General features: G+C 71.3%; 35 protein-coding genes. 26 read left to right on the top strand and 9 right to left on the bottom strand.

The window, feature by feature from the left end:
• On the bottom strand, nt 1–352 hold a 352-nt coding region (locus BGM09_RS15985), incomplete at its 3' end, for a LacI family DNA-binding transcriptional regulator (RefSeq protein WP_188282259.1).
• Nucleotides 353–760: 408 nt separating this feature from the next.
• On the opposite strand from BGM09_RS15985, the gene BGM09_RS15980 reads away from it, so the two are divergent.
• Together BGM09_RS15980 and BGM09_RS15975 are read left to right on the top strand one after the other, a co-directional pair.
• Nucleotides 761–1,585 (top strand): aldo/keto reductase, encoded by an 825-nt coding sequence (locus tag BGM09_RS15980; protein ID WP_188282258.1) that lies wholly within the window; start codon nt 761–763, stop codon nt 1,583–1,585.
• A gap of 239 nt (nt 1,586–1,824) precedes the next feature.
• The gene (locus BGM09_RS15975) at nt 1,825–2,724 is read left to right on the top strand and encodes a DUF4389 domain-containing protein (RefSeq protein WP_188282257.1); all 900 of its coding nucleotides are present in this window, start codon (nt 1,825–1,827) and stop codon (nt 2,722–2,724) included.
• A gap of 6 nt (nt 2,725–2,730) precedes the next feature.
• Here the strand turns inward: BGM09_RS15975 and BGM09_RS15970 are convergent, their stop codons facing one another.
• Nucleotides 2,731–3,930 (bottom strand): glycoside hydrolase family 64 protein, encoded by a 1,200-nt coding sequence (locus BGM09_RS15970; RefSeq protein WP_411158315.1) that lies wholly within the window; start codon nt 3,928–3,930, stop codon nt 2,731–2,733.
• A gap of 158 nt (nt 3,931–4,088) precedes the next feature.
• Nucleotides 4,089–5,120 carry a LacI family DNA-binding transcriptional regulator gene (locus BGM09_RS15965; protein WP_317452722.1) on the bottom strand — a complete coding sequence of 344 codons (1,032 nt, stop codon included), beginning with the start codon at nt 5,118–5,120 and terminating at the stop codon, nt 4,089–4,091.
• A 376-nt stretch (nt 5,121–5,496) separates the two neighbouring features.
• Between BGM09_RS15965 and BGM09_RS15960 the strand changes: the two genes are divergently transcribed.
• Nucleotides 5,497–8,643 (top strand): GH92 family glycosyl hydrolase, encoded by a 3,147-nt coding sequence (locus tag BGM09_RS15960; protein WP_317452721.1) that lies wholly within the window; start codon nt 5,497–5,499, stop codon nt 8,641–8,643.
• A gap of 84 nt (nt 8,644–8,727) precedes the next feature.
• On the opposite strand, the gene glgC is transcribed toward BGM09_RS15960, so the two are convergent.
• From glgC to BGM09_RS15945, 3 genes are all read right to left on the bottom strand, one after another.
• Nucleotides 8,728–9,945: a glucose-1-phosphate adenylyltransferase gene (gene glgC / locus BGM09_RS15955; RefSeq protein WP_188282256.1), complete on the bottom strand. Its 1,218-nt coding sequence runs from the start codon at nt 9,943–9,945 to the stop codon at nt 8,728–8,730.
• Nucleotides 9,946–10,046: 101 nt separating this feature from the next.
• Nucleotides 10,047–11,222, bottom strand: a complete 1,176-nt coding sequence (glgA, locus tag BGM09_RS15950) for a glycogen synthase (protein ID WP_188282255.1) — start codon at nt 11,220–11,222, stop codon at nt 10,047–10,049.
• 131 nt (nt 11,223–11,353) lie between these two features.
• On the bottom strand, nt 11,354–11,767 hold the full coding sequence (locus BGM09_RS15945; protein WP_188282254.1) for a nitroreductase family deazaflavin-dependent oxidoreductase: 414 nt from the start codon (nt 11,765–11,767) through the stop codon (nt 11,354–11,356).
• Nucleotides 11,768–12,231: 464 nt separating this feature from the next.
• On the opposite strand from BGM09_RS15945, the gene BGM09_RS15940 reads away from it, so the two are divergent.
• Complete coding sequence (locus tag BGM09_RS15940; protein WP_188282253.1) at nt 12,232–12,804, top strand: GNAT family N-acetyltransferase; 573 nt, start codon at nt 12,232–12,234, stop codon at nt 12,802–12,804.
• 235 nt (nt 12,805–13,039) lie between these two features.
• Here BGM09_RS15940 and BGM09_RS15935 read toward each other — a convergent pair whose 3' ends face one another.
• The gene (locus BGM09_RS15935) at nt 13,040–13,987 is read right to left on the bottom strand and encodes an SDR family NAD(P)-dependent oxidoreductase (RefSeq protein ID WP_188282252.1); all 948 of its coding nucleotides are present in this window, start codon (nt 13,985–13,987) and stop codon (nt 13,040–13,042) included.
• Nucleotides 13,988–14,150: 163 nt separating this feature from the next.
• Here BGM09_RS15935 and BGM09_RS15930 point away from each other — a divergent pair, with 163 nt between their 5' ends.
• From BGM09_RS15930 to BGM09_RS15920, 3 genes are all read left to right on the top strand, one after another.
• The gene (locus BGM09_RS15930; protein ID WP_188282251.1) at nt 14,151–14,729 is read left to right on the top strand and encodes a TetR/AcrR family transcriptional regulator; all 579 of its coding nucleotides are present in this window, start codon (nt 14,151–14,153) and stop codon (nt 14,727–14,729) included.
• Between the two features lie 151 nt (nt 14,730–14,880).
• Complete coding sequence (locus BGM09_RS15925) at nt 14,881–15,783, top strand: SigB/SigF/SigG family RNA polymerase sigma factor (protein ID WP_188282250.1); 903 nt, start codon at nt 14,881–14,883, stop codon at nt 15,781–15,783.
• A gap of 195 nt (nt 15,784–15,978) precedes the next feature.
• Complete coding sequence (locus BGM09_RS15920; RefSeq protein WP_188282249.1) at nt 15,979–16,260, top strand: hypothetical protein; 282 nt, start codon at nt 15,979–15,981, stop codon at nt 16,258–16,260.
• A 133-nt stretch (nt 16,261–16,393) separates the two neighbouring features.
• Here the strand turns inward: BGM09_RS15920 and BGM09_RS15915 are convergent, their stop codons facing one another.
• The gene (locus BGM09_RS15915; protein WP_188282248.1) at nt 16,394–17,872 is read right to left on the bottom strand and encodes an MFS transporter; all 1,479 of its coding nucleotides are present in this window, start codon (nt 17,870–17,872) and stop codon (nt 16,394–16,396) included.
• Between the two features lie 460 nt (nt 17,873–18,332).
• Between BGM09_RS15915 and BGM09_RS15910 the strand changes: the two genes are divergently transcribed.
• The 9 genes from BGM09_RS15910 to BGM09_RS15870 all read left to right on the top strand — a co-directional run bounded on the left by BGM09_RS15910 (nt 18,333) and on the right by BGM09_RS15870 (nt 33,904).
• A complete protein-coding gene (locus BGM09_RS15910; RefSeq protein ID WP_188282247.1) occupies nt 18,333–19,067 on the top strand; it encodes a YoaK family protein in 735 nt (244 codons plus the stop codon).
• A gap of 156 nt (nt 19,068–19,223) precedes the next feature.
• Nucleotides 19,224–19,553, top strand: coding sequence for a YciI family protein (locus BGM09_RS15905; protein ID WP_188282246.1), 330 nt, complete (start codon nt 19,224–19,226; stop codon nt 19,551–19,553).
• Nucleotides 19,554–19,621: 68 nt separating this feature from the next.
• Entirely contained in the window at nt 19,622–21,007 is a 1,386-nt protein-coding gene (locus BGM09_RS15900; RefSeq protein ID WP_188282245.1) for an RNA polymerase sigma factor, read from the top strand.
• Nucleotides 21,008–21,273: 266 nt separating this feature from the next.
• A complete protein-coding gene (locus BGM09_RS15895; protein WP_188282244.1) occupies nt 21,274–22,527 on the top strand; it encodes a glycoside hydrolase family 3 protein in 1,254 nt (417 codons plus the stop codon).
• A 317-nt stretch (nt 22,528–22,844) separates the two neighbouring features.
• Complete coding sequence (locus BGM09_RS15890; RefSeq protein WP_188282260.1) at nt 22,845–24,032, top strand: EfeM/EfeO family lipoprotein; 1,188 nt, start codon at nt 22,845–22,847, stop codon at nt 24,030–24,032.
• Nucleotides 24,029–25,318, top strand: a complete 1,290-nt coding sequence (gene efeB, locus BGM09_RS15885) for an iron uptake transporter deferrochelatase/peroxidase subunit (protein WP_188282243.1) — start codon at nt 24,029–24,031, stop codon at nt 25,316–25,318. The genes BGM09_RS15890 and efeB overlap by 4 nt, the downstream gene beginning before the upstream one ends.
• 198 nt (nt 25,319–25,516) lie before the next feature.
• A complete protein-coding gene (locus BGM09_RS15880; RefSeq protein ID WP_188282242.1) occupies nt 25,517–27,481 on the top strand; it encodes an alkaline phosphatase family protein in 1,965 nt (654 codons plus the stop codon).
• Nucleotides 27,482–27,976: 495 nt separating this feature from the next.
• On the top strand, nt 27,977–30,580 hold the full coding sequence (locus tag BGM09_RS15875) for a discoidin domain-containing protein (protein ID WP_188282241.1): 2,604 nt from the start codon (nt 27,977–27,979) through the stop codon (nt 30,578–30,580).
• Between the two features lie 354 nt (nt 30,581–30,934).
• The gene (locus BGM09_RS15870) at nt 30,935–33,904 is read left to right on the top strand and encodes a glycoside hydrolase family 3 C-terminal domain-containing protein (RefSeq protein ID WP_188282240.1); all 2,970 of its coding nucleotides are present in this window, start codon (nt 30,935–30,937) and stop codon (nt 33,902–33,904) included.
• A gap of 33 nt (nt 33,905–33,937) precedes the next feature.
• Here BGM09_RS15870 and BGM09_RS15865 read toward each other — a convergent pair whose 3' ends face one another.
• On the bottom strand, nt 33,938–34,444 hold the full coding sequence (locus BGM09_RS15865) for a cupin domain-containing protein (protein ID WP_188282239.1): 507 nt from the start codon (nt 34,442–34,444) through the stop codon (nt 33,938–33,940).
• A 139-nt stretch (nt 34,445–34,583) separates the two neighbouring features.
• Here BGM09_RS15865 and BGM09_RS15860 point away from each other — a divergent pair, with 139 nt between their 5' ends.
• The 10 genes from BGM09_RS15860 (at nt 34,584) to BGM09_RS15815 (ending at nt 46,246) form a co-directional block, all read left to right on the top strand.
• Entirely contained in the window at nt 34,584–35,114 is a 531-nt protein-coding gene (locus tag BGM09_RS15860) for an RrF2 family transcriptional regulator (RefSeq protein ID WP_188282238.1), read from the top strand.
• On the top strand, nt 35,111–36,061 hold the full coding sequence (locus tag BGM09_RS15855; protein ID WP_188282237.1) for a DsbA family protein: 951 nt from the start codon (nt 35,111–35,113) through the stop codon (nt 36,059–36,061). The genes BGM09_RS15860 and BGM09_RS15855 overlap by 4 nt, the downstream gene beginning before the upstream one ends.
• Before the next feature lie 556 nt (nt 36,062–36,617).
• A complete protein-coding gene (locus BGM09_RS15850; RefSeq protein WP_188282236.1) occupies nt 36,618–38,174 on the top strand; it encodes an ABC transporter substrate-binding protein in 1,557 nt (518 codons plus the stop codon).
• On the top strand, nt 38,171–39,250 hold the full coding sequence (locus BGM09_RS15845; RefSeq protein WP_188282235.1) for an ABC transporter permease: 1,080 nt from the start codon (nt 38,171–38,173) through the stop codon (nt 39,248–39,250). The genes BGM09_RS15850 and BGM09_RS15845 overlap by 4 nt, the downstream gene beginning before the upstream one ends.
• The gene (locus BGM09_RS15840) at nt 39,247–40,143 is read left to right on the top strand and encodes an ABC transporter permease (protein WP_188282234.1); all 897 of its coding nucleotides are present in this window, start codon (nt 39,247–39,249) and stop codon (nt 40,141–40,143) included. The genes BGM09_RS15845 and BGM09_RS15840 overlap by 4 nt, the downstream gene beginning before the upstream one ends.
• On the top strand, nt 40,127–41,374 hold the full coding sequence (locus tag BGM09_RS15835; RefSeq protein ID WP_188282233.1) for an ABC transporter ATP-binding protein: 1,248 nt from the start codon (nt 40,127–40,129) through the stop codon (nt 41,372–41,374). Before BGM09_RS15840 ends, BGM09_RS15835 begins: the two co-directional genes overlap by 17 nt.
• On the top strand, nt 41,371–42,477 hold the full coding sequence (locus BGM09_RS15830) for an ABC transporter ATP-binding protein (protein WP_188282232.1): 1,107 nt from the start codon (nt 41,371–41,373) through the stop codon (nt 42,475–42,477). The genes BGM09_RS15835 and BGM09_RS15830 overlap by 4 nt, the downstream gene beginning before the upstream one ends.
• Nucleotides 42,478–42,657: 180 nt before the next feature.
• On the top strand, nt 42,658–43,740 hold the full coding sequence (locus BGM09_RS15825) for an LLM class flavin-dependent oxidoreductase (RefSeq protein WP_188282231.1): 1,083 nt from the start codon (nt 42,658–42,660) through the stop codon (nt 43,738–43,740).
• A gap of 65 nt (nt 43,741–43,805) precedes the next feature.
• Nucleotides 43,806–45,017 (top strand): acyl-CoA dehydrogenase family protein, encoded by a 1,212-nt coding sequence (locus BGM09_RS15820; RefSeq protein ID WP_317452720.1) that lies wholly within the window; start codon nt 43,806–43,808, stop codon nt 45,015–45,017.
• A gap of 65 nt (nt 45,018–45,082) precedes the next feature.
• Nucleotides 45,083–46,246, top strand: a complete 1,164-nt coding sequence (locus BGM09_RS15815) for an LLM class flavin-dependent oxidoreductase (protein WP_188282229.1) — start codon at nt 45,083–45,085, stop codon at nt 46,244–46,246.
• Nucleotides 46,247–46,310: the final 64 nt, after the last annotated feature.

Here is a 46,310-nt window from a genome sequence, read left to right as displayed (position 1 = left end):
GCTCGTAATCCGCGGCCCCTTCGGTCAGCAGCAGCACCAACTGGTTGTCCCGCGCGGTGAGTTCCCTGCTGATCCCGCGCACCTGCTGCGCGAAGAACGGGTCGGTGAAGAACCGCGTCTCCGGCTCCGCCACCACCACCGCGATGGCGTCGTTGCGCCGCGTCACCAACGTACGCGCCGCCTGATTGGGCACATACCCCAACTCGTCCACCGCCTTGCGCACCCGCTCCACCAGCGGTCCCCGTACTCCCGCTCCCCCGTTGACCACCCGCGAGGCGGTGGCACGCGACACCCCGGCCCGCGCGGCGACTGCCTCCAGCGTAGGACGCGGCGCGAAGCTCGGGTCGGACAAGGGACGTCTCCTTCACGCGGGGTGGCGTGGCACGGAACAGGCACAGCGTAACGGGTTGCGTCCCTCCCAAGAGAGCGCTCTCCGAAGCGAATTCGGCACGCTCCCGGATTCGGGGTGTTTGGCGGTTCGGGACCCGGGCACCCGAACCTTTGAGGCACCCCCCCGCCTCATAAGCCGATACGGCCGGCGGCATCCCCCCCGTCGTCCGGTCGTATCGGCTGGGCGCCCCTCACGACCCGATCCGGGTCCGCGCGCCGGGGCCTGTCACCGAAGTCCGTCGTCGGCGGGCCGGATAGGTCGGCAGAAGTTACGGTGGGTGAAGGCCGCCCTGTCACTCCGGGCTCGTCGCCGCAGGTCAGGCGGCTCCACCGGGAACCACCCGCCGAGACACGCAAGGAAGTCGCGCACATGTCTGCTGTGCCCGCTCTCACGCTCAACAACGGCGTCGCCATCCCCCAGCTCGGCTTCGGGACGTTCCAGATCCCGCCGAAGGACACGCGGGAGGCGGTCACCACCGCCCTGGAGATCGGCTACCGCCACATCGACACCGCCGAGATGTACGGCAACGAGAAGGAAGTCGGCCAGGCCGTCGCCGAATCGGGCCTGCCGCGTGAGGAGGTCTTCCTCACCAGCAAGCTCGACAACCCTTACCACGCGTACGGCGACGCCCTCACGGCCTTCGCGCGCTCGCTCGACGACCTGGACACGGCGTATCTGGACCTCTTCCTGATCCACTGGCCGAGGCCCGCGGTGGGCGACTTCACCGAGACCTGGCGGGCGCTGGAGGAGATCTACGCCTCGGGCCGCGCCAAGGCCGTCGGGGTGTCCAACTTCCAGCCGCCGCACATCAGCCGCCTGCTCCAGAAGTGCGTGGTCGTTCCCGCGGTCAATCAGATCGAGGTGCACCCGTACCTGGTGCAGGACGATGTCCGGGCCTTCAACGCCGAGCACGAGATCGCGACCGAGGCGTGGTCCCCGATCGCCAAGGGCAACGTGCTCAAGGACCCGGTGCTGGTGGCCGCAGCGGAACGGCTGGGCCGGACGCCCGCCCAGGTCGCGCTCCGCTGGCACGTCCAGCGCGGCGACATCGTCTTCCCGAAGTCGGTGACCCGCGCCCGCGTCGAGGAGAACTTCCGGCTCTTCGACTTCGAGCTGCCCGAGGCCGACATGGCCGCGATCACGGCGCTCGACCGCGGTGAGCGCACGGGCCCGGACCCGGACACCTTCAACTGAGCCGAGCCTGAGAGCGGCCACGCGCGGCGCCCCTGTCCGCGCGCCCGCCCGGCACGTGCGGGCGTACACGGAAAGCCCCCTGCGCGCTCCATGGTCACCGCTCGCGGGAGCGCCCGCACGGCGGTGCGGCCCGTCCGGGCGTCACCCGGCCGCCCTGCTGGACATGCGAGGGGTGCTCCGGACTGCGAGGTTCGTCCACGAGGGCGTCTGCGTGGACGTCCCAGGACGGAGCGCCGGGCATGACGGAACCGATGTGGGCGAGGCCCGAGGGGGCCGAGCCGGTGGAGTGGCTGCCGGAACTGGACATGCCGGACCCGGGCCGTCAGCGGCGGCTGACGGTGCTGCTGCGCTGGCTGCTGCTGATCCCGCAGTTCATCGTGGTGTTCGTGCTCGGCGTCGGCGCGTTCTTCACCGTGATCGTCGGCTGGTTCGCCGCGCTGTTCACCGGGCGCCTGCCCGAGGGCGTGGCCCGCTATCTCGGCGCGTTCCTGGCGTACGAGACGCGCGTGCACGCCAGCGCGATGCTGCTGGTCGACCGGTATCCGCCGTTCGCGCTGCGGCCCGCCGAGCACTATCCGGTGCGGATCGAACTGCGGCCGGGGCCGCTGAACCGGCTCGCGGTGTTCTTCCGCATCATCTTGATGATCCCGGCGGCGATCGTGCAGAGCCTGGTGACCTCCGGCTGGTACGCGCTCGCCTTCTTCATCTGGCTGATCACGCTGGTACTCGGCCGGATGCCCCGGCCGCTGTTCGAGGCGAGCGCGGCGACGCTGCGCTTCAGCATGCGGTTCAGCGCTTACATGCTCCTGCTGACCTCCGCCTACCCCAAGCGGCTCTTCGGCGACGGCGACGCGCCGAAGGCCGTACCGGGCGCGGCGCGGCCGGGCATGCCGGGCGCAGTGCCGGGCGACACCTACGGGGCGGTGCCCGGTTCCGTCCCCGGCGCCCTCGCCTCCGCCACCCGGCCGCTGCTGATGAGCACGGCGGCGAAGGTGCTCGTCGGGGTCTTCCTGGCGGTCGGCCTCGCGGGCCACATCGTCGGCGACACCGTGACCGACTGGAACGGGAACAACGACGACAACGCCGCGGCGACAGCACCTGCCGCCGCGGCCGTCGTCGTCACCCCACCGGGCCGCTGACGCGGCTCAGTCGAACGGGTCGAGGGTGATCGACGCCTCCTGCGGGTCGCCGTCGTGGACCAGCGACTCGTGGTTGCCGACGTCGTCGAAGGCGAAGGCGTACGCGCTCCCGTCGGCCATCTGCTCGTGGATCTCGCGGGCGTACTGGTTGGTGTCCGCGTCCTGGTAGAAGCCGGACGCGTCCGCGTCGGGCTGCTCGGAGTTGGTCAGCAGCGTCGTACGGTTGTAACCGGCGCACAGCGTACGGGAGATGGGGCCGCGCACCAGGTCGTTCGGCGCGTCCAGCAGCTTGTAACAGCCGAAGACGCTGTCGGAGTCCGGCTTCTGGAAGCTGGTGACGACCGCGCCCGAGGAGTCGGTGAAGTTCATGACGTCACCGGAGACCCGGCCGAAGTACTTGGTGTCCGGCTGGTCGCCGAAGGGCGTGACCGTCAGGGTCGAGGAACCGTACTTGTCCCAGACCCGGTTGATGTAGTCGTCCATCACCGAGGCGGGCAGCGCGCCGGACTCGATGCCGTGGCCGGGGGCGAGCGCCCGCAGGACGCTGCCGTCGGGCGCGGTCTCGACCAGGCCCGCCCAGCCGCCGGGCCGCGCCTTGAGGCCGTCGAAGAATCCGTTGTAGCCGCCGGGCTTGAGGTGTCCCGTGGTCTTCGTCGACCCGTCCGCGGCCTTCACGCCGACCGCGTAGGGGGCGGAGAACATGTCGACCTGCGTGCTGTTGATCCACAGGCCCGAGTCGTTGAGCGTGTACTCGGTCCAGTTGAACAGGATGTCGTGGTTCGGATCGTCCGGGTTCTGTACGGCGGGCTGGACGAGGCCGCCGGTGGTCAGCTTGAAGACCAGCTTCTGGCCGTAGGAGAAGTACACCCGGCCGGAGAACTTGGGGAGCTTCAGGGTGAGCGACTGGCCGTCGGCGGGGCCCGTGATGGACGCGTCGGGCGCCTCGGTGGGGGGATTGCCGCCGGCCGGCCAGGCGTGGAAGGCGCCGTCCGCGTCGGCCCAGCCCTGTTCTCCGGTGGCGAGGTTGGTGCCGATGTCGTAGACGTAGACCTGGTCGCCGCGGCCGGAGTTGTTGGTGAAGGTGAGCGGAATGGTGTCCGGCACCGAGGCCGAGGCGGTCGACGCGAGCCCTGCGGCGGTCAGTCCGCCGCCGATCAGCGTGGCCGCGGCCAGCGGTACGAAGAGCTTCCGTTTGGTGATGTACACGCTCTGTACTCCTCATCAGTTGGGGCACCGCGGAGGACAGACGTCGCCGGACATCGCGGAATCGATTCCTCCGCAGCGGTTCTGAGAGCGCTCTCACCCTGATGGGGATTGGTGGGCATGTCAATGACGCGACAGTGGACTTCCGCTGCTGACGGTAATCACCCCTGGTCCGGGGCGGGTTGGGGATGCCGGACGCCGCGGAATTCGCCGGAGCCGCGGACCACGAGACGGGTCAGCAGCACCACGGAACGGGGTGCGGAGCGGTCGCCGCCGATCCGGGCGAAGAGCAGACTGGCCGCCGTGCCCCCGATGGCCACCGGGTCCTGGCTGACCACGGTCAGCGGCGGGCTGAGCCGTTCGGCGAGCGGCAGGTCGTCGAAGCCGACGAGGGCCACCGGGGCCGGGTGGTCGAGGCCGTCGAGCACGCCCATGGTGATCAGGTCGTTGCTGGCGAACAGCGCCGTCGGCGGGTCCGGCAGGGCGCGCAGCCCGGCGAGCGCGCCGCGCGCCTCGTGGTGCGAGCGCAGTTCGTGCCGTACGAGGTCGGGGTCCTCGGGTATGCCGTGCGCGGCCAGCGCGTCGAGGTAGCCGACGTAGCGCTCCTGCTGGGTCCAGATGCCGTAGCGGTCGCCCAGGTAGGCGATACGGGTGTGGCCGTGGTCGAGCAGGTGCGTGACGGCGCGTTCCGCGCCCGCCCGGTTGTCGACGGTGACGGTGTCCACGGCCAGGCCCTTGGCGGGCCGGTCCACGCAGACCACCTGGGTGCCGCCCTCCATGGGCTGCTTGAGGAAGCCGTGGCCGCCGATGGTCGGCACGATGATCAGGCCGTCCACCTGGCGGGCGGTGAAGGCGGCGATGACCTCGCGTTCGCGCCGCGGTTCGTCGTTGGTGCTGCCGACGAGCACGACGTAGCCGCGGCGGTGCGCCTCGTCCTCGACCGAGCGGGCCATCAGCGCGTAGAAGGGGTTGGCGAGGTCGTCGACGACGAGCGCGATGGTGGAGGTGCCGAGGTTCTTCTGGCGCAGATTGCGCGCGTTGTCGTTGCGCTGGTAGCCAAGCCTCCTGACCGCCTGTTCGACCCTGGCCGCGGTGTCCGGCGAGACGCCCGGCTCGCCCGACACGACGCGGGAGACCGTCATGGGGCTCACCCCCGCGGTCCGGGCCACGTCCTTCATCGTCGGGCGCTTCACGGGCCTCCTCCTCGGCGTGCTTCGGGCCGACCGCCGTACGGGCTTGTGTCGATGATGTCAGGCCACGGCCCGGACAACCATCGCCCGTGGTGGAGCGCTTGGTAACGTTCGCACAGCGTCCGGTCCTTGTACGGTCGCCCTGACGCACCGTCATGCCGCTCTCGCCCGGACCTCGTTGGCGGCGGCGCACGGGCCTCGCGCGGCCGGAAACACCCGATGTCCCGTCCTGGTCCGCACCCTTGACATCAAGTCAGGTACACCTCAACAATTCGGTTCTGCTTGGTAACGTTCACATGCACTTCGCGCAGCCCCCCGTGCCCCGAGGCGGCCCGCAAGGACGACGGCGCGCCGCCTCCGCGAGAAGGTGGTCTCCTCCGTGCCCCCCACTCCGTTCCGCATCAGAACCGTCGGCGCCGCGAGCGCCCTGTTACTGGCCGCCCTCGGCATCGGCGGCCTGGCCGCGGCCCCCGCGCACGCCGCGACGCTGCCGCTGACGCAGTACGCCGACCCGTTCGTCGGCACCGACGACAGCTCGGCCCCCAACCCCGTGCCGGGCGGCGCGGGCGGCAGTACGTATCCGGGCGCGGTGGTGCCCTTCGGCGGTGTGCAGTTCAGCCCCGACACCCCGACGGCCTCGCCCTCCGGATACCGCTACTCCGACACCTCGATCGAGGACTTCAGCCTCACGCACTTCGACGGCGCGGGCTGCCCGAACAACGAGGACCTGCCGCTGATGCCGGTCACCGGCGCGGTCAGCACCTCACCGGGCACCAACTGGACGAGTTACGCCTCCGGTTACACCAAGGCGAACGAGTCGGCCGCTCCCGGCTACTACAAGAACCGGCTGGACAAGTACGCGACCAATGTCGAGCTGACCGCCACCACCCGTACCGGCATGGGCAAGCTGACGTACCCCTCGTCCACGTCGTCCCGGCTGCTGATCAACACCAGCCGCAGCGCGACGGGAAACCGCAACGGCACGGTGAACGTCAACGGTTCCGAAGTGACCGGCAGCGTCACCGCGGGCGGCTTCTGCGGCTCCACGAAGACCTTCCAGATCTACTTCGACATCCGCTTCGACCGCGCCCCGACGGGCCACGGCACCTGGTCGGGCGGCACGGTCACCGACGGCTCGTCCAGCGCGAGCGGCACCAACACCGGCGCGTACGTCACCTTCGACACGACCGGCAACGCGGCCGTGCAGTTCAAGGTCGGGCTGAGCTACGTGAGCGTGGCGAACGCGCAGGCCAACGTGGTGGCGGAGAACAACGGCTGGGACTTCGGCGCGGTGCGCACGGCCGCGGACACCTCGTGGAACCAGATCCTCAACCGGGCCCAGGTCACCGGCGGCGCGACCGCCGACCTCAAGAAGTTCTACACCTCGCTCTACCACGTCTTCCAGAGCCCCAACATCTCCAGTGACGTCAACGGCGACTACCGGGGCTTCGACGGCGCGGTGCACAATTCGACCCGGCCGGTCTACCAGAACTACTCGGGCTGGGACATCTACCGGTCCTGGGCGGCGCTGGTCGCGCTGATCGCGCCGACCGAGGCGAGCGACATCGCCAAGTCGATGGTCCTGGACGGGCAGCAGGGCGGTCTGCTGCCGAAGTGGTCGCAGCAGACCAACGAGGACTTCGTGATGACGGGCGATCCGGGTCCGATCATCGTCAGCAGTCTCTACGCCTTCGGGGCCAGGGACTTCGACACCGCGAGCGCGCTGTCGCTGATGGAGAAGGCGTCCAACGGCGGCACGATGCAGGGCTCGCCGATCCGCGGCAACCAGGGCACGTACACCAACCTGCACTATCTGCCCGGCGCGCCCTCGGACTCCCTCGAATACTCCGCGTCGGACTTCGCGGTCGCGCAGTTCGCCAAGGCGCTGGGGAACACGTCCAGTTACTCCACGCACATGACGCGCGCGCAGTGGTGGCGCAACACGTACAGCACGGAGTCCGGCTACACGCAGCCGCGCAACTCCGACGGGAGCTGGGCGTGGCCGCTGAATCCGGCGAGCCAGAACAACTTCACCGAGGGCAACGCGTCGCAGTACACCTGGATGGTGCCGTACGACTTCTCCGACCTGATCAACGACATGGGCGGCCGGCAGACCGCGGTACAGCGCCTCGACCACCACTTCACACAGGTCAACGCGGGTCAGAGCCTGCCGTACTACTACATCGGCAACGAGCCGGAGCACGGTGTGCCGTGGGCGTACAACTACGCGCGTGACCCCGCGGGCGCCTCGGACGCGGTGCGCAAGGTGATGACCGAGTCGTACACCACGGGTCCCGGCGGTCTGCCGGGCAACGACGACCTGGGCGCGACCTCGGCCTGGTACGTGTGGGCCGCGCTCGGGGTGTACCCGGCGACGCCCGGCGCGGACACGCTGGCGATCCACGGCCCGCAGTTCCCGTCCGTGCTGCTCCAGCGGCCCGGCGGCAACATCACCATCAACTCCTCGGGCAGCGGCGGCTATGTGCAGGGCGTCAGCGTCAACGGGACGGCCACCAGCCACAATTACCTGCGCTACCCCGACGTGGCGGGCGGCGGGACGCTGAACTTCACCATGGGCGGTACGCCGAGCGCGAGTTGGGGAACCGGCGCGGGCGACGTCCCGCCGTCCTTCACCGACGGAGCGACCCCGGTGCCGGCCGCGCCCGAGCTGGGCACGGACCTGGCCAAGGGCAAGCCGGTGACGGCCTCGGCGCCGTGCGCGACCGCGGAGTCCGGCGACAAGGCCGTGGACGGCACGCTGAAGGACAACAGCAAGTGGTGTTCCACGGTGGCCAATCCGTCGATCCAGGTGGACCTCGGCTCGGTGCAGACCGTGTCGTCGTTCGTGCTCAAGCACGCCGGGCTCGGCGGTGAGAACACCGGCTGGAACACGGCCGCGTTCACCATCCAGACCAGTACCGACGGCGCCAACTGGACCACCGCGGCCACCGTCACGGGCTCGCGCTCCAGCCGTACCTACCACCCGGTCTCGGCGCGCCAGGCCCGCTATGTGAAGGTCGCCATCTCCTCGCCGGTCAACGACGCGGGCGGCTCGACCGTGGCGGCCAGGCTCTACGAACTGGAGGTGTACGGCGGCGGCCAGGCCGACCTCGCGCTCGGCCGCACCGCGACCGGCTCCGACTCGTGCGGCACCACGGAGACGCCCGACAAGGCGGTCAACGGCAGTTACACCGGCGGCAACAGCGACAAGTGGTGCTCGAAGGTGTCGGGCACCAAGACCCTCCAGGTCGACCTCGGCGCCTCGCACGCGCTGTCCTCACTGACCGTCCGGCACGCCGGGGCGGGCGGTGAGGACCCGAGCTGGAACACCAAGGACTTCGACCTCGCCGTCTCCGCCGACGGCAGCACCTGGACCACGGTCGCCCAGGTCCGCGGCAACACCGCGGACTCCACGACCAACGCGGTGAGCGCCACGGCCCGTTATGTGCGGCTCAGCGTGATCACGCCGACCCAGAACACCGATCCGGCCGCGCGGATCTACGAGTTGGAGGTGTACGGCAGCTAGTGCGGCGCTCCCCCGGCCGCGCGTGAACGGCGGCCACCCCTCACACCGAGGGGTGGCCGCCGTCCCGCGTACGAGCGGTGCGGGTCAGAGCACCGACTGGGCCTTGCCCAGGGCGATCACCCCCGCCGCGGACACCGTGTACAGCTCGCGGTCGCGGTCCGGGTTGACGCCGATGGTGGCGCCCGGCGGCACGTCGACGTTCTTGTCGAGCACCGCGCCCCTGACGATGGCGCCGCGCCCGACCCGTACGTTGTCGTGCAGTACCGAGCCCTGGACGACGGCGCCGGTGTCCACGACCACACCGGGCGACAGCACCGAGCGGGTGACCTGGCCGCGGATCTCACAGCCGGGGCTGACCACCGACTCGCCCACGATGCCGCCCGCGGCGATCTTGGCGGGCGGGAGCTGCCCGGAGTGGGTGTAGATGGGCCAGCGCCGGTTGTGCAGGCTGAAGGCGGGCTGGTCCGAGATCAGGTCCATGTGCGCGTCGTAGTACGCGTCCAGCGTGCCGACGTCGCGCCAGTAGCCGTGGTCGCGGGCGGTCTCGCCCGGCACGTGGTTGGCGTCGAAGTCGTAGACCTGGGCGACGCCCTGGTCGGTGAGCCGGGGCAGGATGCTGCCGCCCATGTCGTGCACGGACTGCGGGTCCTCCGCGTCCTCGTGCAGGGCGTCGATCAGCGTCTTCGTACTGAACAGGTAGTTGCCCATCGAGGCGAAGACATGCTGGGGGTCGCCGGGCAGCCCCGGCGGGTCGAGGGGTTTTTCCAGGAAGCGTTCCACTTGTATGCCGTCGGCGGCGGGCGATATCACGCCGAAGCCCGCCGCGTCGGCCCGGGGCACCTTGATACCCGCGACGGTGACACCGGCGCCGTGCTCGATGTGCTGCGCCAGCATCTGCCGGGGGTCCATCCGGTACACGTGGTCGGCGCCGAACACCGCGATGTAGTCCGGCTGTTCGTCGTGCACGAGATTGAGGGACTGAAGGATCGCGTCCGCGCTGCCGAGGTACCAGCGCGGGCCGAGCCGCTGCTGCGCCGGTACCGGCGTCACGTAGTTGCCCAGCAGGCTGGACATCCGCCAGGTGGTGGTCACATGGCGGTCCAGCGAGTGGGACTTGTACTGCGTCAGCACGCAGATCCGCAGGATGTCCGCGTTCACCAGGTTCGACAGGACGAAATCGACCAGGCGGTACGTGCCGCCGAAGGTCACCGCTGGTTTGGCCCGGTCGGCGGTCAGCGGCATCAGCCGCTTTCCCGCGCCGCCGGCCAGCACTATGCCCAGTACCGAAGGTCCTCCACGCATCGAGACCCCCCCTTGTCGTCTCTGCCGCTCATATCTGCTCCTCGTGCCGTTCTCGTGCCTGTTTCCGGTCCCGTGGTTCCGCCCCTCACCGGCTCACCCGCCTACCGGCCCTGCGCCAGCACCGACGCGTACAGCTCCGTCGTCCGTCGTGCCACGGTGTCCCAGCCGAATTCGCGCACCGCGCGGTCCCGGCCCGCCGCACCCATCCGCTCCGCCTCGGCGCGGTCGCCGATCACCCGGTTGAGCGCCTGCGCGAGTCCCGCCTCGAACGCGGCGGGGTCCTCCTCGCGGTAGGGCACGAGCAGCCCGGTGACGCCGTCCTCGACGACCTCGGGGATGCCGCCGACCGCGGAGGCGACCACGGGTGTGCCGCAGCCCATCGCCTCCAGATTCACGATGCCCAGCGGCTCGTACACCGACGGACAGGCGAACACCGCCGCGTGGGTGAGGAGTTGGACCACGGCGGGGCGTGGCAGCATCGCCGGGATCCAGTGCACGCCGTCGCGTACCGCGTTCAGCTCGTCGAAGAGCGCGCGGAATTCGCGGTCGAGCGCGGGGGTGTCGGGCGCTCCCGCGCACAGCACGAGCTGCGCGGACGGGTCGAGTTCGCGGGCGGCCCGCAGGAGATGGGGCACGCCCTTCTGCCGGGTGATCCGGCCGACGAAGAGCACGTAGGGGCGCTGCGGGTCGATGCCGATCCGGCTGAGCACGTCGGTGCGCGGGTCGGGGCGGTAGGTGGCGGTGTCGATCCCGTTGCGGATGACGTGCACCCGGTCGGGGTCGAGCGCCGGATAGCAGCCCAGGATGTCGCCGCGCATGCCGTCGGAGACCGCGACCACCGCGTCGGCCGACTCCATCGCCGTGCGCTCGGCCCAGCTCGACAGCGCGTAGCCGCCGCCGAGTTGCTCAGCCTTCCAGGGCCGCAGCGGCTCCAGCGAGTGGGCGGTGAGCACGTGCGGTATGCCGTAGAGCAGTTTGCTGAGATGGCCCGCGAGGTTGGCGTACCAGGTGTGCGAGTGGACGAGGTCGCGGCCCTGGAGACCGGCGGCCATGGCCAGGTCGACGGAGAAGGTGCGCAGCGCGTCGTTGGCGCCGTCGAGCGTGGCCGGGGCGTGGTGCCGGGTCACCCCCGTGTCGGGGCTGTCCGCCCCGTCGCCCCAGCAGTGCACGGCGACATCCACCAATGAGCGCAGTTCACGGGCCAGGAACTCCACGTGGACCCCGGCTCCGCCGTATACATCCGGCGGATATTCCCGGGTCAACAGACCCACCTTCACCGAGACCTCCTGCCGTCGACAACCGTGTGCCCCTGTTGCCTTCCCCGGTTGGACGCGGCCTACCGCGCGGGAGCGTGACGTAAATCCGCAGCCCGCGCGGTCCGGCGGCAGGTCGGACCCGCCGCGCGGTACTAGCGGCGGCTGAGCGCCATCACCGGGATGACCCGACTCGTCTTCTTCTGGTAGTCGGCGAAGCCGGGGTAGCGCGACGCCTGCTCGGCGTACTTCTCGTCGCGCTCGGCGTCCTTGAGCTCCTCGGCGTGCACGGGGATGGTCTCGTCGCCGATCTCGATGTCGATGTCGGGGTGCGCGAGGAGGTTGAGGTACCAGGCGGGGTGGGTGTCGGCGCCGCCCTTCGAGGCGAACACCAGATACCGGTCCCCGTCGGCCATGTACATCAGCGGGTTGACGCGCTCGATGCCGGTACGGGCGCCGCGGGTGTGCAGCAGCACCATCGGCGCGCCCTCGAAGGGCCCGCCGACCTTCCCGTGGTTGGCCCGGAACTCAGCCGTGATCCGGGCATTGAAGTCGTCGCCGTCGCTCATTCACCGCTCCTGACAGATGGGGTCAATACGGGTCCCACCGGTCACCTTAGCCAAGCGACCGGCCCGTTCTCCGTATCCGCGAACGCGAGCCCCCGGCCCGGCATTCCCCCGAACAGGTGTGCGTCGCGCGGGCATCGGACGGCGGTGCGGCCGATCTGCGGGAAATCGTCCGGATCGCACTGGACCACGCGTCACACCGGTCACCCGCACCGCGTACGGCGCAGGGGCACTGGCAGGCGGGCGTGCGCGGAACAGGTGCATCGTTTTCCCGCCAGATCCGGCGGGCCGCCCGGCTGACGTCCGCCGGGGCCGGCCGGGCCGCCCGCGCGCCGGGGGCGCAAGCACACGGCCCACCGGGCGATGGCCAATACAGCGGATCTGCCCAGGTGACGCGGAAAGTGGAATGACGCTTTACGGACGGCTGTCCGGAGCCGGACAGGGCACACGGAGGAGAGACGCGCGTGATGACCAACAGCCGCTCCGCCGCACCCGTTCCGCTGCGCAGCGGGGCACGGTTGGCGCTGGCACTGGCGAGGGAAGAGATGATGCAGGACTACCACCGGTGGGAGACCGATCCGGCGACCGTCGTCGGATTCGGGGCCCGCTGGCCGGTGTCCTGGGAAGTCTTCCAGGCACGTTTCCACAGCGGCCACACCTCCACCCACTACCAACTCTTCGAAGTGATCACCACGGACAGTGGCATTCCGGTCGGGACCACCGCGCTGAGCGTCGACCAGTCGGCCAACAGTGCCGAGTTCACCCTTGTCATCGCCCCGGAGCACCGCGGCCGGGGCTACGCCACCGAGGCCACCGCACTCACCCTCGACTGGGCTTTCACCATCGCGTCGCTGAGCGCGGTGTGGCTGGAGGTACTCGCTCCGCACACCGCCGCGGTGCACGCCTACCTCAAGGCCGGTTTCCGTGACGCCGGGCGGCTGCGCAGCGCCGCGCTGTGGCAGGGAAGGCGCGTCGACAAACTCCTGCTGGACTGCGTCCCCGGCGACCTGCCGGGGACCGAGCCGGACGAGAGGAGGTGATCCACGATGTCGTGCTCCGACGTGAACTGCCGTAAAGGCGGGTGCACCACCGACCCCGACCGCACCGGCCGCGAAGGCGGTCAGAAGCGCGGGTGAGCGGCCATCGGCCGGGCGCCGCGGTGCGGGACGTACCGCGGCGCCACCGTATACACGTCATACACATAGGTCTACGTTCGTTCCCGCCGATATCCCGACCGATGTCCCCACCGATGTCCCCACCGGCGTCCCCGCCGCGCTATCCGGCGGCCAGGGTCGCCGCGGACACCTCCCACAGCCGTCGCGCCGCCTCGGGGTCGAGGGCGTAGGCCGCGACGCCGTTGGGGGCGCCGGGCCGGTTCTCCGCCGCCTCGTCGCAGTCCTCGAAGTACCGGCCGCCGACGCCGTCGAGCAGCGGGGAGGCCGCGACCAGCACCGAGGTCGCCGCGCCCTGCTCCGGGGTCTTCCACCGCGGGGCGTCGGTGCCGCGCTCGGCGCGCAGCCGGTTCAGCTCCTCTTCGGACACGTAACGCTGGAGCTTGGTCCTGATCCCGCCCGGCATCAGCGCGTTGACGGTGATGCCGTCGCTCGCCCAGCGCTTGGTGGCCTCGACGCCGAACAGCACGTTGGCGGTCTTGGACTGGCCGTACGCGGACCAGGGCTCGTACGGCCGCTCGCGGAAGTGGATGTCGTCGAAGACGACGGGCGAGCGCAGGTGGGCGCTGGAGCTGACCGAGACCACGCGGGCGCCGCCGGCCGCGGCGAGCGCCGGGTGCAGGCCGGTGGCCAGGGCGAAGTGGCCCAGGTGGTTGGTGGCGAACTGCATCTCCCAGCCCTGCGGGGTGCGCATCTCGGGCGAGGCCATGATTCCGGCGTTGTTGACCAGCATGTGGAGCGGGCCCTGCCAGACCGCGACGAAGGCGGCGACCGACGTCTGGTCGGCCAGGTCGAGCGGGGCGACCCGCACCCGCTCGTTCCCCGTGGTCTTCGTGATGTCCTCGGCGGTCCGCCGGCCCGCCTCGGCGTCCCGTACGGCCAGCGTCACCTCGGCGCCGGCGGCGGCCAGGGCGCGGGCGGTCTCGATGCCGATACCGGACGCGCCGCCGGTCACGACGGCGCGGCGGCCGGTCAGATCGATGCCCGCCAGCACGTCGGCGGCGGTGGACTGCCTGGTGAAGGGGGTGGTGATGAGCGGGTTCGACGTCATGATCCGTGCGTCTCCTCGGTAACGCGGAGGGCATGGCACTGCCGGTACGATAGAAACCGGAGGAACCTCCGCTCAGATCCACCATAAGTGGAGGTACCTCCGCTTGCAAGTCCGCCGAGTCGCCGTGCCCCGACGGATCCGCGTCCTACCGAGGAGAGACACCGTGCCGGGCACCTCACCCCGCCCCCTGCGCGCCGACGCGCAGCGCAATCGCGACCGGCTGCTGGCCGCCGCCGTGCGCGCGTTCGCCCACGACGGGCCCGAGGTGACGCTCGAGGCCATCGCCAAGGACGCGGGGGTCGGCATCGGCACGCTCTACCGGAACTTCCCGACCCGCGAGGCACTGGTCGAGGCCGCGTACCGCAACGAGCTGACCCGGCTGTGCGACGCCGCGCCCCGGCTGCTCACCACCTCTCCCCCCGACGTGGCGGCGCGCGCCTGGATGGACCACTTCATCGACTACATGACGACCAAGCGCGGCATGGCCGACGCGCTGCGCGCCGTGATCGCCTCCGGCGGCGACCCCTTCGCGCACAGCCGTGAGGCGCTGCTCGGCGCGGTCGGCACACTGCTGCGGGCGGGCGCGGAGGCCGGGACGCTGCGCGCGGACGCCGACCCCGACGACGTACTCGTGGGGCTCGGCGGGGTGGCGCTGTCGGCGGGCGGTCCGGAGCGCAGAGCGCAGGCGGGACGGCTGTTGGACCTGCTCATGGACGGATTGCGCTACCGTGCGGGGCAGTAGTCGCGGCGCGCGGCCCTCAAGACGGACCCGGAACAGGCCGCCGCACGGGCCCGTTCAGGGCCCGGAAAAACTGCTCGAAAAAAAGTTGGCATAGGACGTTCGACAGCGGGCAAGCGGCTTGTGGACAGTCTTACCGAGGCGAGGCGATGACGTGACCACACAGGTTCAGCAGTCGGACAGCGCGTACGAAACGGCGACGCTTGAGGCGTCACCGCGATCCGAGGGCGGCTTGATTGGTGAACTTCCGTGGATCGACGACGCCACGGCGGTAGCCCCGAAGGACGCGCGGGCGCTGTCGAAGCTCTTCTTCGACCGGCTCCAGGCCGTCGAGGAGGGCACCCGTGAATACCAGTACGCCCGCAATACGCTGATCGAGATGAACCTCTCGTTGGTGCACTTCGCCGCCGGGCGCTACCGCAACCGGCCGGCCACCGACATGGAGGAGATCGTCCAGGTCGGCACGATCGGTCTGATCAAGGCCATCGACCGCTTCGACCTGTCGCGGGAGAACGAGTTCACCACCTTCGCCATCCCGTACATCGTCGGCGAGATGAAGCGGTTCTTCCGTGACACCTCCTGGGCCGTCCACGTACCGCGCCGCCTCCAGGAACTGCGCGTCGAGCTGAGCAAGTCCAAGGAAGCGCTCGCGCTGGTGCTGGACCGCGACCCGACGGTGGCCGAGCTGGCCGCGCACCTCGACCTGACCGAGGAAGAGGTCATCGAGGGCCTGGTCGCCGCCAACGGCTACACCGCGGGCTCGCTGGACACGCCGTACAACGACGGTGAGAGCGGCGGTGACGGCGAGGGCCGCACGCTGGCCGACACCTTCGGTGAGTGCGACTACGCGATGGACCTCATCGAGAACTTCCAGAGCCTGGCCCCGCTGATCGCCAAGCTCCCCGCGCGCGACCGGCAGATCCTCCAGATGCGCTTCGGCGAGGAGATGACGCAGGCGCAGATCGGCGAGGAGCTGGGCTACTCGCAGATGCACGTGTCGCGGCTGCTGAGCCGCACCATCGCTGGCCTGCGCGCGGGCCTGATGACGCAGAAGTAGGCAGCGAGCACAACGAACGGCTGAGGGGCCTCCCGGACCGGGAGGCCCCTCAGCCGTTCACGCGTACCCGGTACCGCTCCTCGTCGATTGCGCGATACATGAAGTGTGTGACGGACAGTGAACGGGGAATGCGACGGGTAGTTGACGATATGTGGATGAGGGATCCGGATGACGGATGACGAAGGGGTGCGGTCCATGACCATTGCCAGTGACAGCCAGTCGGTGTCGGACGAACTGCGCGACCGGGCGGGCGCGTTCGTGAACAGCCATGTCGACATGTGGGTGACGGTGGAGGACGACGGGGTGCTGATCCTCGCCGGCGGCGACGCCGCGGAGCTCTTCCAGGCCGCCACCGACTGGTTGCGCGAGGGGCCCGCCTACACGGTCGCCTCGGTCGGCTGGGCGCGCCAGGAGGCGGAGCCCGCTTACGCGTTGCGACTGGTTCTTCAGCAGCCGGTGGGCGGCGACATCGCGTGACCGGTGCCCGTCCGCGGCCCCGCTGCCAGGAGGCCGGGGTCGCGGGCGGGCCGGTGTTCGTCGCGAAGGTGTTCGGGACTACGAGAAGAGGTCCGGGGCTCCGAGAGGTCCGGGGCTCCGAAAGATCCGGCCGCTACGCCGACGCGGACGCCGGATCGGCCGACGACAGCGGGGCGGCGATGTCCTCGAGCGAGCGGCCCTCGGCCTTGACCGCGAGCACCGCCGCCACCAGGCCCGCCGCGCACATCAGGGCCGCGCCGATGACGAAGGCCAGCACAGTGTCGTCCACGACACCGGACTTGGTGAGGTCGGCGAAGACCAGCGGACCGCTGATGCCGCCGGCGGCCGTACCGATGGCGTAGAAGAAGGCGATGGCCATCGCGCGGGTCTCCATCGGGAAGATCTCCGAGACGGTCAGATACGCGCTGCTGGCACCGGCGGAGGCGAAGAACAGCACGACGCACCAGCACGCGGTCATCGTCGTGGCGTCCAGCGAGCCGCGGTGGAAGAGCCACGCGGTGCCGAAGAGCAGGATGCCGGAGATCAGATACGTCGAGGAGATCATGATCCGGCGGCCTACGGTGTCGAAGAGCTTGCCGAGCAGCAGTGGACCGAGGAAGTTGCCGGCCGCGATGACCGCGAAGTAGTAGCCGGTCTTGCCGGTCGAGACGCCGAAGAAGGTGGTGAGGATCGAGCCGAACCCGAAGGTGATGGCGTTGTAGAGGAACGCCTGGCCGATGAAGAGCGACAGGCCGAGCACCGCGCGCTTGGGGTACTTGCGGAACACGGTCTTGGCGATCAGCCCGAACCCGATGCTCTTGCGCTGGTGGATGGTGATGGAGTTCTTGGCGCGCGGCAGCCGCTCGCCCTTCTCCTGCTCGATCTCCCGCTCGACCGTGCCGACGAGTTGGTCCGCCTCGTCGCCGTAGCCGTGGATGAACTGCCAGCGCGGGCTCTCCGGCACGTGCCGCCGTACCACCAGGATCACCAGACCGAGGACGACGCCGAGGGCGAAGGTGAGCCGCCAGCCGACGTCCTTGGGGAAGATGTCGGTGTTCAGCGCGACGATCGACAGCAGCGAGCCGCCGATGGCCCCGAGCCAGTAACTGCCGTTGATGATCAGATCGACACGACCGCGGAATCTGGACGGGATCAGTTCGTCGATGGCCGAGTTGATCGCCGCGTACTCGCCGCCGATGCCGAAGCCGGTCAGGAAGCGGAAGGTGAAGAACCACCAGGGCTGGAAGGACAGCGCGGTCATCGCGGTCGCGGTGAGGTAGACCGCGAGGGTGACCATGAAGAGCTTCTTGCGGCCGAAGCGGTCGGTCAGCCAGCCGAAGAAGAGGGCGCCCACGCAGGAGCCCGCCACGTAGAGCGCGGCGGCGATGCCCGTGATCTGGGCGGACGTGACGGACAGCCCGCTGCCCTGTTCGGAGATCCGCCCGGCGATGTTGCCGACAGTGGTCACCTCGAGGCCGTCGAGGATCCACACGGTGCCCAGGCCGATCACGATCATCCAGTGCCAGCGCGACCACGGCAGCCGGTCGAGGCGCGCGGGGACGTCGGTGGTGATCGTGCCGCCGGACGCGGCTTCCGGCGCTGACGCCGCCATGGGTCCCTCCTTCATGAGCCGTACCGACGGCTCGACGTGAGCCGGTCCGACAGCCCGGTCCGAGCCGGGCCGACGGCCCGACCCTTGCGCGGCTGCCCCCTTGACGTGCCGTCATGCCGCGTCACTGCTCGCGCGCTCCAGGATCGCCACGTCGCGGGCCAGTCTCACACCGGCGCGAGCCCGTACGGCGCCGACAGCCCGCACGTCCCCCGTATGCCTCGCGCGGCACGGCTGACGTGCCCGTTCGGGCGGATGTACGGGCGGATGTACGGATGCCCGTGCGTCCACGGGCGGCCTGCCTTCCATACCGGCGCGGCCCGATCTTCCATACCGGCGCGACCCGACTTTCACACCGGCGCGGCCCGCTTACTGCGGAAGGTCCCGCGCGGCGGGGGGCCCGACGGGCTCCGGGGCGCGACCATGGGTCGCCCAGGGAACGCATGATCGGAGGACGGCCGCCGTGAACTCCATGCTCCGCGAGGCGCGCGACACGCTCGTACCCGACCTCGGCGGGCGGCACGGGCCGCTGCCGCCGCTGCTGCTCGGGCTCACCGTCGTGACCGGGCTAGTCGACGCCTTCAGCTATCTGGCGCTGGGCCGGGTCTTCGTCGCGAACATGACGGGCAACGTCGTCTTCATGGCCTTCTCGCTCGCCGGTTCCAGCGGCTTCTCGCTGACCGCCTCCGTCCTGTCGCTGCTCTCCTTCGCCGTGGGCGCGCTGGCCGCCGGGCGGCTGGCCAACCGCGTCGTGCGGCACCGGGCGCGGCTGCTGCTCGCGGTGACGGCCGCGCAGGCGCTGCTCGTCCTGGTCTGTTACGTGGTCGGCGAACTGGTCGACCTGCCTGCCGCCGGGTGGAGCCGCTGGTGCCTGGTCGTGCTGCTCGGCTTCGCGATGGGCGGGCAGAACGCGGTGGTACGGCGGCTGGCCGTGCCCGACCTGACGACCACGGTGCTGACCCTGACCATCACCGGCGTGGCCTCGGACAGTCGGCTGGCGGGCGGCGCGACGAGCAAGGCGGGGCGCAGGCTGCTCTCGGCGGCGGCGATGTTCCTCGGGGCCCTGGCCGGTGCCGCGCTGATCGGGCACGGGCACCGGGCGCTGCCGCTGCTCATCGCCGGTGCGGCGCTGGTCGCGGTGGCGGTGGCGCTGTTGCCGCACCGGCGCTCGGTGCTCGGCTGGACGGCGGCGGCGTGACGCGGACGTGGACGCGGCTCGTACCGAAGTTCTCTCCGCCCGGTGTAGTTTCCGGCGGATCCCGATCGTCGTAGGGGTGGACGCACGGGAGCAAGAAGAGGCCCGTGGCCGCCGGAGGTGTCGCAACCCCGGAGTAACCGGAGAAGGAGAAGGACCATGAAGTATCTGCTGCTCATCTGCGACGACGGATCGATGGCCGCCGCGCCCGAGGAGGAGCTGGACGCGATGCCGTGGGTCGCGGAGACGACCCGCGACGGCACCCGGCTGCTGGGCAGCCGCATCCGTCCGGCGCAGGACGCGACCACCGTACGGTTCAAGGACGGCGCGCCGCTGATCACGGACGGGCCCTTCGCCGAGACGAAGGAGCAGATCTGCGGCTTCGACATCATCGACTGCGCCGATCTGGACGAGGCGATCGCGATCGCCGCGAAGCATCCGGTGGCGCGGTACGGGATGGTCGAGGTGCGGCCGTTCTGGACGGAGTGACGGCGCGACGGACTGACGAGGCGACGGTCTGACGAAGAGGCGGTCTGACGAGGTGGCGGAGTGAGGCGATGACGGGTCGGGACGCGGCGGCCGGGCCGCACGGGGAGTCCGGCCGCGGACAGGCGCGCCCGCCGTCGGGGCCGCGCCGCCCCGACCCGGTCAAGGACGCCGTCGCCGCGGCCTGGTCCGAGGAGTGGGGCCGGGTCGTGGCGGCGGTGATCGGCATGACCGGCGACTGGGACCTCGCGGAGGAGTGCGCGCAGGACGCGTTCGCGCGGGCGCTGGAGCGCTGGCCGGTCGACGGTGTGCCGCGCAGGCCCGGCGCCTGGCTGACCACCACCGCCCGCAACCGCGCGCTGGACCGGCTGCGCAGGGCGGCGAACGAGAAGCGCAAGCTGCGGAAGGCGGCCGTGCTGACCCCGGTGGACGACGCCCTCCCGCCGCCCGGGAACGACGAGGACCCGGTACCGGACGACCGGCTGCGGCTGATCTTCACCTGCTGCCACCCCGCGCTGCCGCTGCCGTCCCGCGTCGCGCTGACCCTGCGCACCCTGACCGGGCTGAGCACGGCGGAGATCGCGCGGGCCTTCCTGGTGCCCGAGGGCACGATGGGGCAGCGGCTCACCCGCGCCAAGAGCAAGATCCGGCACGCGGGCATCCCCTTCCGGGTGCCGCCGCGAGACCTGCTCCCGGAGCGGACCTCCGCCGTACTCGCCGTGCTGTACCTGCTGTTCAACGCCGGTTACGCGCCCGGCGGCGACGCGGCGGACAGCGCCGGCCAGCGGCGCGTCACCGCCGAGGCGATCCGGCTGGCCCGGCTGCTGGCCGCGCTGCTGCCGTACGAGCCGGAGGCCCGCGGCCTGCTCGCGCTGATGCTGCTGCACGACGCGCGCGCCGCCGCCCGTACCGACCCGGCCGGTGACCTGGTGCCGCTCGACGAGCAGGACCGTACGGCCTGGGACCGGGAGGAGATCGCCGAGGGGCTCGCCGTCCTGGAGGACGCCCTGCTCGCCCGCCGCCCGGGGCCGTACCAGGTCCAGGCGGCCATCGCCGCCTGCCACGCGGGCGCCGCCGAGCCCGCCGCCACCGACTGGCCGCAGATCGCGCTCCTCTACGGCGAACTGGCGCGCTTGACGCCGAGCCCCGTGGTCGAGCTCAACCGCGCGGTCGCCGTCGCCATGGCCCGCGGCCCCGCCGCGGGCCTCGCCCTGGTCGACGCCCTCACCGCGAGCGGCCGACTCGCCGACTACCACCTGCTCCCCGCCACCCGCGCCGACCTGCTGCGCCGTCTCGGCCGCGCCCCCGCCGCCGCCGACGCCTACCGCGCGGCCATCGCCCTCTCCCCCACCCCACCCGAACGCCGCTTCCTCCTCCGCCGCCTGGCCGAGGTCGAATCCGGCACCGGAACGTCCGGCTCGACGCCTCCCACGGCCCCGGACCCGACTGACGGCTGACGGCCGCTCCGTCGCCTCACTTTTTTCAAGCCGCCGGGCTGCGTCGCCGTACCGCGTCGCCGGGCCGCGTCACACCCATCGCGGGGGTTTCTCCACGTCACGTGAGACAACTGGCGTCCCAGGGGGAAGGGGGATGAATGCATACGTTCCGTTTCCGTGTGATCGAAAAGGTGTGAGGTCTTCCCGTGCGTCTGCCGACTGCTCCTGGTGCCGCCAGCCGAACGTCCCGCTCGCGACGGTGTGGGGTGGGGCTCACGGTGGGGCTGATGGTCACTGTCGCGGCCTGTTCCAGCGGGGGCGGGAGCGGTGACACGTCGGCCACGTCCGTAGCGCCCGGTACGACGTCGGCCTCGCCCAGCGCGGCGCCGACGACCACGGCCACGTCGGCCCGCCCGTCGGCGTCACCGTCGCCCAGTACGACGCACGCCCCTGCCGTACCGCCGCCCGCGGCGACCACGACCAAGGCGCAGGCGAGCTGCGTGGACCGGACGGCGGACGCGATGTCGACCGCCCAGCGCGTCGGGCAGCTCTTCATGTCGGCGGTGACGTCCACCGGGATGACCGGCTCCGAAGCGTCGGCGATCACGCAGGGCAAGGTGGGCGCGGTCATCCTGATGGGCCACACCTCGGCGGGCACGCAAGCGGTCAAGGGCGTCACCGACCGGGTGCGTACGCTCGCCACCGCCGTCAAGGGCTCGAATCTGCGGCTGCTGGTCTCTACCGACCAGGAGGGCGGCGAGGTCCAGGTACTCAACGGCCCCGGCTTCTCCAGCATGCCGAACGCGGTCACGCAGGGTCAGTGGTCCGCGTCGCGACTCCGGCAGGAGGCGGCGACGTGGGCGGGCGAGCTCAAGGCGGCCGGGGTGAACATGAACCTGGCCCCGGTCGCGGACACGGTCCCGGCTGATCTGGTGAGCGTCAACGCGCCGATCGGCGAGCTGCACCGGGAGTACGGAAACGATCCTTCGACCGTCGCCACGCACAGCGACGCGTTTCTGACCGGCATGCGGCAGTCCGGGGTCGTCCCCACCGCCAAGCACTTTCCCGGTCTCGGCCGGGTCCGCGGCAACACCGACCTGACGGCGGGCGTCACGGACACGGTGACCACCCGTAACGACTCCTACCTCCAGCCGTTCCGCAGTGCCATCCAGGCGGGCACGCCGTTCATGATGGTCTCGTCGGCGACCTACACGAAGATCGACGCCAACAACCAGGCGGTCTTCTCGCGGATCGTCCTGCACGACCTGCTGCGCACCCAGCTCGGCTTCAAGGGCGCGGTCATCTCCGACGACATCGGCGCGGCCGTCGCCGTCAGCGACCGCACCCCCGCCCAGCGCGCGCTGGACTTCTTCGCCGCGGGCGGCAACATGCTGCTGACGGTCCGGCCGAGCGACATCGCGCCGATGACCGCCGCCGTCATCGACCGGCTCCCGAAGGACGCGACGCTGCGCGGCGCGGTCGACGACAGCCTGCACCGCATCCTGACCGCCAAGGTCAACGCGGGTCTGCTGAGCTGCTGAACTGCTGACGCGTGGCGGTGCCGCAGGCGTGTGACGGTGCCGCGGACGCGAGACGGCGCGCGGCGCCGCCGACGCGAAACGGTGCTTCGCCGACCAGAAGCCGGCCGAAAACCCCGGTAAGGGTGCCCTTATGTGACTCAAGGGTGAACTGCCGGGGAATTGTGGATTCCTGACCTTGGCGCAGGTGGGTGCACGGCCGCGAGGTGCTTAGCATGAACGGCGCCCCGTCCCACTGCACCGACATCTGGAGGTCCGGTGTGTCCGCCGAACCAGACGGCATAGCTCCGCCGCCCCCGAACCGACTCCGCCGCGTGCCGATGTGGCAGGTGGCCGCGGCCGGGCTCGCCGTCGCGGGAGCGATCACCGCGGCGGTGCTGACCGTCGGTGGCGGCGGTCACACCGACAAGCGCGCCGCTCCCGCCACCGCGGCGGACGGTCTGCGGCACACCGCGGTGGACGCGTCCACGGGCGGCTGCGGCCGGGGCTGGATCACGCCGAAGCCGGGCACGCAGGTCTTCGACCTGCGCAACACCGGTGCGAGCGCCACCGAGGTCTATCTGACCGACCCGCGCAGCGGGAAGGTATACGGCGAGGTCGAGGGCCTGGCCCCTGGCATCACCCGGCCGATGGTGGTGGACCTGGGCAGCGGCTCGTACGCGTTCAAGTGCCTCCAGGAGGACACCGACGCGGTCACCGGACCGACCGTCGTCGTACCGGGGACGGCCCCGCGGGGTCCGGCCGCGGTACCCGTCACCCAGCACGATCTGATCCCGCCGACGCTGGCGTACCAGCGGTGGGTCGGCGACCGGATCGACGACCTCGCCCGCGGCGCCGGCACCCTGAAGTCGGACATCGACGGCGGCGATCTGGCCGCGGCCCGCCGCGACTGGCTGAGCGCGCATCTGGTCTACGAGCGGATGGGCGCCGCGTACGGCACCTTCGGCGACGCGGACGGCGCGATCAACGGCACGACCTCGCTCACGCCCGGCTCGGTCGCCTCCGCGGACTTCACCGGCTTCCACCGGATCGAGTACGGGCTGTGGCACGGCGCCTCCGCCGACTCGCTGCGCGGCCCGGCCGCCGCCCTGGTCAAGGACGTGGCGACGCTGCGCGACGGCTGGTCGCAGGAGCGGATGGACCCCGCCGACCTGGGGCTGCGCGCGCACGAGATCGTGGAGAACGCCGAGCAGTTCGAACTGACCGGCCGTACGGACTACGGCAGCGGTACGAATCTGGCCACGGCCCGCGCGAATCTCGACGGCACGAAGGAACTGCTCGACCGGCTGCACGCCCTGCTCGCCCCGCGCGACCCGCGCACCGCCGAGCTCGACGCCTCACTGAAGCGCGCGGAGCAAGATCTGGACGCCGCGCACCACGGTGAGACATGGACGCCGCTCGACAAGCTGACACACGATCAGCGCCAGCGGATCAACGCCGACTTCGGCGATCTGCTCGAACAACTCGCCCCGGTGGCGGCGATCTTCGATGTACGGAGGACGGCATGACGGACACGCACGGGCCCGCGGCGGGCGCGGGCGACCTGCGGCGGCGCGGCTTTCTGCGCGGCGCGGCGCTCGGTGTGGGCGCCGTCGGCGCGGTGGCCGGTGGCGCCGCCGCGCTGACGGGCGCGACGGCTTCCGCCGCCAGCCCGACCCCGACCGCGGCGGCACGTACGAAGGCCGACTTCCACGGCCCGCACCAGGCGGGCATCACGCAGCCGGTGCAGCCGTCCTCGCTCTTCCTGTCCCTCGACGTCACCGCCGCCGACCGGCGTGAACTGACCGAGCTGCTGCACACCGTCACCGACCGGGCCCGGTTCCTGACCGGCGGCGGTACGCCCGCGGCGCTCGGCATCACGGACTCGCCGTCGGACAGCGGCACGCTGGGCCCGAAGGTGCCGGGCGACGGTCTGACCGTCACCGTCGGGGTGGGCGCGTCGCTCTTCGACGAGCGGTTCGGGCTCAAGGACCGCAAGCCGTCGCGGCTGAGCACGATGCCCGCGTTCGAGGACGACGATCTTCAACCCGACTGGTGCCACGGCGACCTGAGCCTCCAGCTCTCCGCGCCGCACCCGGACACGGCGCTGCACGCGCTGCGCGACATCGCCCGGCACACCCGCGGCGGCATGCAGGTCCGCTGGCGACTGGACGGTTTCACCAGCCCGCCACGGCCCAGCGGCACACCGCGCAACCACATGGGCTTCAAGGACGGAACCTCCAATCCGGACATCAGCGATCCGGCCACCGCGAACGAGCTGTTGTGGGTGCGGGGCGCCGCGGCCGGCGCCCCGGCGGGCGGCGAGCCCGCCTGGACGACCGGCGGCACGTATCAGGTGGTGCGGACGATCCGGATGCTGGTGGAGTTCTGGGACCGGGTCTCGATCACCGAGCAGGAGCGGATGTTCGGCCGCAGCCGGGACACCGGCGCACCGCTGGACGGGACCAGGGAATTCGACACGCCGAGGTTCGCCCAGGATCCGACCGGCGATGTGATCCCGCTTGACAGCCACATCCGGGTCGCCAATCCGCGCACCGCGCAGAGCGACAACTCCCGTATCCTGCGCCGTGGTTACAACTACGACCGGGGTATGGACAGCAATGGCAACCTCGACATGGGGCTGATCTTCGTCTGCTATCAGCGGGACATCGAGCGGCAGTTCGCGGCGGTGCAAAAGCGCCTCGCGGGTGAGCCGCTGGTGGACTACGTCACCCCGTTCGGCGGCGGCTATTTCTTCGTCCTGCCGGGGGTGCGCGACCGGTCCGACTGGCTCGGCAGCGGGCTGCTCGCCTGAAACCGCAGCTCAGAGTGTAAAAGTGGGGTCAAGGCTTCCTAAGATTTTACTGACCCGCTGTTCACCCGGCCTCCACCGCTGTGCCTTTGTCATGTCGCGGACCGCCATGACGATCGCGTTCGACACCGTGCACATTCGACACCGTGCACGAATGACAGCGGCACGCGCGACGCGGCACTTAGCGGAGGCTGAGAAAGTATGAGCACCACAAGCGGTTCTGGCAGGAGCAGAGGGGCGGGCCCGCGCGTACGGGCCGCCCGGTGGGGGGCGTTCGCCGGAGCTGCGGCGCTCGTGCTGATGGGCGGGACGGCGGCGCCGGCCCTCGCCGACTCCCCGGCGCACAACGGCGCCGGCGCCACGGAGACGCCGATCAAGCACCTGGTGGTGATCTTCCAGGAGAACGTCTCCTTCGACCACTACTTCGGCAGCTACCCGGCGGCGGCGAACACCGACGGGACGAAGTTCACGGCGGCCAGGAACACGCCGAAGAACATCGACACCCTCGCGCACGCCGGTCTGCTCAAGACCAACCCGAACCAGTACGCGCCCAAGCGGCTCTCCCCCGACCAGGCCGTGACCTGCGACCAGAACCACAACTACGGCCCCGAGCAGTACGCGGCCAACGGCGGCAAGGCCGACGCGTACGTCCAGAACACCGAGACCAGCAAGTGTTCGGGCGGCCTGTTCGGCGAGCCCGGTCTGGTGATGGACTACTACGACGGCAACACCGTCACGGGTCTGTGGAACTACGCGCAGCACTACTCGCTGGGCGACAACTCGTACAGCTCCACGTACGGTCCGTCCACGCCGGGCGCGCTCAACCTGGTCTCCGGTCAGACGCACGGCGTCATCTCGGTCGACCCGGCCTCCGGCACCGAGAAGCCGAAGCAGACGGCGACGCCGGACGCGTACACGGTGATCTCGCCCGACGCCAAGGGCGTCGGCACGGTCATCAACGACCCCGACCCGGCGTTCGACGACTGCTCGGACAACAGCCACACCAGCACCAACGCGCTGGCGGTCATGCAGGGCAAGAACGTCGGTGACCTGCTGAACTCCAAGAAGGTCACCTGGGGCTGGTTCCAGGGCGGCTTCCGTCCCTCCACCGCGTGGGACGGCAAGAGCGGTGACTACGCGAGCTGCACGGGCTCCACGCACGCCAACATCGCCGGCGCGTCCTCGGTGGACTACAGCCCGCACCACTCTCCGTTCCAGTACTACAAGTCGACGGCGAACCCGCACCACCTCGCGCCGAAGAACACCGCCGAGATCGGGCACAACGGCCAGGCGAACCACAACTACGACCTGACCGACTTCGGCTCCGCGCTCAAGGCGGGCAGCCTGCCGGCCGTCAGCTTCCTGAAGGCCGCCGAGTACCAGGACGGCCACGCCGCATACTCCGACCCGACCGACGAGCAGAACTTCCTCGTCAAGGAGATCAACGCGGTCCAGGCGTCGTCCTCCTGGAAGGACACCGCGGTCGTCGTCGCGTACGACGACTCCGACGGCTGGTACGACCACGCGTACGCCAAGCCGCAGAACGGCTCGAAGGACAGCACGGTCGGCTCCAACGGCAAGGCAGTCGACAGCCCGGCGTGCCAGGCGGGTCCCGCGTCGGCCGGTGGCTACGCGGACCGCTGCGGACCCGGCACCCGGCAGCCGCTGCTGGTCATCTCCCCTTACAGCAAGGTGAATTCGGTCGACCACACCCGCACCGAGCAGGCGTCGATCACCAAGTTCATCGAGGACAACTGGAAGACCGGCCGGGTCGGTGACGCGTCCTTCGACAGCCGCGCCAACTCGCTGACCGGCGCGTTCGACTTCAAGCACCCGAACAACAAGCAGGTGCTGCTGAACGGCGACGGCTCCGTGAAGTCGGTCAGGGACATCGACACCCACGGCGGGGGCGGCCCCGGCACCTCCGGCGGCTCCTCCTCGGGTGGCGCGAACTCCGGCGGGGCGAACTCCGGCGGCTCCAACGGCGGTTCGCACTCGGGCGGTTCGTCCGGCGGTCACAACGACGCCTCCACGCAGACCCTCGCGGAGACCGGCGGCACCTCCCCGGTCCTGCCGCTGGGTATCACCGCGGGTGTGCTGCTCGTCGGCGGCGGGGCGCTCTACTACGCACGCCGGGGCCGCCGTCAGTCGACCACCACGGTCTGACCCGACGCTCGCTCCCAGGGCCGTTCCCGGTGCGCCTCGCGCGCGCCGGGAACGGCCCTTTTCGCCTTCCGCCGCACATACCACCGCAGTCCACTGCGGCTTCACGCTCTGAAGGTATACGTAAGCGTTTCCGGTCAGGACCGGGGTGCGGGCGAGGTGCGACGGTGCCTCAACCGGCCTGTCGCGCGGAGAGGTCCTGACATACCCGCTGGTCACCGCAGTGCGTTCAACTTGTGTCACAAGCTACGACGGCTTTGCCCGGATTTCTGGAGCTTCCCCATTCGGGCGGACGCACTCTGTGCACAAGTCTTGACATGGATGAAACACAGGGAGAACCATCGCGGTGTGCACCCCGGGAGAGCGCTCTCACCTCAACAGGTGGGCGACCGCCCGGACTTCACCGTTTCAGCAGCATCCTGTCGTCCGGCCACCGCAGTCCGGCCGGACGATCACCGACCCCTGCCCCCCCCACGTGTGGAACCAGGAGAGTTGCTCATGCTCGCTCCCCCCTCCGGCTCGACGGCGCTGAGACCATCAGCACCGGCGAATCGGCGTAACGCCGCCGCGGCGATCATCACGGCCCTGATCGCCTCGCTGCTCCTCTTCGTGCCCTCGCACTCCGCCCGCGCGGCGGACACACTGCTCTCCCAGGGCAAGACCGCGACGGCATCGTCGACCGAGAACGGGGGCACACCCGCCTCGGCCGCGGTCGACGGCAACACCGCCACCCGCTGGTCCAGCGCCGCCTCCGACCCGCAGTGGCTCCAGGTTGACCTCGGCGCCACGGCGACCATCAGCTCCGTCACCCTCAACTGGGAGGCGGCGTACGCCAAGGCGTTCAAGATCCAGGTCTCGGCCGACGGCACGAACTGGACCGACGCCTACTCCACCACCACCGCGACCGGTGGAGTCCAGACCGTCGCCGTAAACGCTTCCGGGCGTTATGTCCGTATGTACGGTACGGCGCGCGCGACCGGATACGGTTACTCGCTCTGGGAGTTCCAGGTCTACGGCAGCACGGGCGGCGGCAACCCGCCGGCCGCCGGGACGCTGCTCTCGCAGGGCAAGACCGCCACCGCGTCCTCGACCGAGAACGGGGGCACACCCGCCTCGGCCGCGGTCGACGGCAACACCGCCACCCGCTGGTCCAGCGCGGCCAGTGACCCGCAGTGGCTCCAGGTCGACCTGGGCGCCACGGCGACCATCAGCTCGGTCGCGCTCAACTGGGAGGCGGCGTACGCCAAGTCCTTCAAGATCCAGACCTCGGCCGACGGCACGAACTGGACCGACATCTACTCCACCACCACCGGCACGGGCGGCAACCAGACGCTCACCGTGACCGGCACCGGGCGCTACGTCCGGGTGTACGGCACGGTCCGCGCCACCGGATACGGCTACTCCCTCTGGGAGTTCCAGGTGTTCGGCACCGCGGGCGGCGGCGGTGGCACCGGCCCGATCCAGGGCGGCGGCGACCTCGGTCCCAACGTCAAGGTCTTCGACCCGTCCACGGCCAACCTCCAGGGCCAGCTCGACCAGATCTTCGCCCAGCAGGAGTCCAACCAGTTCGGTGACGCCCGCTACCAGGTCTTCTTCAAGCCCGGTACGTACAACGGCCTCAACGACCAGGTCGGCTTCTACACCTCGGTCTCCGGCCTGGGCAAGAACCCGGACGACGTCCAGATCAACGGTGACATCACCGTGGACGCGGGCTGGTTCAACGGCAACGCGACGCAGAACTTCTGGCGCTCGGTGGAGAACCTGGCCATCAAGCCGGTCAGCGGCGACGACCGCTGGGCCGTGGCGCAGGCCGCGCCGTTCCGCCGGATCCACGTCCAGGGCGGTCTGAACCTGGCGCCGGCCGGTTATGGCTGGGCGAGTGGCGGCTACATCGCCGACAGCAAGATCGACGGCACCGTGGGCCCGTACTCGCAGCAGCAGTGGTACACCCGCGACAGTTCCATCGGCGGCTGGACCAACGGCGTGTGGAACATGGTGTTCTCGGGTGTGCAGGGCGCTCCGGCGCAGGGCTTCCCGAACCCGGTCTACACGACGCTGGCCACGACGCCGGAGTCGCGCGAGAAGCCGTACATGTACCTGGACGGCAACAACTACTCGGTGTTCGTGCCGAGCCTGCGGCAGAACGCGAGCGGCACCTCCTGGCCCAACACGCCGGGTACGTCGATCCCGCTGACGCAGTTCTACGTGGCGCACCCCGGCGACTCCGCGGCGACCATCAACGCGGCGCTCGCGCAGGGGCTGAACCTGCTGCTCACTCCGGGCATCTACCACGTGGACCAGCCGATCAACGTCACGCGCGCCAACACCGTCGTCCTCGGCCTCGGCTACGCCACGGTCGTCCCGGACAACGGCGTGGACGCGATGAAGGTCGCCGACGTGGACGGCGTCCGCCTGGCGAGCTTCCTGATCGACGCCGGTGCGGGCAACTCGCCGCAGCTCCTCCAGGTCGGCGCGCCCGGTTCGTCCGCGAACCACTCGGCCAACCCGACCACGGTCCAGGACGTGTTCGCCCGGGTCGGCGGCGCGCGCGCCGCTCAGGCCCAGACCGCGTTCGAGATCAACAGCAATGACGTCATCATCGACCACACCTGGATCTGGCGTGCCGACCACGGCAGCGCGCCGACCGGCTGGAACGTCAACCCGGCCGACATCGGTCTGAAGGTCAACGGCAACAACGTACTGGCGACCGGCCTGTTCGTGGAGCACTTCAAGAAGTACGACGTGGAGTGGTCCGGTCAGAACGGCAGGACGATCTTCTTCCAGAACGAGAAGGCCTACGACGCCCCGAACCAGGCGGCGGTCCAGAACGGCAGTATCCGCGGGTTCGCGGCCTACAAGGTGGACGACAACGTCACCACCCACGAGGGCTGGGGTCTCGGCAGCTACTGCAACTACACGGCCGATCCGTCGATCATCCAGGACCACGGCTTCGAGGCACCGACCACGGCGGGCGTGAAGTTCCACGACCTGCTGGTCGTCTCGCTCGGCGGCATGGGCCAATACGCCCACGTCATCAACAACACCGGGCCGGGCACGTCGGGCACCTCGACCGTACCGTCCACGGTGACGTCGTACCCGTAACCCCGTGACGAAGGCCGTCATGGCGCCTGAGACCCCGTAGGCGCGTCGCCCCACAGGCGCGTCTACGGGCACCACCGAGTGCGAGGGGCCGCCGCCCTGTCCAGGGCGGCGGCCCTTCCGCATGTCCGGGACCGGGGCGCTCCGGGTGTTCGGGATCGCACCTAATCTGGGCAGCCGCGTACGCGACAGACGGTCTTAGCGGCCGACTTCACGCAATATGGCGGCGTCGAATCTGCAATAACCCTTGACCTGTGCGCAAGTTGAGCACAATCCTCGGTGAGCACTCTTGGGCTCCATCCCCCCTGGCACGGGCGGCACCCCACACACCGCCCGCCGAACCCGAACGGAGTGGCGATGAGACGACGCCCCCTGCTCTCCAGCGTGCTCGCCATCGCGGTCGCCGCGCTGGCCGCCCTGACCGCCGGACCGCTGCCCGCGCAGTCCGCGTCGGCGGTCGGCGCCCGGCCGTGGACGAGCGCGGCCGACACCCCCGCGCAGCGCGCCGACGCACTGCTGGCGCAGATGACCAACGCCGAGAAGATCACGATGATGCACGGCGGCGCGCAGTGCTCCTGGGGCGCCTGCGTGGACGCCAACACCCGTCTCGGCATACCCCAGTTACGCCTTCAGGACGGCCCCGCGGGCGTCGCGGACGGCGCGGGCGGTGTCACACAGCTCCCGGCCCCGGTGGCCGCCGCGGCGTCCTGGGACCGCGACCTGGCCAAGAGCTACGGCCAGGTGATCGGCAACGAGGAGTGGGGCAAGGGCGCCAATGTGGTGCTCGGCCCGACGATCAACATCGTGCGCGACCCGCGCTGGGGCCGCGCCTTCGAGTCGATGGGCGAAGACCCCTACCTGGCGGGCCAGTTGGGCGCCGCCGACATCCAGGGCATCCAGAGCCAGGGTCCGATGGCCCAGGTCAAGCACTACGCGGACTACAACCAGGAGACCAACCGCAACAACGCCTCGGACAACGTCATCATGTCCGACCGCACCCAGCGGGAGATCTACCTGCCCGCCTTCGAGGCCGCCGTCAAGCAGGGCCAGGCGTACTCGGTGATGTGTTCCTACGCCTCGGTCGCGGGCACCTTCGCCTGCGAGAACGCCCAGTTGATCCAGCAGGTGCTGGAGGGCGACCTCGGCTTCACCGGCTTCGTCACCTCCGACTGGGGCGGCACCCACTCCACCATCGCGTCGGCCAACAACGGCCTGGACCAGGAGATGAACGGCAGCGACTTCTACGGCACCGCGCTCACCAACGCGGTGTCGTCCGGCCAGGTCTCGCAGGCCACGCTCGACGGGCACGTCCGCCGCATCCTCACCGCGATGTTCGCCTCCGGGCTCTTCGACACCACGCAGACCGGCACCATCACCACGCCGGTCAGCACGGACGCGCACCGGACCACGGCCCGGCAGGTCGCCGAGGAGGGCAGCGTCCTGCTGAAGAACGCCTCCGCCGCCCTGCCGCTGGGCTCCGCGAACAGGAAGATCGCCGTGATCGGCGACGACGCGGGTCCCAACGCCATGACGGCGGGCGGCGGCAGCGCGCACGTCGGCTCGTCCTCGGTCGTGACCCCGTACTCGGCGCTGGTCACCCGCGCGGGCGGCGGCGCGAGCGTCAACTACGCCCAGGGATACGCCTCCCCGAGCGGCGAGATCGTCGGCAGCCCGTATCTGACGCCCTCTTCGGGCAGCGGCCACGGCCTGTACGGGCAGTTCTACAACGGCACGTCGATGGGCGGCACGCCGGTCCTCTCGCGGGTCGACCCGACGCTGAACTTCCTGTGGGGCGGCGCCTCTCCGGCGTCCGGCGTCCCGGCGACCGGCTGGTCGGCGAAGTGGACCGGCACGCTGACCCCGCCGACCACCGGCACCTACACCTTCGCCCTGACCAGTGACGACGGCAGCAGGCTGTTCGTCAACGGCCAGCAGATCATCGGCAACTGGGCGAATCAGCCGACCACCACGAAGACGGGCACGGTGACGCTCACGGCGGGCCAGCCGGTCAGCGTCGAGATCGACTACTTCCAGGACGGCGGCGGCAGCGAGCTGGAACTGGGCTGGCAGATCCCCAACCAGGACCTGCACGGCGAGGCCGTCACCGCGGCGCGCGACGCGGACACCGCGATCGTCTTCGTGAACAAGGGCGAGGGCGAAGGCGCCGACATCAACGACATCTCGCTCTCCGCCGACCAGAATCAGCTCGTCACCGATGTGGCGGCGGCCAACCCCAACACCACGGTGGTCGTCAACAGCGGTTCCGCGATCGCCATGCCGTGGGCCAATTCCGTCCGGGGCATCGTCGAGAACTGGTATCCGGGCCAGGAGGACGGCAACGCCATCGCCCGGCTCCTCTACGGCGACGTCAACTTCTCCGGCAAACTGCCCGTCACCTTCCCCGCCTCCCTCGCCGACGTCCCCGCCCACACCACCGCCCAATGGCCCGGCCAGAACAACACCGTGCAGTACAGCGAAGGCATCAACGTCGGCTACCGCTGGTACGACTCACAGAACAAAACCCCGGCCTATCCCTTCGGCTTCGGCCTGTCCTACACGACCTTCGGCTACTCCGGCCTGACCGTCGGCGCACCCGACAGCAACGGCAACGTCGCCGTCGGCTTCGACATCACCAACACCGGCACACGAGCAGGCGCCGAAGTCGCCCAGGTCTACGTCGGACAACCCGCCACGACGGGTGAACCGCCCAAGAGCCTGCGGGGCTTCCAGCGCGTCAGCCTCAACCCCGGCCAGAGCCAGCACGTCTCGCTCACCCTGGACGCCCGCAGCTTCCAGAACTGGACCACCACCTGGACCAACGCGGCCGGCACCAACACCGTCTACATCGGCTCCTCCTCCCGCGACATCCGCCTCACCGGCCAGACCACCATCCCCGCGGGCAACGGCGGCGGGACCGGGAATCCCGGCCAGAGCACCACGATCAGCCTCAAGGCGCACGCCAACAGTCAGTACGTGACGGCGGAGAACGCGGGCGCCGCCGCGCTCATCGCCAACCGTACGGCGATCGGCCCCTGGGAGACTTTCGACGCAATCGACCTCGGTTCAGGGACGGTCGCGCTGCGGGCGCACGCCAACAACAAGTACGTGACCACCCCCGGCTCCGGGGCCGGTGCGCTGATCGCGAACAGCGGCACCATCGGCGCCGCCGAGACCTTCGACCTGATCCACGACCCGGACGGCGCCGTGACGCTGCGCGCCCACTCCAACCATCAGTACGTGACGGCGGAGAACGCGGGCGCCGCCGCCCTGATCGCCAACCGTACGGCGATCGGCCCCTGGGAGGAATTCGACCTGATCAACGACTGACCTCGGCCGCCGGTCCTTCCGGGTGACGGCTCGTCAGGAGCCGTCACCCGGAAGCGCGTACAGACTCGGGAGGTTCACCACGATCGCCTCCTGGGTGCTGCGGGCGATGACGACCACGGCCTCCTCGGAGTCGTCGGGGTTCTCCTCGCGGTGCGGCACGAAGGGGGGTACGAAGATGTAGTCCCCGGGCGCGGCGCGCAGCCGTACCTCCTCGGGCTCACCGCCGGAGTCGTCCACGAAGACGAACTCCGGCCGTCCGCTGACGACATAGATCGCGGTCTCCGACTCGCCGTGGTGGTGGTCGGAGGAGGCGGTGGCGGGGGCGACATGGGTCTGGCCCATCCACAGCCGCTCGGACCCGACGGTCCCGCCGCTGATCGCCGCGAACCGCCGCATGCCGCCGGTCTGCGCGGTGTCGCCGTCGAGGCCGTCGGCCCTGATGTGGTGCAGTCGGCTGCGCAGCGAGCCGTGCGAAGGGTCGGAACCGGCCGGGAGATGCGGATGGAATCCCTCACCGGCGATGGTCGGCTGATCGCTCATGGCAGACGACGCTAGAGGGCGCCCGGAAAAGATGTCAAGAGGTGTCCATTACGGCTCACCTGCACAGACGCACCTTTCCGTGGCTGACGGGGCCTACGGCGGTGCCGCCCTCCGCCGTCCGGCGCGCCATACTGGTGCCATGCATATCTCCGCGAAGGCGGACTACGCCGCGCGGGCCCTCATGGAGCTGGCCTGCGACATCGACCGCCCGCTGACCTGCGAGGCCATCGCCTCCTCGCAGGAGATTCCGTTCCGATTCCTGAAGTCCGTGGTCGGCGAGCTGCGGCGGGCGGGGCTGGTGCGCAGCCAGCGCGGCTGCGAAGGCGGCTACTGGCTGACCAGGCCCGCCGCCGAGATCACGCTGCTCGACGTGGTGCGCGCCGTGGACGGCGAGGTGATCACGCTGCGCGGCGAGCCGTTGGCCGAGCTGGCGTATCCGGCGCCCGCCACGGGCCTGCCGAGTGTGTGGCGCACGATCGAGGAGGGCGCCGCCGCCGTGCTGGCCGGGGTGACGATCGCCGCGCTGCTGCCGTCCGGGTCGGCCGCGGCCGGTGGCACACAGGCCGCCGCCTCACAAGCCGCCGCGCCGGACGCCGCGCCGGACGCCGCCTCGGCCGCCCCTTCGGCCGCCCCTTCGGCAGGCGAGGACCGCCTGGCGGGCGTGGCATGACCGGTCCCCCGCCGCCCGGTGGCACCGACCATCTCCATGTCACCGAGTACACCGATCCGCTCTGCCCGTGGGCGTGGGGCTCCGAACCCGTCTTCCGCGCGCTGCGGGCCGCACTCGGCGAACAGGCGTCGTGGCGGCGGGTGTTCGGCATTCTCTTCGACACCGACGACGACCCGGCGCCCGATCCGGCGGCCGAGACCCGGTGGTACGAGGGCTTCGTCCGGGAGATCAGCGGGCACACCGGGGCTCCGCACGCGGCGCGGCTGAGCCGGGTGGCGGCGACGAGCTGGCCGGCGTCGCTGGTCGCCAAGGCGGCCGAGGCGCAGGGCGGGCAGGTGGCCGACTGGGTGCTGCGACGGCTGCGCGAGACGATGTTCGTGACCGGCGAGCCCGCCGACACACTGGACCTGGCGCTGGCCGCCGCCGACGGCGTGCCCGGCCTCGACCCCGTACGCCTGGCCGCCGACGCCGCGTCCCCCCAGGTGCTCGCCGCCGTGACGGCCGACCGTCGGGAGACGCGCGCCCCGCTGACCGATGCGCTGACCGCCGCGCTGGCCGATGCGCTGACCGTCACAGCGGCCGGGCCGCATCCAGGCGCCGCCAAGGAGACGCCGTCGGGAGAGCTGCGGTACGCGCTGCCCACCGTCGTGCTGACCGGCCCGCTCGGGCGTCGCGTGGTGCCCGGCAGGCGTCCGACGGCGAGCTATCTGGAGGCGGCGCTCGCGGTCGCCCCAGGCGTGTCCGTGTCGGTCGAACGGCCTTCGGCCGAGGCCCTGTTGGCGTACCACCGCAGCCTGACCCGGCCGGAGTGGGAGCTGCTGGCGCCAGGGGTCACGCCGCCCGCGTCGGCCGTCCTGGTCGCCACCGGGAACGGCCCGCTGTGGCTCCACCCGGCCGAGGCCGCGGCATACCCGGCCCCCGTATCCGCACCCCCGTCGCCGCGTTGACCAGCGGGTCTCTCGTGCGCGGTGACCGTTCCACCGAATGAGACACCTTTTGGTGTCCATTGACATCGGCTCACCCCGGCAGTCAGGATGGGCACATGCTTACGACGCACCCCGGTGTGGTGTGCCGCTACGTGGACTTCCTGCGTACCAGCAGCGCTCTCTGTCGCTGACCGTACGCCCGTGGCCCTCGCGCGGCGCCTGACCGCCCCGCAGACCTCAGGCCCCAAGTCGGCCGGCCTGTGTCCAGGCCCGTGCGCCCCGCCCCCGCGTCGTCCCGCTCGTCCCGCCGTGGCCTCGTCGTCCCGTGACGCCTACGCCATGACCCCCGCCGTAACCGCCTGAGGCATCCGCCCCGGCGCGGCACTCCCCCGTCACGCCCACCGCACAGTGCCGCCGCCATGCCGCCGCACCGCGATCCGTGCCGCCTGCGTCTTCGGCGCGCCGGTCTCCTGGCCGTCGCCGAGCGGAACGGCACGCCGTACGCCGCCCCCGTCGCGCCGCCCTCACCGTCGAGGGCACCCCCTCGAAACGCACCCTCGAAAGGTGACGCCTCGTCATGAATCGTGCCGCCGTGACCAGTTCCCTCCCCTCCTCCCCGAGCAGACGTTCCTTCCTCGGGCTCGGCCTCGGCGCGGGCGCCGCCCTGGCGCTCGCGGCCTGCGGCAGCGGCAGCGGCGCCTCGGGGAGCAGCGCGGGCTCCTCCGTCCTCAAGTGGGGCTGGGCGCTGCCCACTTCGTGGGACCCGGTCTTCTCCTCCGCCGGATGGGACGTGCACTCGCTCTCCCTGGTCTACGCGGGCCTCACGAAGCTCGACCCGCACGGCGCGGCCGTACCGGCGCTCGCCAGCGCGTGGAAGTACAACACCCTCGGCACGCAGGTGACCTTCACCCTCCGTACCGGGCTGACCTTCTCCGACGGCTCCGCGCTGGACGCCACCGCCGTCAAGAAAAGCCTCGACCGCGGCCGTACCGACCCCAAGTCGCTTGTCGCACCGCAGCTCACCTCGGTCAAGGCGGTGTCCGCGCCGAACGCCACCACCGTCGTGATCGACCTGACGCACCCGGACTACCAGCTCCCCAATCTGCTGGCGGGCAAGACCGGGATGGTCGTCAACCCGGCCGCCTTCACCTCGGACGCCGCGGGCATCGCGTCCAAACCGGCCGGCTCGGGACCATTCACCCTGACCTCGTACACCCAGAACGCCAAGGCCGTCCTGCGGCGCAACCCCACGTACTGGGACGCGGCCTCGGTCAAGCTGGACAACTTCGAGCTGTACCCGCTGCCCGACGCCTCCACGGTCGTCGCGGCGCTCCAGTCGGGGCAGTACAACGTGGCGCAGATCCCGGGCAGCCAGGTCGAGGCGGCCAAGGCGGCCGGGCTCGAAGTGCAGGTCATTCCCTCGATGGTGGTCGCCACGCTGGATGTGAACAGCGGCAAGGCGCCGTTCGACGACCCCAAGGTGGTCGAGGCCCTGAAGTACGCGATCGACCGCGAAGCGCTCCTGAAGACCCAGGCGTTCGGCCACGGCGAGGTCAGCTACCAGCCCTTCCCGAAGGGCTACGCGGGGTACGACCCGGCCAGCGCGAACCTCTTCCCGTACGACCCGGAGAAGGCCAAGCGGTTGCTCGCGGAGGCCGGGCACGCGGGCGGTCTGGACCTCACGTTGACCACCGGCGCCGCGCAGGGCGAGCCCGAGCAGATCCAGGCGCAGCTCAAGAAGGTCGGGATCAACGCGAAGATCGAGGTCATCCCTGAGGCGCAGTTCACCCAGATCATCTACATCCAGCACGACCGGCAGGTGGCCGTCGACCAGTTCGCGGGCCGCGACTCCGCCGTGCAGGCGTTCCAAGTGCTCTTCGGTGAGCAGGGGTTGATGAATCCGGGCCGCACCACCCCGCCGGAACTGGCCGCCGCCATCGACAAGGTGACGCGCACCCCGCTCGACTCCCCCGACTATCCGAAGGTCCTCCAGGCCGCGAGCGCCACCGCGGTGCGCACCACGCCGAACGTCTTCCTCTTCACGGTGCCGCGCATCCTGGCCAGGACCCGCGGGGTGTCGGCGCTGCCCGAGACCACGGTGGTGCAGCGCTTCGAAGGGGTGACCGTCGGATGACGGCGCTCGCCGCCGCGCTGCCTGAGCGGCGGCGGTCGGCACGGGCCCGCCGGGCGCTGATCGCGCCGCGGCCGATCGGTTCCGCGGTGCTCACCACCGCCACCGTGTTCCTGCTGTCGTCGCTGCTGACCTTCGGGCTCGGCGCGCTGTCGAACGCCAACCCCGGCGCGGCGGTGCTCGGCGAGACCGCCACGCCCGCGGACATCGACCGGATGAACCACGCCTTCGGCCTGGACCGGCCGCTGCCGGTGCAGTACGTGAGCTGGCTCGGCCACGCCCTGACCGGCGATCTCGGCCGTTCCTGGTTCACCACGCTCCCGGTCTCCGACAGCGTCTTCCGGGCGCTGCCGGTGGACCTGTCGATCGCGGGTCTCGCTCTGGTGATCGCCGTACTGCTCGGCGCGGCGGGCGGGATCGCCGCCGCCTACAGCAACGGCGGCCGGCTGGACCGCGCGATCACCGCGGCCTGCTCGGTGCTCGGTACGCTGCCCGCCTTCGTCGTCGCGATCGCTCTGATCGCGGTGGTGTCGGTGAAGCTCGGGTGGCTGCCGTCCGGCGGCTACACCGCCTTCGGCGACGATCCGGCGCAGTGGCTGCGCTTCGCGGCGCTGCCCGCCTTCGCGCTCAGTCTGGACGCCGCCGCGAACGTGGCCCGACAGCTACGGGCCTCGCTGGTCGGGGAGTTGCGGGCGAATTACGTGACGGGCGCGGTGATGCGCGGTCTGTCGGCCCGGCGGGTGCTCTTCGGGCACGTGCTGCGCAACGCGGCGGGACCCGCGCTCACCGTCCTCGGCATGAGCGTGCCGATGCTGATCGGCGGCGCGGTCGTCACTGAGCGGATCTTCAACCTGCCCGGTATCGCGCAGCTCTCCCTCCAGGCCGCACAGCAGCACGACGTGCCGGTCATCCAGGGCACGCTGCTGGTCACGGTGGCGGTGGTGCTGCTCGCCAACATCGCGATCAACGCCGGTCTGCTGGCGCTCAACCCGGCCGCGCGCAGCGGCCGTTCGAAGACGACCGCGGCATCGGGAGACGGCGCGCTCGCTGACGATGCGTCACGTGGCGGTGCCTCATGAGGACGCTGCGCCGCACCGGACGGGTGCCCGCCGCCCGTTTCGCACTGGCCGTACTCGCCGTCGTCGCCCTGCTCGCGGTGGTCGGCGGGGTGATCGCCCCGCAGGACCCGCTCGCGCAGGACACCGCGCGGGTGCTCCAAGGTCCCAGCGGATCACACCTGTTGGGGACGGACTACCTCGGCAGGGACGTCCTGAGCAGGCTGCTGGCGGGCACCGGACGTTCCGTGCTCGGCGCGGTCGAGTCGGTCGGCGCGGCGATGGTCCTCGGCGTCGTGCCGGGCCTCGCGTCGCTGTGGCTCGGCCGCGGCTTCGAGTGGGCCGCGCTGCGCGCGGTGGACGCGCTGATGACGCTGCCGTTCACGCTCTTCGCCATCGCCGCGATCGGCGTCTTCGGCAACGGCCTCAACCAGGCGATGCTCGCGCTCGGCGTACTGCTGGCCCCGCTGTTCTTCCGGGTGTCCCGGGCCGCCGCGCTGGGCCTGAAGCAGGCCCAGTACGTGGAGGCCGCCGAGCTGATGGGCGCCTCGCGCGGCCGGATCCTGCGGACCCACATCGCCGCGAAGGTGCTGCCGACGATCGCCGTGACCACGGCCCACGCGCTGGCGACGGCCCTGCTGACCGTCGCCTCGCTGACCTTCCTCGGCGTCGGCGTCCAGCCGCCCGCCCCGACCTGGGGCGGCATGCTCGCCAGCGATCTGGGCTATCTCGCGCAGCAGCCGTGGGCGCCCGCCCTGCCCGGCGTCCTGATCATGATCACCGTCGGCGCGCTCAATCTGCTCGCGGACGCCGTACGGGACAGCGGCGCCGATGCCGGAGCCGAGCCGCGCGCCGAACCGCGCGCCGCCCGCGAACCCCAGGGGAGGAAGGCCGATGACCGTGTCGTCGCTGTCTGAGCCGGGCCGCGCCCGCACCATCGGTGCGACCGGACCCGTACTCACCGTGGACGGGCTGCACATCACCGTCTCCGGCGGTCGCGCCGAGGCCGTCCGCGACGTGTCCTTCACCGTCTACGCGGGCGAGGCGGTCGGCGTCGTCGGCGAGTCGGGCAGCGGCAAGACGCTGACCTGCCGCTCGCTGCTCGGCGTGCTGCCGCCCGGCTGCGAGGTGTCGGCGGGCAGCGCGGTGCTGGCCGGTGCGGATTCCGACGGTACGTCGTCGGCCAGCGCCTCGGCGGCCGGTGCGTCGTCGGCCGGTGCGTCGGGGGCGAGTGCGTCGGCTGCCGGAAAGGCGTCGCTCGCAAGCGCGTCCCTCGGCAGGGCGTCGGCCAGGAAGTCCTCGGGCGGGAGGTCGGGCGGGAGGTCGGGCGGGAAGTCGTCGGGCGGCACCTCGTCGGCCGGTACCGATCTGACCGCGCTCGACCGGCGGCAGTGGGAGCGGCTGCGCGGGGTGGAGCTGGGCGCGGTCTTCCAGGACCCGGCGTCGTATCTCAACCCGGCCCTGACCGTGGGCCGCCAGCTAGCGGAGCCGCTGCGCGTACGCTTCGGTCTGAAGCGGGCGCGGGCGCACGAGCGGGCCGTGGAACTCTTCGCCTCGGTCGGCCTGCGCGATCCCGCCGACGTCTACCACCGGTATCCGCACGAGCTGTCGGGCGGCATGCTACAACGCGTCCTGATCGCCATCGCGGTCGCCTGCGACCCGCGGCTGCTCGTCGCGGACGAGGCCACGACGGCGCTCGACACCGTCGTGCAGGCCGAAGTCCTCGATCTGCTCGCCCAGTTGCGCGACGAGCGCGGTCTCGCGCTGCTCCTGGTCACCCACGACCTGGCCGTCGTCGCCGAGGTCACCGACCGGGTGCTGGTCTTCTACGCGGGCGAGATCGTCGAGGACGGCCCCACCCAGGACGTCGTCCACCGCCCCGCGCACCCCTACACCGCGGCACTGCTGCGCGTCGCCTCCCTCGGCGACTGGAACCGCCGCGAGCTGGCCGTCATCCCCGGCCGGCCGCCCGAGGCGGGCGAGGCCCCGGTCGGCTGCCGGTTCGCCGACCGCTGCGCCTTCGCCGAGGACCGCTGCCGTACGGAGCCGGTGCCGCTCACCGCGACCGCCGACGGCCGCCGTGTCCGCTGCGTGCGCGCCGCGGAACTCGCCCTGTCCCCGCCGCCCCTCCAGGAGGTGCCCGCATGACCACCACCCCCGCGGCCCGCACGGCGCCGGTATCCGACGTCCCTTCGCCCACGGCCGACATCGAGCGGCCGGTCGCGCCGTCCGCGGCGCCCGCGGCGCCCGCCGTCGAACGCGAGACGCGGGCGTCCGCGCCCGCGCTCCAGGTCGAAGGGCTCGGCGTCACTTATCAGCGGCGCCCCGGCCACAACCACAGCGCCCCCGTACTGAGCGGTGTGGACCTGGAGGTGACGGCCGGTCAGATCGTCGGGGTGATCGGCGAGACCGGGTCCGGAAAGACGACACTCGCGCGGGCCGTGGTCGGGCTCGCGCCGGCGGTGGTGGCCGGGCGGATCGCGGTGGCGGGCGTCGAGGTCGGCGCGCTGCGCGGGCGGGAGTTGCGCGACCACCGGCGGTCCGGGCTGGTGCAGTACATGTTCCAGGATCCGCTGCGGTCGCTGGACCCGGACCTGACGGTGAACGACCTGGTGGGCGAACCGCTGGCGGTCGCCGGGGTGGAGCGGGCCGAGCGGCGCGGCCGGGTGGCGGAGGCGCTGCACAGGGTGGGGCTCGACGCGGACGCCCTGGGCGGCCGGATTCCGGCCCAGCTCTCCGGCGGCCAGCGTCAGCGCGTGTCCCTGGGGCGGGCGATCGTCACGCGGCCCGCGTTGCTGCTGGCGGACGAGCCGGTCAGCGCGCTGGACGCCTCGAACCGCAACCATGTTCTGCGGCTGCTTGACGAGTTGCGCCGCGACCTGGGCGTGGCCGTCGTCGTCATCTCGCACGACCTCAGCTCGCTGGCCGGGATCGCCGACCGGATCGCGGTGCTGTACCGGGGGCGGCTGGTCGAACAGGGCCCGACCGCCGACGTGTTGGCCCGCCCGCTGCACCCGTACACCGCGCTGCTGACCGCGTCCGCGCCTCGCGTGGACCGCGATCCGTCGAAGCGGCGCGAGCGGCCGGGGCCGCCGGGTGAGGTGCCGGTATGGGCGGCCGACTCCGGCGCCTGCGTCTTCGCCCACCGCTGCCCGCTGGCCGACGCCGACTGCGGTACGCAACCGGGCAGTTCACCGCACACCGGCGAGCGGGCGGCCGCCTGTCACCACCCCATCACCGCCATCCGCTGACCTCGTGCGCCACCCGTGCCCGTACCGCCACCGCTTCTGCCCGTCGCACTGCCTTGCCCGCCCGGCACGCACACGCTCGGATCCGTCCGGGCGAGGACCGGACGCCGCTGCGTCCAGGCGGACCGGGGCGAACAACGCCGTACGCGGCACCAGCGACCCACACCCCTCGGGAGAGACATCGTGCCCATCGAATTCATCGGCATTGCCAGCACCCAGCAGTTCAGCGAGACCGGCGCCGCGTCCGGGCCCGTCGTGGACTCCGGCTATCTGACCGAACTGGCCCTGGCCCACGAGGAGTCGGGCTTCGACCGCGTACTGGTCGCGCACTCCTCCGCAAGCCCCGACGGCTTCACCGTCGCCGACCAGATCCTGAACCGTACGACCAGGCTCGGTGTGCTGCTCGCCCACCGTCCCGGCTTCGTCGCCCCGACGCTCACGGGCCGCAAGTACGCCACGCTCGACGCCTTCCACCCGGGCCGGGTCGCGCTGCACGTCATCACCGGCGGCGACGACGCCGACCAGGCGCGGGACGGCGACATCAGCGACAAGCCGACCCGCTACCGGCGCACCGACGAGTTCCTCGACGTGGTGCGCAAGGAGTGGGAGTCGGCCGAACCCTTCGACTACGAGGGCGAGTTCTACACCGTGCGCGGCGGCTACTCGTCGGTCCGCCCGGCCGATCCGATCCCGGTGTACTTCGGCGGCGCGTCCGGTGACGCGGTGCGCGTCGGCGGCAAGCACGCGGATGTGTACGCCTTCTGGGGCGAGCCGCTCGCGGGGATCGCCGAGCGCATCCGGCAGGTCCGCGCGGCGGCGTCGCCGTACGGCCGCGACCCGCGGTTCAGCGTCAGCCTGCGCCCGATACCGGCCGCCACGGAGGCCGAGGCGTGGCGCCGCGCCGAGGACGTCCTGCGGCTGACGAAGGAGAAGGCGGGCGAGGTGCGCAAGGCGTTCAACCTCGACCACAGCGCGCAGGAGGGCTCGCGCAGGCTGCTCGAATACGCCGCCAAGGGCGACGTGCACGACAAGCGGCTGTGGACGGCGGTCGCCAAGGTCACCGGAGCCGCGGGCAACTCCACCGCGCTGGTGGGCAGTTACGAGCAGGTCGCCGAGTCGCTGCTGGACTACGTGGGCCTGGGCGTTTCCACCCTCCTGATCCGCGGCTTCAGCCCGCTGGAGGACGCCCGCGACTACGGCTCCCTGGTGCGGCTGGTCCGCGAGCGGACCGACGGCGCCGCGCTGACCGGAGCGGCTGCCGTATGACCGCCGGGACCGGGAGCGCGCCCTCGGTGGGGAGGCGAACGGCTCCGCCACAGGACGGCCGCACCGTGACCACCGACCTCGCGTCCACCTCCGGCTCCGCGCCGGCGAGCGCTGCCGCCACCGGCCTGCCCGCACCCGACTACGACCGGCTGCCCGAGGTCGCGGCGGCGCTGGCCGCGCGGGCCGGTGAGCACGACCGGGACGCGAGCTTCCCGCACGAGGGCGTGGCCGCCGTCCACGCCGCCGGACTGCTCACCGCGACCGTCGACCCGCGCCTCGGCGGCGCGGGGGCCGGTCTCGCCGACACCGTACGCATCCTGCGGGCGCTCGGCGGCGGCGATCCGGCGGTCGCGCTGGTGACGTCGATGACGCTGTTCGCGCACGCGGCGCAGGCCCGTGCCCCGCACTGGCCGCAGGACACCTACGGCGAACTGCTGGCCGAGTCGGCGCGGCGCCCGGCGCTGGTGAACGCCCTGCGGGTGGAGCCCGATCTGGGCAGTCCGGTACGCGGCGGGCTTCCGGCGGCCACCGCGCGGCGGCGCGCGGACCACTGGGAGTTGACTGGGCACAAGATCTTCTCGACCGGCGCGGTGGCGCTGCGCTGGATGATGGTGTGGGCGCGTACGGACGAGGAGCCGGTGCGTACCGGTTCGTTCCTGGTGCGCACCGACGCTCCGGGCATCGAAGTGCGGCCCACCTGGGACCACTTGGGGCTGCGCGCCAGCCGCAGCGACGATGTGCTGTTCGACGCGGTCCGGGTGCCGCTCGGCCGCATCGCCGGACTCACGGCGCCCGGCGAGGACGGCGGCCGGGATGTCGTCGGCGGTGCCTGGAACTCGCTGGGCCTGACCGCGCTCTACCTCGGCGTGGCGCGCGCCGCCCAGCGGTGGCTGACCGGTTTCCTGCACGAGCGCGTGCCCAGCGCGCTCGGCGCTCCACTGGCGACGCTGCCGCGCTTCCAAAGCGCGGTCGGCGAGATCGATGTCCAACTGGCGGGTGCGGAACGGCTGGTGGCGGCGCTGGCCGAGGCCGTCGACAGCGGTGATCCGCTCGCCGCCACGGAGGCGGGCGGCGCCAAAGTGCTCGGGACCCGGGCCGCGATCGGTTCGGTCGAGCAGGCCGTCGCGCTGATCGGCAACAACGGCCTGACCAACGACAACCCGCTGCAACGCCATCTGCGGGACGTGCTGTGCTCCCGCGTCCACACCCCGCAGGACGACTCGGTGCTGCTCGGCGCCGGGCGCGCCGCCCTCGACCTCGGCGGGTCCGCCCGCTGATCCCCTCCTTGCTTGCTCTCCCGCTTCTTCTCACGCGCTTCCTCTCACGAAAGGCCCCAGCAGCCATGCCTGTTGAGTTCATCGGCATGATCGGCACCCGCGACGTCTCCGAGGTCCGTCCTCCGTCCGGGCCCGTCGTCGACCCCGACTACACGCGGCGGTTCGCCCTCGCCCACGAGGAGGCCGGCTTCGACCGCGTCCTGATCGGCTACGGTTCCGGCAGCCCCGACGGTACGCAGGTCGCCGCCCATGTCGCCGCGCACACCAAGAGGTTGGGGCTGCTGGTGGCGCACCGCCCCGGCTTCGTCGCCCCCACCCTGGCGGCCAGGACCTTCGCCACCCTCGACCAGTTCTCCGGCGGCCGTACCGCGGTGCACATCATCACCGGCGGGCACGACGCCGAGCAGCGCAGGGACGGCGACCACCTAGGCAAGGACGACCGCTACGCGCGGACCGACGAGTACCTCGACATCCTCAAGTCCGCCTGGACCAGCGCGGAACCGGTCAGCCACAAGGGCCGCTTCTACCACTACGAGGACTACCTCTCCGAGGTGCGCCCGGTCACCGAGCCCCGCATCCCGCTGTACTTCGGCGGCTCGTCCGATGCCGCCTACCGGGTCGGCGGCAAGCACGCCGACGTCTTCGCGCTGTGGGGCGAGCCGCTGGCCGAGACGGCGGAGCAGATCGCGTCCGTGCGGGCCGCGGCCGAGGCGGCGGGCCGTACCGAGCCGCCGCGGATCAGCGTCTCCTTCCGGCCGATCCTCGGCCGTACCGAGGAGGAGGCGTGGGACCGCGCTCACCGCATCCTGGACACCATCAACTCCCGTGGCGCGGCTGGCTCGTTCGTCGGCAGCCGCCGCACGACGCTGCCGGTCGGCCCGGACGCCCAGCCGCAGAACACCGGCTCGCGGCGGCTGCTCGCCGCCGCGGCCAAGGGTGAGCTGCACGACCGGGCGCTGTGGACCCCCACCGCCAAGGCGACCGGAGCCGCGGGCAATTCGACCGCCCTGGTCGGCACACCGGAGACCGTCGCCCAGGCGCTGCTGGACTACGTGGACATCGGCGTCACCACGCTGCTAATCCGCGGCTACGACCCGCTGGACGACGTGATCGACTACGGCCGCGACCTGCTGCCGCTGGTCCGGGCCGAAGTGGCCCGGCGCGACGCGGACGCGGCGAGCGTGTCCGGCTCCGCTCCCGCGGTCGCCGCCGCGAGCGGTGCCCGATGAGCGCCCCGGCCGGCCTCGCCGAGGCCACCGGCGACCCGGTGCACCCGCGGGTCCCGAGCCCGGT

Origin of the sequence: Streptomyces sp. CBMA29, assembly GCF_014596445.1 — a bacterium.
Classification (GTDB): domain Bacteria; phylum Actinomycetota; class Actinomycetes; order Streptomycetales; family Streptomycetaceae; genus Actinacidiphila.
This window is presented reverse-complemented; position numbering and strand designations above follow the sequence as displayed.

What these genes read in the sequence shown, in the direction of transcription:
- BGM09_RS15975 (WP_188282257.1), top strand. Translation starts at nt 1,825, where the DNA reads ATGACGGAACCGATGTGGGCGAGGCCCGAGGGGGCCGAGCCGGTGGAG.
- BGM09_RS15830 (WP_188282232.1), top strand. Translation starts at nt 41,371, where the DNA reads ATGACCACCACCCCCGCGGCCCGCACGGCGCCGGTATCCGACGTCCCT.
- BGM09_RS15895 (WP_188282244.1), top strand. Translation starts at nt 21,274, where the DNA reads ATGGTCACTGTCGCGGCCTGTTCCAGCGGGGGCGGGAGCGGTGACACG.
- BGM09_RS15940 (WP_188282253.1), top strand. Translation starts at nt 12,232, where the DNA reads ATGACCAACAGCCGCTCCGCCGCACCCGTTCCGCTGCGCAGCGGGGCA.
- BGM09_RS15845 (WP_188282235.1), top strand. Translation starts at nt 38,171, where the DNA reads ATGACGGCGCTCGCCGCCGCGCTGCCTGAGCGGCGGCGGTCGGCACGG.
- BGM09_RS15890 (WP_188282260.1), top strand. Translation starts at nt 22,845, where the DNA reads ATGTGGCAGGTGGCCGCGGCCGGGCTCGCCGTCGCGGGAGCGATCACC.
- efeB (WP_188282243.1), top strand. Translation starts at nt 24,029, where the DNA reads ATGACGGACACGCACGGGCCCGCGGCGGGCGCGGGCGACCTGCGGCGG.
- BGM09_RS15855 (WP_188282237.1), top strand. Translation starts at nt 35,111, where the DNA reads ATGACCGGTCCCCCGCCGCCCGGTGGCACCGACCATCTCCATGTCACC.
- BGM09_RS15840 (WP_188282234.1), top strand. Translation starts at nt 39,247, where the DNA reads ATGAGGACGCTGCGCCGCACCGGACGGGTGCCCGCCGCCCGTTTCGCA.
- BGM09_RS15900 (WP_188282245.1), top strand. Translation starts at nt 19,622, where the DNA reads ATGACGGGTCGGGACGCGGCGGCCGGGCCGCACGGGGAGTCCGGCCGC.
- BGM09_RS15850 (WP_188282236.1), top strand. Translation starts at nt 36,618, where the DNA reads ATGAATCGTGCCGCCGTGACCAGTTCCCTCCCCTCCTCCCCGAGCAGA.
- BGM09_RS15920 (WP_188282249.1), top strand. Translation starts at nt 15,979, where the DNA reads ATGACCATTGCCAGTGACAGCCAGTCGGTGTCGGACGAACTGCGCGAC.
- BGM09_RS15860 (WP_188282238.1), top strand. Translation starts at nt 34,584, where the DNA reads ATGCATATCTCCGCGAAGGCGGACTACGCCGCGCGGGCCCTCATGGAG.
- BGM09_RS15915 (WP_188282248.1), bottom strand. Translation starts at nt 17,872, where the DNA reads ATGGCGGCGTCAGCGCCGGAAGCCGCGTCCGGCGGCACGATCACCACC.
- BGM09_RS15870 (WP_188282240.1), top strand. Translation starts at nt 30,935, where the DNA reads ATGAGACGACGCCCCCTGCTCTCCAGCGTGCTCGCCATCGCGGTCGCC.
- BGM09_RS15935 (WP_188282252.1), bottom strand. Translation starts at nt 13,987, where the DNA reads ATGACGTCGAACCCGCTCATCACCACCCCCTTCACCAGGCAGTCCACC.
- BGM09_RS15865 (WP_188282239.1), bottom strand. Translation starts at nt 34,444, where the DNA reads ATGAGCGATCAGCCGACCATCGCCGGTGAGGGATTCCATCCGCATCTC.
- BGM09_RS15905 (WP_188282246.1), top strand. Translation starts at nt 19,224, where the DNA reads ATGAAGTATCTGCTGCTCATCTGCGACGACGGATCGATGGCCGCCGCG.
- BGM09_RS15875 (WP_188282241.1), top strand. Translation starts at nt 27,977, where the DNA reads ATGCTCGCTCCCCCCTCCGGCTCGACGGCGCTGAGACCATCAGCACCG.
- BGM09_RS15880 (WP_188282242.1), top strand. Translation starts at nt 25,517, where the DNA reads ATGAGCACCACAAGCGGTTCTGGCAGGAGCAGAGGGGCGGGCCCGCGC.
- BGM09_RS15815 (WP_188282229.1), top strand. Translation starts at nt 45,083, where the DNA reads ATGCCTGTTGAGTTCATCGGCATGATCGGCACCCGCGACGTCTCCGAG.
- BGM09_RS15980 (WP_188282258.1), top strand. Translation starts at nt 761, where the DNA reads ATGTCTGCTGTGCCCGCTCTCACGCTCAACAACGGCGTCGCCATCCCC.
- glgC (WP_188282256.1), bottom strand. Translation starts at nt 9,945, where the DNA reads ATGCGTGGAGGACCTTCGGTACTGGGCATAGTGCTGGCCGGCGGCGCG.
- BGM09_RS15945 (WP_188282254.1), bottom strand. Translation starts at nt 11,767, where the DNA reads ATGAGCGACGGCGACGACTTCAATGCCCGGATCACGGCTGAGTTCCGG.